Annotated in this window: 47 protein-coding genes (1 of these 47 only partly in view); 24 read left to right on the top strand and 23 right to left on the bottom strand. The window is 71.3% G+C overall.

All coding sequences use genetic code 11. The annotated features are described in order from the left end of the window. Window positions 1–971: the 5' portion of an extracellular solute-binding protein gene (locus ACIBVN_RS23190; protein WP_397139514.1), read on the bottom strand. Its footprint begins 385 nt before the window's first position; the window shows 971 of its 1,356 coding nt (coding positions 1–971); it begins with the start codon at window positions 969–971; the stop codon falls past the left edge of the window. 86 nt (window positions 972–1,057) lie between these two features. Here ACIBVN_RS23190 and ACIBVN_RS23185 point away from each other — a divergent pair, with 86 nt between their 5' ends. Beyond that, a complete protein-coding gene (locus ACIBVN_RS23185) occupies window positions 1,058–2,218 on the top strand; it encodes an ROK family transcriptional regulator (RefSeq protein WP_397139512.1) in 1,161 nt (386 codons plus the stop codon). Here ACIBVN_RS23185 and ACIBVN_RS23180 read toward each other — a convergent pair. Further along, on the bottom strand, window positions 2,215–5,196 hold the full coding sequence (locus ACIBVN_RS23180) for an alpha-mannosidase (protein WP_397139510.1): 2,982 nt from the start codon (window positions 5,194–5,196) through the stop codon (window positions 2,215–2,217). The genes ACIBVN_RS23185 and ACIBVN_RS23180 overlap by 4 nt on opposite strands. A gap of 101 nt (window positions 5,197–5,297) precedes the next feature. Here ACIBVN_RS23180 and ACIBVN_RS23175 point away from each other — a divergent pair, with 101 nt between their 5' ends. The 4 genes from ACIBVN_RS23175 to ACIBVN_RS23160 all read left to right on the top strand — a co-directional run bounded on the left by ACIBVN_RS23175 (window position 5,298) and on the right by ACIBVN_RS23160 (window position 12,070). Further along, complete coding sequence (locus ACIBVN_RS23175; protein ID WP_397139508.1) at window positions 5,298–5,855, top strand: dienelactone hydrolase family protein; 558 nt, start codon at window positions 5,298–5,300, stop codon at window positions 5,853–5,855. A gap of 319 nt (window positions 5,856–6,174) precedes the next feature. After that, window positions 6,175–7,128 (top strand): HesA/MoeB/ThiF family protein, encoded by a 954-nt coding sequence (locus ACIBVN_RS23170; protein ID WP_397139506.1) that lies wholly within the window; start codon window positions 6,175–6,177, stop codon window positions 7,126–7,128. Next, window positions 7,125–8,204 (top strand): PqqD family protein, encoded by a 1,080-nt coding sequence (locus ACIBVN_RS23165; RefSeq protein ID WP_397139504.1) that lies wholly within the window; start codon window positions 7,125–7,127, stop codon window positions 8,202–8,204. Before ACIBVN_RS23170 ends, ACIBVN_RS23165 begins: the two co-directional genes overlap by 4 nt. Before the next feature lie 122 nt (window positions 8,205–8,326). Further along, window positions 8,327–12,070 carry a S8 family peptidase gene (locus ACIBVN_RS23160; protein WP_397139502.1) on the top strand — a complete coding sequence of 1,248 codons (3,744 nt, stop codon included), beginning with the start codon at window positions 8,327–8,329 and terminating at the stop codon, window positions 12,068–12,070. Here the strand turns inward: ACIBVN_RS23160 and ACIBVN_RS23155 are convergent. After that, window positions 12,055–12,600, bottom strand: coding sequence for a TetR/AcrR family transcriptional regulator (locus ACIBVN_RS23155; protein ID WP_397139500.1), 546 nt, complete (start codon window positions 12,598–12,600; stop codon window positions 12,055–12,057). The genes ACIBVN_RS23160 and ACIBVN_RS23155 overlap by 16 nt on opposite strands. A gap of 71 nt (window positions 12,601–12,671) precedes the next feature. Between ACIBVN_RS23155 and ACIBVN_RS23150 the strand changes: the two genes are divergently transcribed. Continuing rightward, window positions 12,672–13,481 (top strand): SDR family NAD(P)-dependent oxidoreductase, encoded by an 810-nt coding sequence (locus ACIBVN_RS23150; protein ID WP_397139498.1) that lies wholly within the window; start codon window positions 12,672–12,674, stop codon window positions 13,479–13,481. A gap of 16 nt (window positions 13,482–13,497) precedes the next feature. Here ACIBVN_RS23150 and ACIBVN_RS23145 read toward each other — a convergent pair whose 3' ends face one another. The 8 genes from ACIBVN_RS23145 to ACIBVN_RS23110 are packed head-to-tail and all read right to left on the bottom strand — an operon-like array spanning window position 13,498 to window position 21,799. After that, window positions 13,498–14,241 carry a carbon-nitrogen hydrolase family protein gene (locus tag ACIBVN_RS23145; RefSeq protein ID WP_397139496.1) on the bottom strand — a complete coding sequence of 248 codons (744 nt, stop codon included), beginning with the start codon at window positions 14,239–14,241 and terminating at the stop codon, window positions 13,498–13,500. A gap of 4 nt (window positions 14,242–14,245) precedes the next feature. Continuing rightward, entirely contained in the window at window positions 14,246–14,674 is a 429-nt protein-coding gene (locus ACIBVN_RS23140; RefSeq protein ID WP_397139494.1) for a winged helix-turn-helix transcriptional regulator, read from the bottom strand. Between the two features lie 32 nt (window positions 14,675–14,706). Continuing rightward, on the bottom strand, window positions 14,707–16,296 hold the full coding sequence (locus ACIBVN_RS23135; RefSeq protein ID WP_397139492.1) for an ABC transporter ATP-binding protein: 1,590 nt from the start codon (window positions 16,294–16,296) through the stop codon (window positions 14,707–14,709). Further along, window positions 16,293–17,327, bottom strand: a complete 1,035-nt coding sequence (locus ACIBVN_RS23130) for a serine hydrolase domain-containing protein (RefSeq protein WP_397139490.1) — start codon at window positions 17,325–17,327, stop codon at window positions 16,293–16,295. Before ACIBVN_RS23130 ends, ACIBVN_RS23135 begins: the two co-directional genes overlap by 4 nt. Continuing rightward, on the bottom strand, window positions 17,324–18,499 hold the full coding sequence (locus ACIBVN_RS23125; RefSeq protein WP_397139488.1) for an anhydro-N-acetylmuramic acid kinase: 1,176 nt from the start codon (window positions 18,497–18,499) through the stop codon (window positions 17,324–17,326). Before ACIBVN_RS23125 ends, ACIBVN_RS23130 begins: the two co-directional genes overlap by 4 nt. Beyond that, window positions 18,496–19,290: an ABC transporter permease gene (locus ACIBVN_RS23120; RefSeq protein WP_397139486.1), complete on the bottom strand. Its 795-nt coding sequence runs from the start codon at window positions 19,288–19,290 to the stop codon at window positions 18,496–18,498. Before ACIBVN_RS23120 ends, ACIBVN_RS23125 begins: the two co-directional genes overlap by 4 nt. A 14-nt stretch (window positions 19,291–19,304) precedes the next feature. After that, the gene (locus tag ACIBVN_RS23115; RefSeq protein ID WP_397139484.1) at window positions 19,305–20,249 is read right to left on the bottom strand and encodes an ABC transporter permease; all 945 of its coding nucleotides are present in this window, start codon (window positions 20,247–20,249) and stop codon (window positions 19,305–19,307) included. 8 nt (window positions 20,250–20,257) lie between these two features. Beyond that, window positions 20,258–21,799, bottom strand: coding sequence for an ABC transporter substrate-binding protein (locus ACIBVN_RS23110; RefSeq protein ID WP_397139482.1), 1,542 nt, complete (start codon window positions 21,797–21,799; stop codon window positions 20,258–20,260). 73 nt (window positions 21,800–21,872) lie between these two features. On the opposite strand from ACIBVN_RS23110, the gene ACIBVN_RS23105 reads away from it, so the two are divergent. Continuing rightward, window positions 21,873–22,766 (top strand): MurR/RpiR family transcriptional regulator, encoded by an 894-nt coding sequence (locus ACIBVN_RS23105; protein ID WP_397139480.1) that lies wholly within the window; start codon window positions 21,873–21,875, stop codon window positions 22,764–22,766. Here the strand turns inward: ACIBVN_RS23105 and ACIBVN_RS23100 are convergent. Together ACIBVN_RS23100 and ACIBVN_RS23095 are read right to left on the bottom strand one after the other, a co-directional pair. Further along, window positions 22,763–23,200 carry a hypothetical protein gene (locus tag ACIBVN_RS23100; RefSeq protein WP_397139478.1) on the bottom strand — a complete coding sequence of 146 codons (438 nt, stop codon included), beginning with the start codon at window positions 23,198–23,200 and terminating at the stop codon, window positions 22,763–22,765. The two genes, ACIBVN_RS23105 and ACIBVN_RS23100, sit on opposite strands and share 4 nt — an antisense overlap. Beyond that, window positions 23,197–23,613, bottom strand: coding sequence for a hypothetical protein (locus tag ACIBVN_RS23095; protein WP_397139476.1), 417 nt, complete (start codon window positions 23,611–23,613; stop codon window positions 23,197–23,199). Before ACIBVN_RS23095 ends, ACIBVN_RS23100 begins: the two co-directional genes overlap by 4 nt. Window positions 23,614–23,763: 150 nt before the next feature. On the opposite strand from ACIBVN_RS23095, the gene ACIBVN_RS23090 reads away from it, so the two are divergent. Next, complete coding sequence (locus ACIBVN_RS23090) at window positions 23,764–24,645, top strand: sulfotransferase family protein (protein ID WP_397139474.1); 882 nt, start codon at window positions 23,764–23,766, stop codon at window positions 24,643–24,645. Window positions 24,646–24,700: 55 nt separating this feature from the next. Then, window positions 24,701–26,371, top strand: a complete 1,671-nt coding sequence (locus tag ACIBVN_RS23085; RefSeq protein WP_397139472.1) for an arylsulfatase — start codon at window positions 24,701–24,703, stop codon at window positions 26,369–26,371. Here ACIBVN_RS23085 and ACIBVN_RS23080 read toward each other — a convergent pair. From ACIBVN_RS23080 to ACIBVN_RS23055, 6 genes are all read right to left on the bottom strand, one after another. Continuing rightward, window positions 26,268–26,804, bottom strand: coding sequence for an NUDIX hydrolase family protein (locus ACIBVN_RS23080; protein ID WP_397139470.1), 537 nt, complete (start codon window positions 26,802–26,804; stop codon window positions 26,268–26,270). The two genes, ACIBVN_RS23085 and ACIBVN_RS23080, sit on opposite strands and share 104 nt — an antisense overlap. A gap of 118 nt (window positions 26,805–26,922) precedes the next feature. Next, a complete protein-coding gene (gene nrfD / locus ACIBVN_RS23075; RefSeq protein WP_397139468.1) occupies window positions 26,923–27,900 on the bottom strand; it encodes an NrfD/PsrC family molybdoenzyme membrane anchor subunit in 978 nt (325 codons plus the stop codon). Beyond that, the gene (locus tag ACIBVN_RS23070; protein WP_397139466.1) at window positions 27,897–28,694 is read right to left on the bottom strand and encodes a 4Fe-4S dicluster domain-containing protein; all 798 of its coding nucleotides are present in this window, start codon (window positions 28,692–28,694) and stop codon (window positions 27,897–27,899) included. Before ACIBVN_RS23070 ends, nrfD begins: the two co-directional genes overlap by 4 nt. Then, a complete protein-coding gene (gene fdh / locus ACIBVN_RS23065) occupies window positions 28,694–31,909 on the bottom strand; it encodes a formate dehydrogenase (RefSeq protein ID WP_397139464.1) in 3,216 nt (1,071 codons plus the stop codon). The genes ACIBVN_RS23070 and fdh overlap by 1 nt, the downstream gene beginning before the upstream one ends. A 70-nt stretch (window positions 31,910–31,979) precedes the next feature. After that, a complete protein-coding gene (locus ACIBVN_RS23060) occupies window positions 31,980–33,401 on the bottom strand; it encodes a rhamnulokinase family protein (RefSeq protein WP_397139462.1) in 1,422 nt (473 codons plus the stop codon). Next, complete coding sequence (locus tag ACIBVN_RS23055) at window positions 33,398–34,399, bottom strand: LacI family DNA-binding transcriptional regulator (RefSeq protein ID WP_397139460.1); 1,002 nt, start codon at window positions 34,397–34,399, stop codon at window positions 33,398–33,400. The genes ACIBVN_RS23060 and ACIBVN_RS23055 overlap by 4 nt, the downstream gene beginning before the upstream one ends. Before the next feature lie 331 nt (window positions 34,400–34,730). Here ACIBVN_RS23055 and ACIBVN_RS23050 point away from each other — a divergent pair, with 331 nt between their 5' ends. From ACIBVN_RS23050 to ACIBVN_RS23030, 5 genes are all read left to right on the top strand, one after another. Next, a complete protein-coding gene (locus tag ACIBVN_RS23050) occupies window positions 34,731–36,659 on the top strand; it encodes a beta-galactosidase (RefSeq protein WP_397139458.1) in 1,929 nt (642 codons plus the stop codon). A gap of 158 nt (window positions 36,660–36,817) precedes the next feature. Next, a complete protein-coding gene (locus ACIBVN_RS23045; RefSeq protein WP_397139456.1) occupies window positions 36,818–39,445 on the top strand; it encodes a Tat pathway signal sequence domain protein in 2,628 nt (875 codons plus the stop codon). 156 nt (window positions 39,446–39,601) lie between these two features. After that, on the top strand, window positions 39,602–39,919 hold the full coding sequence (locus ACIBVN_RS23040; RefSeq protein ID WP_397139454.1) for an L-rhamnose mutarotase: 318 nt from the start codon (window positions 39,602–39,604) through the stop codon (window positions 39,917–39,919). 10 nt (window positions 39,920–39,929) lie between these two features. Then, window positions 39,930–41,087, top strand: a complete 1,158-nt coding sequence (rhaI, locus tag ACIBVN_RS23035) for an L-rhamnose isomerase (RefSeq protein ID WP_397139452.1) — start codon at window positions 39,930–39,932, stop codon at window positions 41,085–41,087. 6 nt (window positions 41,088–41,093) lie between these two features. Next, window positions 41,094–43,133, top strand: a complete 2,040-nt coding sequence (locus ACIBVN_RS23030; protein WP_397139450.1) for a bifunctional aldolase/short-chain dehydrogenase — start codon at window positions 41,094–41,096, stop codon at window positions 43,131–43,133. A gap of 4 nt (window positions 43,134–43,137) precedes the next feature. Here the strand turns inward: ACIBVN_RS23030 and ACIBVN_RS23025 are convergent, their stop codons facing one another. Next, window positions 43,138–43,677, bottom strand: a complete 540-nt coding sequence (locus ACIBVN_RS23025) for a hypothetical protein (protein WP_397139448.1) — start codon at window positions 43,675–43,677, stop codon at window positions 43,138–43,140. A 146-nt stretch (window positions 43,678–43,823) separates the two neighbouring features. Between ACIBVN_RS23025 and argC the strand changes: the two genes are divergently transcribed. The 8 genes from argC to ACIBVN_RS22985 all read left to right on the top strand — a co-directional run bounded on the left by argC (window position 43,824) and on the right by ACIBVN_RS22985 (window position 51,965). Then, window positions 43,824–44,846: an N-acetyl-gamma-glutamyl-phosphate reductase gene (gene argC / locus ACIBVN_RS23020; protein ID WP_397139446.1), complete on the top strand. Its 1,023-nt coding sequence runs from the start codon at window positions 43,824–43,826 to the stop codon at window positions 44,844–44,846. A gap of 70 nt (window positions 44,847–44,916) precedes the next feature. Next, window positions 44,917–46,068, top strand: a complete 1,152-nt coding sequence (gene argJ / locus ACIBVN_RS23015) for a bifunctional glutamate N-acetyltransferase/amino-acid acetyltransferase ArgJ (RefSeq protein WP_397139444.1) — start codon at window positions 44,917–44,919, stop codon at window positions 46,066–46,068. Next, window positions 46,065–46,937, top strand: coding sequence for an acetylglutamate kinase (gene argB / locus ACIBVN_RS23010; protein ID WP_397139442.1), 873 nt, complete (start codon window positions 46,065–46,067; stop codon window positions 46,935–46,937). The genes argJ and argB overlap by 4 nt, the downstream gene beginning before the upstream one ends. Next, on the top strand, window positions 46,937–48,103 hold the full coding sequence (locus ACIBVN_RS23005; protein ID WP_397139440.1) for an acetylornithine transaminase: 1,167 nt from the start codon (window positions 46,937–46,939) through the stop codon (window positions 48,101–48,103). Before argB ends, ACIBVN_RS23005 begins: the two co-directional genes overlap by 1 nt. Beyond that, window positions 48,100–49,110, top strand: a complete 1,011-nt coding sequence (gene argF / locus ACIBVN_RS23000; protein WP_397139438.1) for an ornithine carbamoyltransferase — start codon at window positions 48,100–48,102, stop codon at window positions 49,108–49,110. Before ACIBVN_RS23005 ends, argF begins: the two co-directional genes overlap by 4 nt. A gap of 8 nt (window positions 49,111–49,118) precedes the next feature. Further along, complete coding sequence (locus ACIBVN_RS22995; protein WP_397139832.1) at window positions 49,119–49,613, top strand: arginine repressor; 495 nt, start codon at window positions 49,119–49,121, stop codon at window positions 49,611–49,613. A gap of 172 nt (window positions 49,614–49,785) precedes the next feature. Continuing rightward, on the top strand, window positions 49,786–51,207 hold the full coding sequence (argH, locus tag ACIBVN_RS22990; protein ID WP_397139436.1) for an argininosuccinate lyase: 1,422 nt from the start codon (window positions 49,786–49,788) through the stop codon (window positions 51,205–51,207). After that, window positions 51,189–51,965 (top strand): DNA-3-methyladenine glycosylase, encoded by a 777-nt coding sequence (locus ACIBVN_RS22985; protein ID WP_397139434.1) that lies wholly within the window; start codon window positions 51,189–51,191, stop codon window positions 51,963–51,965. Before argH ends, ACIBVN_RS22985 begins: the two co-directional genes overlap by 19 nt. Here the strand turns inward: ACIBVN_RS22985 and ACIBVN_RS22980 are convergent. Continuing rightward, window positions 51,905–52,306 carry a PH domain-containing protein gene (locus ACIBVN_RS22980; protein WP_397139432.1) on the bottom strand — a complete coding sequence of 134 codons (402 nt, stop codon included), beginning with the start codon at window positions 52,304–52,306 and terminating at the stop codon, window positions 51,905–51,907. The two genes, ACIBVN_RS22985 and ACIBVN_RS22980, sit on opposite strands and share 61 nt — an antisense overlap. Window positions 52,307–52,398: 92 nt before the next feature. On the opposite strand from ACIBVN_RS22980, the gene tyrS reads away from it, so the two are divergent. Beyond that, a complete protein-coding gene (gene tyrS / locus ACIBVN_RS22975; protein WP_397139430.1) occupies window positions 52,399–53,670 on the top strand; it encodes a tyrosine--tRNA ligase in 1,272 nt (423 codons plus the stop codon). A 151-nt stretch (window positions 53,671–53,821) separates the two neighbouring features. Here the strand turns inward: tyrS and ACIBVN_RS22970 are convergent, their stop codons facing one another. Continuing rightward, window positions 53,822–55,360 carry a glycosyltransferase family 39 protein gene (locus ACIBVN_RS22970; protein ID WP_397139428.1) on the bottom strand — a complete coding sequence of 513 codons (1,539 nt, stop codon included), beginning with the start codon at window positions 55,358–55,360 and terminating at the stop codon, window positions 53,822–53,824. A gap of 25 nt (window positions 55,361–55,385) precedes the next feature. Then, a complete protein-coding gene (locus ACIBVN_RS22965; RefSeq protein ID WP_397139426.1) occupies window positions 55,386–55,769 on the bottom strand; it encodes a PPOX class F420-dependent oxidoreductase in 384 nt (127 codons plus the stop codon). Window positions 55,770–55,845: 76 nt separating this feature from the next. On the opposite strand from ACIBVN_RS22965, the gene ACIBVN_RS22960 reads away from it, so the two are divergent. Continuing rightward, the gene (locus tag ACIBVN_RS22960) at window positions 55,846–56,289 is read left to right on the top strand and encodes a MarR family winged helix-turn-helix transcriptional regulator (RefSeq protein WP_397139424.1); all 444 of its coding nucleotides are present in this window, start codon (window positions 55,846–55,848) and stop codon (window positions 56,287–56,289) included. Window positions 56,290–56,958 lie beyond the last annotated feature (669 nt).

The raw sequence follows: 56,958 nt of genomic DNA, 5'->3' as shown, positions 1-56,958 counted from the left end.
GCGCCCGGCGCCTCGCCGTTCTGCGTCGGCATGGGCGTCCAGCCGATCTTCTGCGTCCACTCGGCCCACGGTTTGGTGCCGGCCGGCTTCCAGGCCGAGCTGGCCCAGGCACCGTCGAGGGAGATGCCGAGCTTGGCGTCGGGGAACCACTCGAGGGTCACCTTGTCGCCGAGCTTGGCGTTGTGGGCGTCGGCCTGCTTCGGGCCGAGCTCTTCCCGGTAGACGGTGTTGATGAAGGTCAGGGCGTCGGTGAAGTTCTTGCCCCCGGCCACCCACTTCTTCTGCGTCTCGTCGTAGAGGGTGCCGCCGGGCGTGCCGTACAGGAGCATCTCGAAGCCCTGCATGGTCGACGCCTCACCGTGGATCTTCGCGGAGTACATGCTGAACGGGACGACGCCGGGGACCTTCTGCTTGATCGTGCGGGCCGCCGTCAGCACGTCGTTCCAGGTCTTCGGCTGCCACGGGACCGGGAGCCCGGCCTTGGCGAAGACGTCCTTGTGGTACCAGAGGCCGCGCGTGTCCGTGCTGATCGGCACGCCGTAGATCTTGCCGTCGCCGCCCTTGGCGGCCTGCTTGACCGAGTCGGGGAACTGGGTGTTCCAGTCGGGCCACTTGGCCAGGTAGTCGTCGAGCGGGGCCAGCTTGCCGGCCGCGACATCCGCGTTGACCTGGAAGGTGTCGTGGTAGTAGACGTCGGGCGCCGAGTCGGGGGAGCGGTTGAGGAGTGCCAGCTTCGTGTAGTACGCCTCGTTGTTGCCCTGGACGGGGGTGAGCTTGATCTTGACGCCGGGGTGAGCGGCTTCGTACTGCTTCTTCGCGTTGGCGAGCATTTTCTCCAGATGCGGCCACGTCGGTTCGACTCTGTAGAGGACTTCGAGTTCCTTGCCGCCGGAGGCGTCCTGCGCGGCGCCGCCGCCGCACCCGGTGACAGCTGTCAGGAGGAGGAGAGAACCGGCCAGCGTACGTTTCATCACGGTCTCCGCATGTGTCCTGGGAGTGCGGTGAACGTAAATCTTTTTGATTTACTAAGTCAACACTCTGTGGTGACATGGCTCACATGCGACGCGGCACGAACCTGCCCGCGGTGGGGAGCTACAACAGGGCCGTGGTCCTGGAGGCGATCCAGGCGTCCGACGGCATCAGCCGGGTGCAGATCGCGGCCCGCACCAGGCTGACCGCGCAGACCGTGTCCGTGATCGTGCGCAGGCTGCTGGAGGAGGGGCTCGTCGTCGAGGACGGGTCCGTCCCGTCAAGCGGCGGAAAGCCGCGCACGATCCTGCGCGTGGATCCCGGCGCGGGGTACGCGGTCGGCGTGCACTTCGACCCCGAGGAGATCTCCTGCGTGCTGGCCGACCTGGCGGGGCGGCCGGTCGCGCGGCTGCACCTGCCCGTGCGGCCGGGGCTCGAGCCGGAGTCGGTGATCCGGCAGATGGCCAGGGCGGCGCGGCGGATCCTGCGCGAGGCGGGGGTGGCCGACGGCAAGGTGCTCGGCGTGGGGCTGGCCTGCCCGGGGCCGCTCGACCGGGACGGCGTGATGGTGTCACCGCCCAGGTTGCCGGGCTGGGACCAGGTGCCGATCAAGGAGCTGCTGCGCGAGCACACGCGCTTTCCGGTGACCGTGGACAACGACGCCACCGCGGCGGCCATCGGGGAGCGGTGGGCCGGGATCGCCCGCACCACGCCCAGCTTCGCCTACCTGTACCTGGGGACGGGGATCGGCGGCGGGATGTTCCTGGATGACCAGGTGTACCGGGGGCGGTCGGAGAACGCGGGCGAGTTCGGGCACATCACGGTCGAGCCCGACGGGCCCGAGTGCTACTGCGGCAACCGGGGATGCGTGGAGGCGGTGTGCTGCCCGAGCGCCATCGAGGCCGCGCTCGGGGGAGACATCCCCTACGCCGCCATCTGCGCGGCCGCCGCCGCGGGCGAGCCGGAGGCGCGGCAGGTCATCGAACGCGTGGCCGGGCGGCTGGCCGACGCCGCCGTGAGCCTGGTGAACATGCTGGACATCGACCTGCTCGTGCTCGGCGGGCCCGCGCTCAGGGAGGTCGGGGAGATCTACCGCGAGGTGATCGCGCGGGCAGTGTCGAGCAGGCCGCTGGCCAGGCGGTTGCACGCCGTGCGCGTGGAGACCTCGCCGATCGCGGCCGACGCCGCCGCGATCGGCGCGGCATCACTGGTCTTCCACCGCACGTACGCGCCCCGCCTGGGTGACTAAGCCCGCTTCAGCCGCAGGGTGACCAGCTCGAACGGGCGCAGCGACAGCGTCAGCGCCCCCTCGCCCGTGGGGCGTTCCAGCAGGTCGGTGGCCACGACCTCCGCGACGGGGAAGCTCGGCGTGAGGGTGGCGCGGGCCCGGCCGCCCCTGGACTCGTGGAAGCGTACGATCACGTCGCCGCTCTCGTCGTCGGCCAGCTTGACGGCGGTCACCACCACCGCGTCGTCGTCCACCGTGATCAACGGCTCCACCTCCGCCGAGGCGGTGCCGGGCACCTGGCGCACGGGGAGGTTGATGAAGTAGCCCTCGCGCACCGCGTCGCCGATCGTCGCGCCCGGCACGAGCGCGTGGCGGAAGCGGTGCACCCCCTGGTCGGTCTCCGGGTCGGGGAAGCGCGGGGCACGCAGCAGGGAGACACGCACCGTCGTGGTGGTGCCCGAGCCGCCGACGGCACGGGTGATGTCGTGGCCGTACGTCGAGTCGTTGACCAGCGCGACGCCCCAGCCGGGCTCCTCCACGTGCACGAAGCGGTGGTTGCACGCCTCGAACTTGGCCGCCTCCCAGCTCGTGTTGGTGTGCGTGGCGCGGAAGGTGTGGCCGTACTGGCTCTCCGAGGCGTACCGGTCGGCGCGCACGTCCAGCGGGAACGCCAGCTTGAGGAACTTCTCCGTCTCGTGCCAGTCCACCTCGGTGAGGATGTCGAGCCTGCCGCCGTCGAGCGTGAGCACCTGCGTCACGGACGACGACCCGAACGAGCGCCGCACGCGCACCCCGTCGCCGTCGAGGCTCACCTCGTCGGCCGTCACCAGGTCGGTGACCGTGTTGCGGTAGAACTCGTCCACGTCCCAGGCGTCCCACTGGTTGGGGAAGTCGGGGTGGAGCTGGAGGAGATTGGCCGCCTGCCCGGCCGCCAGGGTTTCCCTGCCCGCGGTCAGGTCATAGGCGGAGACGACCAGGCCGCGGGCGTCGATCTCCACCCTGAGCAGGTCGTTCTCCAGGACGAAGCCGCCGCCGTCGCGCTCGCGCACCTCCGTCCACCGCACGCCGGAGACGCTCCTGGCGCCCCCTCCGGGCACCCCGTGGCGGGCGTGCGGGGCGCCGTTGAAGACGAGCTCGCGGTCGCCGGTCCCGGCCAGGGCGCGTTGCGCGGTGTCGATGATCCCGTTCAGCTCCGCCGCCACCGCCTCGTACGTCCTGCGCGCCTCCCGGTGCACCCAGGCGATCGACGAGCCCGGCAGGATGTCGTGGAACTGGTGCAGCAGCACCGTCTTCCAGATCCGGTCAAGCTGCTCGTACGGGTACGGAGCCCCGGTCCGCACGGCCGCGGTCGCCGCCCACAGCTCGGCCTCCCTCAGCAGGGACTCGCTGCGCCGGTTGCCCTGCTTGGTCTTGGCCTGGCTGGTGAGCGTGGCGCGGTGCAGCTCCAGGTAGAGCTCGCCCACCCAGACCGGCGGGTTCGGGTACTCGGCCTCGGCCTTGGCGAAGAAGTCGGCGGGCGGCTCCCAGGTGACGGCCGGCGAGCCCTCCAGGTCGCGCAGCCTGGCCGCCTTGGCGACCATCTCGCGCGTCGTGCCGCCGCCCCCGTCGCCCCAGCCCGTCGGCGCGAGCGAGTGCCGCGCGGAGCCCTTGTCCTTGAAGTTGCGCTCCGCGTGCGCCAGCTCGCGGCCGCTCATCGAGCAGTTGTACGTGTCCACCGGCGGGAAGTGCGTGAAGATCCGCGTACCGTCGATGCCCTCCCACAGGAACGTGTGGTGCGGGAACGTGTTCGTCCGGCTCCACGAGATCTTCTGCGTGAGCAGCCGCTTCGACCCCGCCGCCTTGATGATCTGCGGCAGGCCCGCCGCGAACCCGAACGTGTCCGGCAGCCACACCTCCTCGTTGTCGATGCCGAACTCGTCGATGAAGAACCGCTTGCCGTGCACGAACTGCCTGGCCATCGCCTCCGAACCGGGCATGTTCGTGTCGGACTCCACCCACATGCCGCCCGCCGGCACGAACCGCCCCGTGGCCACTGCCTTGACCACCTTCGCCCACACCTCGGGCCGGTGCTCCTTGATCCACGCCCACTGCTGCGCCTGCGACATCGCGAACACGAAGTCCGGCTCGTCCTCCAGCAGCGCGGTCATGTTCGAGGCGGTGCGGGCCACCTTGCGCACGGTCTCGCGCAGCGGCCACAACCAGGCCGAGTCGATGTGGGCGTGGCCGACCGCGCTGATCCGGTGCGCCGACGGCACCGCCGGGGACGACAGCACGCCGGTCAGCTCCGCCCTGGCGGCGGCCGCCGTGCCGTTGACGTCCTGGAGATCGACGGCGTCCAACGCCCGTTCCAGGGCCCGCAGCAGCTCCCAGCGGCGGGTGCCGTCGGCGGGCAGCTCCGCCATCAGCTCGCCCAGCACCTCCAGGTCCATCACGAGCTGCCACACGGTCTCGTCGAAGACGGCCAGGTCCATGCGGCCCAGCCGGTACAGCGGGGCGGCGCCGGCCGTCTCCTTGTCGCCCAGGTGCGTCGGCTGGAAGGGCGGGACGCCGAGGATGACGGGGTTGGAGGCGGCCTCGATGTGCAGGCGCACCCGCTCGCCGCCCTCGACCGGGGAGCCGACGCGTACCCACTGGTTGCGGGGGTTGAGGCCCTTCACCGGGGAGCCGTCGGGGCGGTAGACGAGGCCCTCGCACTGGAAGCCCGGCATGTTCTCGTCGAAGCCCAGGTCGAGGAGGGCCTCGACGGTCCTGCCCGCCCACTCCGCCGGCACGGCGCCGGTGACCGTGAACCAGCTCGTGCCCCACGGCGCGCCCCACGCGGCGCCTGGCGCGATCGGCTCGGGGGCCGCCGCCAGCCCCTCCCCGACCGGCACCGGTTCGCCCGGCGCGTGCCAGACGGCCACCTCCAGCGGCACCGAATCGGGGTGGACAGCCGGGCGGATGCGCTCGTCGAGCACCCGCTTCAGACGGGCCTCGACCAGCTTGCGGTCATCGTGCATATCGGGCGGCTCCCCACGAAAAAGGCGATGAATAAGCCCTTAGCACGTTAAGCAACCGGCGCGCGCTGGTCCACCACGTGCCCCGGTGGTACACAGTCGTCATGGCAGAGATCGTCCTCTTGCACTCCGCACAGGGCCTGCGCCCGGGGGTGGGCGTGGCGGCGGAGGTTCTGCGGTCGGGCGGGCACGTCGTGCGCACGCCCGACTACTACGACGGCGAGGTCTTCGCCGACATCGAGCCGGGTCTGCGTAAGCGTGACGCGCTCGGCCCCGACGAGCTCGACCGCCGCTTCCGCCGGATCGGCGACGAGGTGGCGGGTCCCACGGTGTTCGCCGGGTTCTCGCTGGGGGCGTACGGGGCGCAGCTGCTCGCCGCGACGCACCCGATGGCGCGGGGCGCCCTGCTGTTCCATGGCGGGGTGGCCGTCGAGGGGGAGTGGCCGGACGGGGTGCCCGTGCAGGTGCACTACGCCGAGCATGATCCGTGGCTCGACAAGCAGGAGATCGCTCAGCTCGGGGCGGCGGTGGGGGCGGCGTTCGAGTGCTTCGTCTATCCGGGTGACGGTCACCTGTTCGCCGATCCCGGCCTGCCCGGCTACTCCGAAGAGTCGGCGGCGCTCATGTGGAAGCGGTCACTGGCGTTTCTCAGCCGGACATAACGCGATTTCTGCAAATTGGGCCTCCCCTTTCTCTTGCGTTTTATTTACGATCACAGCGACCAATCGAGATCGACGGAGGGATCGCGCATGACGATCGAGATCAAGAAGGTCGAAGAAGTCGAGACGACGGGCAACAGCAACAGCTGCTGACCGTCCGCGTGGCCTCCTGCGGAGGCCCCCGTCCGCGGGAGGCCCGCCTCCGACCTGCCCTGGAGACGCCTCCATGCCAAGGATTCAAGTGAATCCGGCTTTTCCCCTTTTCATCGATGAGGCACACGAGCGGATTCGGCTCGGCGATTTCCCGCCGACCGGCCAAATAGTGGATCCCGCTCCGCCGCCGCTTCGCCGCCTGATCCGGCTCTGCGCGGACTCGCCCGTCGAGCAGAGCGAATTGCACAACCTCATCGACGACGTCGATCCGCATGACATCGACGCGGCGGTCGAGCAACTTCGGGCCGCGCGGATCCTCGTCACCGACGCCGAGCTCGACACGCTGGCCTGTGACGCCAGGGCGTCCCGGTTCGGGCTGTGGCTGTCCATGTTCCACCCGGCGGAGCGGGCTGCCGCGGCGATCGCGGACCTGTCGCGCAGGCACGTCGCGGTGCTCGGCGCGGGCGCCATCGGCGGGCACGTCGCGCTCCAGCTCGCCACCTCGGGCGTGGGCCGGCTGACGCTCCTGGACGACGACCGGGTGGAGCTCAGCAACCTGCACCGCCAGCACCTCTACACCGTCCGCGACCTCGGCGAGGCCAAGACGGCCGCCGCCGCGCGCACGCTCCTCGAGCACTGCCCGGAGCTGGAGGTCAGGCAGATCGAACGGCGCATCGCCGGGCCGGGGGACGTCGTCACCGACGCCGACCTCGTGGTGAACACCGTGGACACGCCGCAGCCGCACATCCGCCACTGGGTCAACCAGGCCTGTGTCGAGGCGGGCACGCCGTTCGTCACCGGCGGCTTCAATCAGCACGTCGGCCTGCTCGGGCCGCTCGTCGTGCCCGGCAAGACCGGCTGCCTGGCCTGCCAGGAACGCGCGCTCGCCGGACGCTACGGCGCCGCCACGTTGCCGGTCAGCGACAACCCCGGGCGGACGATCCCGTCGTTCGGGCCCCTGTGCGGGATCGTGTCGGGGATGCTCGCCTCGGAGGTGATCCGCCACCTGACCGGGACCGGCGCGCCCGCGATCGAGGGCAGGAGTGTCTGGCTGGACCTGCTCACGCTCACCACCACCGCCAGGGACTTCGACCGGCTGGACGACTGCGAGGTCTGCGCGTGAGGACCGATCTGTCGTTTCTCACCGTCGTCGCCGACGGGCCGGACGACTACGTGATCGGCAACGGCGAGACGTTCGTCAACGTGCCGGGAGTGGCGGCGGCCGTGATCGCGGCGCTGGACGGCAGCCGGACGGCCGAGGAAGCACGCGCCCGGGTGCTGGCCGAGCACGGCGTGGACGTGGACGTGGCCGAGTTCGTCACCGGGCTGGAAGGCGCGGGCCTGCTCAGCCGGCCACGCCGCCCGCCGAACCTCTGGGACCGGATCCGGCCCCATCACGTGGCCTGGCTCTTCTCGAGACCGGCCCACGCCGTGCTCGCGCTGCTGACGGTGGCCGCTCTGGCCGCCGTCGTCGCCGAGCCGGGGATCCTGCCCGGCCTGTCGTCGCTGGTGTGGTCCAACAGCCTCACGTTCACGGTGGCCTTCGCGGCCGGCTCGTGGATCCTCGTGCTGGTGCACGAGCTCGGCCACGTCGCCGCCGCGAGGTCCCTGAACGTGCGGGCCGAGCTGTCGCTCGGCACCCGGCTGCAGTTCCTGGTCGTGCAGACCAGGATGACCGGCATCTGGGGCGTGCCCAGAAGGGCCCGCTACCGGGCGTATCTGGCGGGCATGCGGGTCGACTGGTTCCTCGTCTGCGCGGGGGCGTGCCTCCTGTACGTCGCCGACCTCGCCGTCGTGCGGCTGGTCATGGTCATCTGCCTGTCGCAGATCGCCTGGCAGTTCCTGTTCTTCATGCGTACCGACGTCTACTACGCCTTCGCCAACGCCGGCGGGAACAAGAACCTCATGGCGGACGCGCAGGCACACCTGCGCGCGGCGCTGGCGGGCAAGGCGGGGCAGGCCCGCCGCAGCGTCCGCCTCTACGCGTGGTTCCTGGTGGCGGGGCGGGTGCTCGGGCTGGGCTTCTTCGCCCTCTACACGGTGCCGATCACGGTCGCGGTGGTACGGCGCTCCGTCGCGGAGCTGCCCGGCTGGCAGCCCGTCGCCACGCTCGCCCTCGTGGCCGCCGGGTGGGTGCTCTACCTGGCCCTGCTCGGCCGCCGCCTGATCACCTCGGCGCGTGCCCGGCGGGGCGGCTGAGCCGGCCCGGATGGCGGGTTCCCGACAAGTCAGGAAGTAGCCACACCTATCTCATAGACACCGTCCTATCCGGATGACTAGGAATGCGGTATTCGTGCTTACCGATTCTCTGGAGGTCGTCCATGGGGCGATGGCGGGCTGCGGCCGTCTCCATGGTCATGGTCGTGTCGGTGCTCGCGGCTCCCGGCGCGCACGCGGTCGCCGCGTCGCCGCGCGCGGCGTTCACGAGCGCCCCGGCGAGTGACGAGATCACGCTGATCACCGGCGACCAGGTGCAGGTGCGGGCCGTGGACGGCGAGCACCGCGCGGTGACGGTCACTCCCGCGCCGCGGGCGGACGGGTCCGTGCCGACGTTCCAGGTGCTGGAGTCGGACGACGGGGTGACCGTCATTCCCGACGACGTCGCGGCCCTGGTCCCCGAACGGCTCGACACCGCGCTGTTCAACGTGACCGAGTTAGCCGGACAGGGTTACGGCGTCGCGATCCCGCTCATCCTCACCTACGCGGGCAACACCACCAAGGCCGCGATCCCCGCCGCGAAGCAGGTCAGGACGCTGGAGAGCATCGGCGGCGCGGCCGTCCAGGTGGCCACGCGGGACGCGGCGCGGTTCGGGGCGGAGCTCGCCAAGCTGGGGGCCGCCCCGGCGTTGCGCGCGGCCGGGCCGCTGGCAGGCGTGCAGAAGATCTGGCTCGACCGCAAGGTGAAGCCGGCGCTGGAGCAGAGCGTGCCGCAGGTCGGCGCGCCCGAGGCGTGGGCCGCCGGGTACGACGGCACCGGCACGACCGTGGCCGTACTCGACACCGGCGTGGACGCCGCGCACCCCGACCTGGCGGGCAAGGTCGCCGACCAGCGCGACTTCACCGGCCAGAGCGCCACGGGCGACCCCCACGGGCACGGCACCCATGTGGCGAGCACCATCGCGGGCACGGGCGCGGGCGGCATCGGCAAGGGCGTCGCCCCCGGCGCGCGGCTGCTCAACGGCCGCGTGCTCGACGCCGACGGCTACGGCCAGCTGTCCTGGATCATCGACGGCATGGAGTGGGCGGCCGGCGAGAAGCGCGCCGAGATCGTCAACATGAGCCTCGGCAGCCGCGAGCCGGGCGGCCCGCTCACCACGGCCGTGACGCGGCTCAGCAAGCAGCACGGCACGCTGTTCGTGGTGGCGGCCGGCAACGACGGCTGCGACCAGTGCGTGGGCGCGCCGGGCGACGCCCCCGAGGCGCTGACCGTCGGCGCGGTGGACAAGCAGGACAAGCTGGCGCCCTTCTCCAGCAGGGGCCCGATCATCGCCGACCTGGCCGTCAAGCCCGACGTCACCGCCCCCGGCGTGGACATCACCGCCGCCAGGACCGGCGGCGGCAGCCTCACGCTCTCCGGCACCTCGATGGCGACCCCGCACGTGGCGGGCGCGGCGGCGCTGCTGCGGCAGGCCCGCCCGGGGATCGCCGGCAACGAGCTGAAGTCGCTGCTCATGGCCGGCGCCAAGCCGGCACAGGGCATCGACGTGGACGCCCAGGGCACGGGCCGCATCGACGTGGCCGCCGCGCTCAAGGGCACGGTGGTGGCCTCGACGGGCTCGGCCGGCTTCGGCAAGCTCACCACGGGCGAGCGGAAGAGCCTCACCGTCGGCTACCGCAACCTCGGCCAGGCCCCGGCCGAGCTGAGCCTGTCGGCCGGCGACGCGTTCACCGTCGAGCCGTCGAAGCTCACCGTGCCCGCCGGAGGGACGGCCGAGGCGAAGGTCACGGCCAACGCGACCAAGGCCGGGCTGCTGCGCCAGGAGCTGACCGCGACCGTCACTGGCGCCGTCGCGGGCGGCGGCACGGTGCGCACGCTGCTGACGGGCAGCGTCGACGACAAGCGGGTCGAGCTACGCGTACGCGGCATCGCCAGGGACGGCCGCACCGCCCGCGGCGGCTTCACCGTGCTCAACCTGGACGAGGGCACCCTGGTCGGCCGACTGCTCCCCGGCGACCCGTCCCAGCCCTGCACCGACCAGAAGTACGGCAGCGGCACCTGCCTGCTCGTCAAGCCCGGCACCTACTCCGTGCTCGGCCACCTCTTCACCATGCCCGCCACGCAGGACAGCACCACCGGCGGAAAGCCGCTCAACGAGAGCCTCGTCGGCGACCCGGAAATGGAGATCACCGGGAACACCGAGGTCGTGCTGGACGCCCGCAAGGCCGTGGAGGTCAAGGTCGAGACGCCCGACCACAAGACCAAGCGGAACACCGGGGCCGCCGCCGCCCTCATGTGGTACCGCTCGAGCAAGACGGGCACCGCGCTGCGCGGCGGCACCACGATCTCGCCGGGCGCCCAGATCGAGGAGCGGCTGTTCGTGCAGCCCACCAGGAAGGTCACCAAGGGCGCCTTCACCGTCGCCACCCGCTGGCGGCTGACCGCCCCCGAGATCACCCTCGCCACGCCCGGCCTGGACCTCGACCCGCAGTACGTCGACCCCGTCCAGTTCAGCGACTTCTCCACCGAGTACCCGCGCCTGGACGGCACCCGGCTCCTCATGGCCGTGGACGCGGGCCGCGGCAGCGCCGAGGAGATCAAGGCCCGTGATCTGCGCGGCAAGCTGGCCGTCATCCGGCGCACCGACGGCGTGCCCGTCTCCGTCCAGTCCAACGCGGCCGCGGCCGCCGGGGCGAAGCTGGTCGCCGTCTACAGCGATCGGCCGGGCGCCGACGTCACGACCGGTGGCAACAAGGTCAAGCTCGCCGTCCCGACGGTGCGGCTGACGCACGAGGAGGGGCTGAAGCTGGTCGAGCGGCTGCGCCGCCTGCCGGTGCCGATCCTGGCCAAGGGCATCGTCGCCAGCCCGTACGTCTACGACCTGTACCTGCGGGAGCAGGGCCGGGTACGCGACTCGCTCACGTACACGGTGAGGTCGAAGTCGCTGGCCAGGATCGAGACCGGCTACCACAGCCAGCTGTCCGACGACGTGACGGTGAACGAGGCCAGGTTTGTCTTCGAGCCGTGGGACACCTCGTCCATCTCCACGAACCATCCCATGGCCAAGACGCCGCGTACCCGTACCGACTACGTCACCCCGGATCCCGAGCTGCGGTGGAGCTCGTCGGCGGGCACCCCCGAGCGGTCCTACAACAACATGTGGCCGCACCCGGACACGCCGCGCGTCTCGATGTCGTCGCCGGAGTTCCGCCCGTACGAGGCAGGGGAGCGGGTCAGCCGGACGCTGTTCAAGCAGCCGCTGCTGCCCGGGGTCAACCCGCGCAACCCGCTGCGCAGGGAGGGCGACCGGCTGCGCGTCTCGATGCAGGGGTTCGTGGACGCCGACCGGAACTACGGCGACGCCTACACCAGCCAGTTCGAGCACGGCCTGAAGACCGACTTCCGGCTGTACCGGGGCGACACGCTGCTGTGGCAGACGAACTACCTGCCCTCGGGCTCGGGGACGCTCTCGCCGGAGAAGGCCACGTACCGGATCGAGTACGCGGTCGCCAACGAGGCCGAGTGGGCGAAGCTGTCCACCCGCACGAAGGCGGTGTGGACGTTCGGCTCGGAGCGGGCCACGGGCACGACGGTGGTGCCGCTGCTGCTCGCCTCGTTCGACGCGCCCGTGGACCTGCGGAACCAGGCCGGCTCCCGCAGGCTCGGCCTCTCCCTCCGCCAGCAGGAGGGCGCGGCGCAGAGCGCGGTCAAGGACGTCTCGCTGGAGGTGTCGTACGACGACGGCGCCACCTGGACGAAGGCCCGCCTGCGTGACAAGGGCGAGCGGACCTACGAGGCCACGCTCGACCGGTCGCCGTCCGGATTCGTCTCGCTGCGGCTGAACGCCTCCGACGTCAACGGCAGCACCCTGTCGCAGGAGGTGATCCGCGCCTACGCGGTGCGCTGAACGCCGTACATGAGGGTGTCGAGCACCTTCGTGGCCAGCGCGTCCGCGTCGAAGCCTGGGGGAGAGCCGTGCGCGGCCTCCCCCAGCAGCGCGAGATAGGCCTGCCGCGCCCAGACGATGTCGGCGCCGGGGCCGAGCAGCTTCCCGAACACCGACTCGCACAGCTCCATGACCTCGGCCCGCACCGCCTGCGCCTCGTGGCTGAGCGGCACCTCGCGGGCCAGGGTGAACCGCCAGCCCGGCTTGATCTGCAGGATGTTGGCCGTGGCCTGGTGCAGCGCCACCAGGGCGGGCGCGGTGTGCGGGCGGGCGGCGTGCACGGCCTCCTGGATCTCCCGCCAGGCGGTCACCTCCATGGCCTCGATCAGCGCCTCCCGGCTGGCGAACCTGCGGTGAACGGTGGCCCTGGCCACGCCCGCGCTCTCGGCGATCTGCTCCATCGTGGCCACCGGGTTGGCGCTGAGCACCTCTTCCGCCGCCGCCATGATCGCTCGCATGCTGCGCTCGGCGTCGGCCCGCAGTCTTCCCATGGAGGAGACGTTACCGCCAAAAAGTGAGACGATTTGCCGCAGATACGATGGAATCTGCTACTTTCTTATGCATGTCATACGCTCTTGTCACCGGAGCCTCCTCCGGGATCGGCGCGGAGTTCGCGCGCCGGCTTGCCGCCCGCGGACACGACCTGGTCCTGGTCGCCAGATCCCGGCCCGCGCTCGAAACGCTCGCCGACTCGTTGCGCCAGGCCCACGGGGTGCGGGCCGAGGTGCTCGTCCAGGACCTGTCCGCCCCCGACGCGGCCACGCGGGTCGCCGAGGAGGTCGCCGCCCGCCGGATCTCCATCGAGCTGCTGGTCAACAACGCCGGGTTCGGCACGGCCGGCCACTTCGCGCAGATCGCGCCGGAGCGCGAGCACGAGGAGCTCATGGTCAACGTGGTCGCGCTGGTGGGGTTGACGCACGCGTTCCTGCCGGGGATGCTCGCCAGCGGCTCGGGCGGGGTGGTGAACGTAGGATCCACGGCCGGTTTCAACGTCGCCCCGTACTTCGCGACCTATGCCTCGTCCAAGGCGTTCGTGCTCAACTTCAGCCTCGCGCTCTGGAGCGAGCTGCGCGGCAGCGGCGTCAAGGTGCTCGCGGTCACGCCCGGGCCGGTGGAGACGCCGTTCTTCGAAAAGATCGGCACCAGGGAGGCGGCCATCGGCGCCAAGCCGGTCGCGCCCGAGCTGGTCGTCACCGCCGCCCTGCGCGCCCTCGACCGCGACCGCGGCTACGTGGTGCCGGGCCGCGGCAACCTCGGCCTCGCCCACCTGATGCCGCGCCGCCCCCGCAAGCTCCTGGCCCTGATCGGCCGCCGCGTCACCAGGCAGGTCGCCGACGCCCTCACGCCCGGCGCCGCCGGCTCGTCCCGATGACCGTGCGGGGTGAGCCCTATCGGAAGCCGCGGTCCGCGCGGTCGCCGCGGAAGGCGTCCAGGCGGTCGAAGTCCAGGTCGTGGGCGGAGACCGGCGCGTCGCCCGGGCCGGTGAAGAAGCCGGCGCGGCTCTGCGGGCAGGGGTTGGCGAGCCCGGTGACCCCCGCGCAGGGATGCCCGAGGTACGTGGTCTCGTGGTGCCAGTCGCTCACCGCCACGTACGTCATGAACTCGTACGCCCGCGCCACGCTCATGTGCCGCCACAGCTCGCGCGCCGGGGCGGGGCCGTCCCAGCGGGTGACCGAGAAGGCGGGCACCAGCACCGCGTCGAGGCCGTCGCGCCCCGCCAGGCTCGCCGAGTACCACAGGTCGGCGCAGAGCAGCACGTGCAGGCGGCGGCCGTTCAGCTCGAAGCCCGCGCTCGGGCGGCCGGGCACCACGCCGGCCCCCAGCTCCAGGCCGTACGGGTGGACCTTGTCGTACTCGGCCAGCAGCGTGCCCCCGGCGTCGAACACCGCCCCCCGGTTGACGGCCCCGCCGACCGGCCCGTCGTAGTGCGACCCGCCGACCACCGCCATGCCCGTCCCCATGGCCAGGTCGCGCACTCTGGCCAGGTAGTCGGCCCTGGCCAGGCTGCCACCTGTCAGCTCGGGCAGCAGCAGCACGTCACCCGCGTGCGCGGGGACGAATGCCTCGATCGCGTCGAAGTTGGCGTGGCCGTCGGGGGACCATTGCGGGGGCTGAACCAGGAGGATCTTCACATCTCTACTGTGGCTGGTGCAGGCGGATGGCGGCCATGTCCTGCTGGCGCACGGGTTCGCGGCAGTGCGCGCAGACCGTGACCGGCTCCAGCGGCTCGCCGCAGCTGTGCCGCCACACCGTCGGCGGCTCGCCCCGCGTGACGTAGCGGTCGCCCCAGTCCATGAGCGACAGCAGCACCGTGTGCAGCGCCTGGCCCGCCTCGGTCAGCACGTACTCGTAGCGCGGCGGATGCTCCTCGTACAGCTCGCGCTCAAGCAGCCCGACCTCCTCCAGCTTGCGCAGCCGGGCGGTGAGGATGTCGCGGCTGGCGCCGGTGTTGCGGGCGATCTGGTCGAAGCGGCGCACGCCCAGAGTGATCTCCCGCATGGCCAGCAGGCTCCACCGCTCGCCGACGACCGCCAGCGCGTTGGCGATCGAGCATTCCCTGGGCATCCCCCACCTCCGAGAGCGTCCGAATTTCCAACTTACCTGTTGCCGGGGATCGCCGCGAGCAGCTCGCGGGTGTAGTCCGCCGCGGGGTGGTCGAAGATGTCCTCGGCGGTGCCGCTCTCCACGATCCGGCCGTCGCGCATGACGTGCACCGCGTGCGAGATCATCCGCACCACGGCCAGGTCGTGGCTGATGAACAGGTAACTGAGCCCCAGCTCCCGCTGCAGCTCGGCGAGCAGCTCCAGGATCTGCGCCTGCACCAGCACGTCCAGCGCGGAGACGGCCTCGTCCAGCACCACCAGGTCGGGGGAGAGCGCCAGTGCCCTGGCGATGGCCACCCGCTGGCGCTGGCCGCCGGACAGCTCGTGCGGCAGCCGCTCGGCCATGGAGGCGGGCAGCGACACCTTCTCCAGCAGCTCGGCCGCGGCCTTCCTGCGCTCGGCCGCGCTGCCGACGCGGTGCACGCGCAGCGGCTCGGCGATCGACTTGCCGACCGGGTAGCGGGGGTCGAGCGAGGCGTACGGGTTCTGGAAGACGGGCTGCACCCGCCTGCGGAACGCGAACAGCTCCCGCCTGCCGAGCCCCGCCAGGTCCGTGCCGTCGAAGCGGATGCTGCCGGAGGTGGCGTCGTCGAGGCCGAGCAGCAGGTTGGCGGTGGTCGACTTGCCCGAGCCCGACTCGCCCACGATCGACACGGTACGGCCGCGCGGGATGCTGAACGAGACCCCGTCCACGGCGGTCAGCTGCTCACCGGTGCCTCTGATCGGGAACACCTTGCGCAGCCCCGCCACGACCACCAGGTCCCCGGCCTCCTGCGCAGGTGCGGTGACGCGCACGGACGACAGGCTCGGCACGGCCTTGAGCAGCCGCCTGGTGTACTCGTGCCCCGGCTCGGCCAGGATCTCCGCCGCCCGCCCGGTCTCCACGATCCGGCCGTCGTGCATGACGGCCACCACGTCGGCCCGCTCCGCCGCCAGCGCCAGGTCGTGCGTGATGAGCAGGACGGCCGTGCCCATCTCGGCGGTGAGCTGCTCCAGCTGGTCGAGAATGCGCCGCTGCACGGTCACGTCCAGCGCGGAGGTGGGCTCGTCGGCGATGAGCAGCTTCGGCCGGCAGGCCAGCCCCATGGCGATCAGCGCGCGCTGCCGCATGCCGCCGGAGAACTCGTGCGGGTACTGCCCGATCCGCCGCGCCGGGTCGGGGATGCCGACGAGGTCGAGCAGTTCGAGCACGCGCGCCCTGGCCGCCTTGCCGGTGGCGACGCGGTGCACCTCGAGCGCCTCGGCGATCTGGTCGCCGATGCGCATGAGCGGGTTGAGGTTCGACATGGGGTCCTGGGGGACCAGGCCGATGCCCGCGCCGCGGATCGCGGTCATCTCGCGCTCGCTCGCCCGGGCCAGGTCCCGGCCCTCGAACAGGACCTGGCCGCCGGTGATGCGGCCGTTGCCGGGCAGCAGCCGGTTGACCGCGGCCGCGGTGGTGGACTTGCCGGAGCCGGACTCGCCGACGACCGCGACGGTCTGGCCGGGCAGGATCTCCATCGAGACGTTCTTGACGACCGTGACGTCCTGCTTGCGGGTGCGGAAGGCGACCGAGAGGTCACGGATCTCCAGGAGCGGGGTCATGCTGTCCTCGATCGTTGCGTGGTGGCCTGGAGCAGGTCTGCCCAGAGGGCGTCGGCAGGGGTGGGCTCGCCCTGGACGAGCAGGCGGTTGCTCGCCAGGGCCAGGGCGATGTCGCGGCCGGGGACGAAGCCGACCGCGCAGCCCACGTAGCCGGGGTGGCCGAGCAAGGTGACCGTCTCGTCCCGCAGCTCCAGCGCGTAGGTGCGGAACCCGAGCGCCTGCCCGGCGTCAGGGCCCGGGGTGAAGAACTCCCGCGCGACCTCGGGCCGCCACAGCCCGTCGTGCTCCTCGTACCGGGACATCGCCAGGCCGTACGCGAGCAGGTCCGGCACGGTCGAGAAGAGCCCGGCGTGCCCGGAGACCCCGCCGAAGGCGTGGTGGGCGTTGCCGTCGGCCACCTCGCCGAGCACGGGCTCGCGCCGCCAGTACGCGAAGTCGGAGCTGCGGTACGGCACGGGGTACGGCCGCCCGGTGTCGAGCATGCCCATCTCGATCCGGTCGTCCAGGGCGCTCATGGCCACCTCGGGACCCGCCGGGCGGGCGTACGTGGTGGAGCTGAGGCCGAGCGGCTCGGTGACCAGCTCGGCCACGGCCCGGTCCAGGCTCAGCCCGGTGACGGCCGCGATGATCCGGCCGAGCAGGATGAATCCCAGGTCGGAGTAGTGGCGTGCGCGCCCGGGCCGGTACCGCGGCGGCGGGGGCTCCGGCTGGATGTAGAGCGGCCACCACTCCCACAGCCCGCCCCGGTGCAGCAGCAGGTCCCGCACGGTGATCGCCTCGTACGAGCGCGCCAGGTACGTGCTCAGCGGCGCGTCCAGCTCCACGAGCCGGTCGGACACCAGCCGGATGAGCGCCGTCGTGGTGGCGAGGACCTTCGTGACCGAGGCGAGGTCGTGGAAGGTGTCCACGGTCATCGGCGCCTCGCCGACCCGTTCGCCGTCCTCCCAGCGCACGGTCCGGTGGCCGGTGCACGCGGTGAGGTCGAACCACGGCGTCCGCGCGGCCATGACCACCCCCGCGGGCGTGTTCATCGGGTGAGCACCAGCGAGCGCGGCGGCTCGGCCACCGGCGCGGGCAGCACGAGCGGGCCCGCGCCCGGCGTCAGCGTGCCGAGGATGCGGGCGGACCGGGCGCCCGTCCCGCCCGGCACGGTGCCCGGCAGCCCGTGCGCGGTCAGCCAGCCGATCAGCGCGAACGCGATGGCCTCCTTGTCGTCGGAGGGAGCGCCGTAGTCGTCCGAGGGCGCCACGTCCACGCCGGGCAGCGCCGCCCGCAGCCCGTCCATGATCACGGGGTTGCGGCAGCCGCCGCCGGAGACGAGCAGCGCGCCCACCCCGGCGGCCCGCACGTCCCCGGCGACCGTGCGCACGGTCAGCTCGGTGAGCGTGGCGACCAGGTCGGCGTCCCCCACCTCGCGCCCCGCCCTGGACCCCACAATAGACAGGGCGGCCTCCACGTACCCGAGGTGGAACAGCTCCTTGCCGGTGCTCTTCGGTGCGGCCAGCCCGTAGTAGGGCTCGTCCAGCAGCACCTCCAGCAGCCGTTCGTCCACCCGTCCCGAGGCCGCGATCCTGCCGTCCTCGTCGAAGCCGCGCTCGTTCAGCCCTCTGCTCGTCACCACCGCGTCGATCAGCGCGTTCGCGGGCCCGATGTCGTAGGCGTACAGCTCGCCCCCGCGCACCACGGTCATGTTGGCGATGCCGCCCAGGTTGAGCGCCCCCGCCCCGCCCTCGTGCGCGCCGAGCAGCAGCCCGTCCAGCACCGACACCAGCGGCGCCCCGTGCCCGCCGGCCGTGATGTCCCTGATGCGCACGTCCGACAGCACGGGGACGCCGGTCCGCTCGGCGATCCACGCGGGCTGCCCGATCTGCAGCGTGCCGAGCGCGTGCGTGCCCTCCACCCAGTGGTAGACGGTCTGCCCGTGCGAGACGATCAGGTCGACGGGCCCGCCCAGCGCGATGGCCGAGGCCGCGGCGCCGGCGAAGCTCTGCCCGATGAGCGTGTCGAGCACGCACACCTCGGCCAGCGTCGTCTCCGCGGGCGGCAGCGCCGCGATCAGCCGGGCCCGCAGGTCCGCCGGGTACGGCGTGCTCTCCGTGTGGCCGACCCGGCCTTCGAGCAGGCCGCCCACGAGACGGAAGTCCACCACGGCCACGTCGATCCCGTCATGCGACGTGCCGGAGATCATCCCTAGAATTCTCACCGTTCTCCTCGCGGGTCAAGAGTGTCACGCAGGCCGTCGCCGAGCAGGTTCAGGCCCACGACCAGCAGGACGACGACCGCGCCCGGCGCGATCAGCGTCCACGGGGCCACGAAGACCAGGCTGCGCGCCTCGAAGATCATCGAGCCCAGCGACGGCGCGGGCGGCGGCGTGCCCAGGCCGAGGAAGCTCAGCGACGCCTCGGTCAGCACCGCCCAGGACAGCGACAGCGCGATCTGGATGACGACGATCGAGGTGATGTTCGGCAGGACGTGACGGAGCATGATCTGCCAGCGGCTCATGCCGGTCGAGACGGCCGCCCTGACGTAATCGATCTCCCTGAGCGACAGCACCGGGCCCCGGGTGACGCGGATGAAGATGGGCACGTACACGACGGCGATCGCCACGGCGATCGTGAACCAGTTGCGCTCCAGCACCGACGCCAGCGACAGCGCGAGCAGCAGCGGCGGGAACGCGAACAGCACGTTCGTCACCCCGCCGATCGCGCCGTCGGCGAAGCCCCGGTAGAAGCCGGACACGAGCCCGCCCAGCGTGCCCACCACGGTCGCGAACGCCACCGCGACGACCGCGATGAGCGCCGAGTTGCCCACCCCGGCAGCCACCCGCGAGAACACGTCCCGGCCGAACTGGTCGGTGCCGAACAGGTGCGCGCCCGAGGGCGCCGTGAACCGCGACGGCGGGTGCTGCGCGATCGGGTCGTAGGGCAGCAGCCCGGCATACGACAGCGCCGCCACGACGGCCAGCAGCACCAGGATCGCCGACCCTGCCAGCATGGACGGACTCCGCTTCACGAGGCCCTCACCCGCGGGTCGATGATCCGATAGAGCACGTCCGTCAGCAGGTTGACCAGCACGAACGCCAGCGCGATCACCAGCACCGTGCTCTGCACGACCGCGTACTCCTTCTGCTGGATACCCAGCAGCACCTGCCTGCCGACGCCCGGCACGGAGAAGATCTGCTCCACCACGACCGCGCCGCCCAGCAGGTAGCCGAACTGCAGGCCCGTCATGGTCACGATCGGCACGAGCGCGTTGCCGAGCACGTGCTTGACCTGCAGCCGCCGCTCGGGCACGCCCTTGGCGCGGGCGGTGCGGACAAAGTCGTCCGAGCGCACCTCCAGCACCGCCGTGCGGGTGGTGCGCAGGATCGGCGCCGCGATGCCGAAGCCCAGCACCAGCGCGGGCAGGAACATCTGCTGCAGGTTGAGCAGCGGGTCGTCGAAGAATGCGGCGAAGCCCTGCCCGTTGGGGTTGAAGCCGAACGACGCCGCGAAGATCGACAGCAGCGTGGTGGCCAGCAGGAACGCCGGAACCGACAGCCCCGCCAGGCTCACGACCTGGCCGAGCACGTCCCTGGGCGAGTTCGTCCTGGACGCCGCCAGCATGCCGAGCGGCACCCCGATCAGCAGCGCCAGCACGATCGAGAGCACCGCCAGCTCGAACGTCACCGGCAGCGAGTGCAGGGTCAGGTCGAGCACGCTCTGCTGCTGGCGGGCCGAGTAGCCGAAGTTCCCGGTGAGCATGTTGCCAAGCCACGAGAAGAACTGCGTGAAAAGCGGCTGGTCGAGCCCGTAGTACTGCTCAAGTGCCTGCTTCTGGGCAGGGGTGAGCGCCGCGGCCTCGGTGCCGAGCCCCGCCGTGATCTGGTTGCCGGGGATCGCCCGGAGCATGACGAACACGAGCACGGCCACCCCGAACAGGGTCCCCACCGTGCTGATGACGCGGTTGCGCATACGCCTCATCAGCTGACGGAGGTGGTCCGCAGGAACTGCAGCGAGCCGCTGGCCATCGGCACGAACCCCTGCACGCCGGCCGTCGTGGCGGTGTAGGTGTAGCCGGAGAACAGCCAGATCCAGGGGGCGTTCTCCTCCAGCTCGGCCGAGACCTGGTCGTAGATCGCCTTGCGGGCGGCCTGGTCGGTCGTCGCCTTGCCCTCGGCGAACAGCTTGTCCAGCTCGGGGGAGCTGTAGCCGGCGACCTTGTTCAGGTTGCCCTTGCTGGTGAAGTAGCGGCCGTAGGAGCCGTCGGGGTCGGGACGGCCGCCGTTGAGCGCGACGGCCGCGTCGAAGTCGGCGGCCACCCAGCGGTCCACGAAGGCGCCCGACTCCAGCACCTCCAGCTCCAGGTTGATCTTGGCCTCGGCGAGCTGCGCCTTGAGGTTCTGGGCCTCGTTGACCGAGGTCGCGTACTCGCCCTGGGAGACGATGGTCTTGACCGTCACGCCGCCGGACTTGCCCGCCTTGCCGAGATACTCCGCCGCCTTGGTCAGGTCACGGGCCGGGCAGGGGCGCTTGTTCGGGTCCGACTTGAACAGCGGGGCGGTGATCGGCCCGGTCACCTCGCCCTCGCCCAGCGCCGCGGTGTCGAGCACCTGCTTGCGGTCGATCGCGCACTGGATCGCCAGGCGCACGTTGACGTCCTTGAGGTCGCCGTGCCGCGCGTTGAGCTGCAGCACGTGGTAGTTGAGCTGCGGCGTCTTGGCCACGGTGATCGTGCCGCCGCCCTGCGCGGTCTGCGCGACGAGCGGGTCGTTGAAGACCGCCAGCTGCACGTTGCCCGACTGCATGGCCGACACGATGGACGACTCGTCGGGGATGACCCGGAACTCGACCGCCGGCACCTTCGGCTTGTCGCCCCAGTACGCGTCGTTCCTGGCCAGCGTGATCGACTGGCTCGCCGCGCGGGTCTTGAGCTTGAACGGGCCCGTGCCGTTCGGGGTCGTGTTGAGCTTCTCCTCGGTGTCGTCGGAGGAGAGCATCGCCATGTTGACCGTGGCCAGGTTGGCGGGCAGCGCCGCGTCGGGCCCGGTCAGCTCCAGCACCACGGTGTTCGCGTCGGGCGCCTCGACCGACTTCACCGACGACAGCGACGCCCTGGCCACGGCCGCCGTCTTCTCATCCATGATCTTGTCCAGCGACGACTTGACGTCCTTGGAGTCGAACGTGCTGCCGTCGGCGAACGTGACGCCCTGTCTGAGCTTGAGGGTGAGCTTCTTGCCGTCGTCCGAGGCCTGCCACGACTCGGCCAGACCGGGCACCACGGTCAGGTCCTTGTCGAACTCGGTGAGCGTCCCGTACAGGTTCTGCAGCACGTTCACGGCCTGGAACTGGGTGGCCTTCCAGGGGAAGAGCGTGTCCGGGTCGGAGGTCACGCCGACCACGAGGGTCTTGCCGGAGGCGGCGCCGCCGGTGCCCGGGGCGGGCCCGGAGGATGCGGAGCAACTGGTGAGGGCGATGGACAGCGCAGCGGCGATGCCGACCGCGGAGACGGTGCCACGCGGCATGTGGCCTCCTCAGGGGGTGGGTCATAAAATTACGCAGACCTTACCACTGAGGTATTTTCTTTCCTTTGTGGGGATGAGAGAGATGCCCGAGGACGACGGGACCGTACTGATCCGCATCCGGGCCGCCATGCCCGCGCTGCGGCCGTCGGAGCGGCGGATCGCGGAGGAGTTCGTCGGCGACCCCGCGGGCGCCGCCAATCTGTCCATCGCCGAGCTGGCCGCCCGCTGCGGGACCTCGACGACCTCGGTGGTGCGCTTCTACCAGCGCATGGGGTACGCGCATTACAAGGACCTCAGGATCGACCTGGCCAGGGCGGTGGCGCGCGAGGAGCTGACCACGTCGAGCCTGCCGGAGGTGTCCGGCGACATAGACCGCAACGACAGCCTGGAAGGCATCGTCTCCAAGGTGGCGATGAACGAGACGCTGTCCATCGCCGACACGGCCCGCTCGCTGGACATGGAGGCGCTCGGCGCCGCTGTGTCGCTGCTGCTGGCCGCCCGCAGGATCGACAGCTTCGGCGTGGGCGCGAGCTCCCTCGTGGGGCTCGACCTGCAGCAGAAGCTGTCGCGCATCGGGCGGACCGCGATCAACTGGCACGACTCGCACTCGGCCTGGACGTCGGCGGCCACGCTGGACTCCGGCTGCGTGGCGGTGGCCGTGTCGCACACGGGCGCCACCGTGGACACGGTCGAGTTCCTGTCCATCGCCCGCAAGTCGGGCGCCTCCACCGTGGCGATCACGAACTTCCACGACTCGCCGCTGGCCCGGGCGGCCGACGTGACGCTCACGACGGCCGCCCGGGAGACGAAGTTCCGCTCGGGCGCGCTGGGCAGCCGCATCGCGCAGCTGATGGTGGTCGACTGCCTGTTCACGGGGGTCGCCCAGGCCTCCTACGACGAGTCGATGGCGGCGCTGCGCAACACGTACGCGGTCGTGCACGAGCGAGTCATCCACAAGCGGACTTAGGCGGGGCGCTGGACGGTCTCGCAGTCGACGTTGACCGGGTCGAAACGGTCGGCCACGGCCACGTCAGTGCCGTCGCCGCAGCTCACGCGGCTCTCCTGCGTGTCGTCCCGCACGTCCACCAGATCGGCGCCGCCGCCGGCCGACACGGTGTCCCGCCCCCGTCCGGCAGTGATCTGGTTGATCCCGCCGTCGCCGGACAGGGTGTCGCCGAACGAGCTGCCGATGATGTTCTCGACCTGGATGTTGTCCTTGTCGGCCGGGCGGGCGCCCTCGGCGTCGCGGCCGTCGTTGCCCGCGGAGTCCAGGCTCACGTGGACGCCCGTGCTCCCCGTCGGGCCGGTGGCCGGCACGCCGGAGTAGGTCGCGGTGTCCGCACCGGCGCCGCCCGCGTAGAGGATCTCGCTGGTCGAGTGGCCGACGGAGCCCACGCTCACACTGGGGCGGAAGGAGTCGTCGCCGGCGTCGCCCTCGACTGTCCCCTTCGCGGAACGAGCGTGGTGAACGTGTCGGCGCCCTCGCCCAGCCGGGCCGCGATCCGCGTGATGCCGGCCGAGCAGCGCACGGTCTTGGGATCGCCCGCAGCCGCCGCGCAGCCGGGACCGGGCGTGATGGCCACCGAGTCGGCGACCCGCAGCACGTTGGTGCCGGACTCGAGCATGATCAGGACCCTGTTGGCGTCGGCGGAGCCGGTGTAGTCCAGTTGAAGTAAGCCGCCGGCGACGACCCGTACCGAGGCGCTCGAGGTCCCGGCGGTTGCGTGGCCCGTGCCGGGGAGCGCGGCGAGCGCGCCCACGGCCAGGCCGCCCAGCAGTGACAGGTGAAGCGCGCGGCGCTTGAAGGTCTTCATGGTTCCTCCTTGGTTGTCGGGAGGCTCCATAGTGCGGCCGGAACAATGTTCTGCTCTGCGTATTCCTGCACGGATGATCTGTAATCCTCGCGACAGGTTCACAGCCGGGATTCACCTGGGGTTCACGGGCCGTCTCTACCTTGTAGGCCCATGAGCTGGAGGTACCGGGCCAACACGACGCTGGAGGGCCTGACGGGATACACGTTGACGCGGCGGCCGCGCAAGGAGCCGCCGAAGCCGCCGCCCCCGCCGCCGCTGGTGCTCCAGCGGCTGCCCGGCGACGTGGTGCGGCCGCCCGTCGATCCCGCGCACGACCGGCTGCTGCGCGAGCCGGTCTTCCTGCTGTCGTCCGTACGGTCGGGCTCCACGCTGCTGCGGGTCATGCTCAACAGCCACTCCCGGGTGCACTCGCCCATCGAGACGCACTTCAGGCGGGTCACCGTCGGGCTCGGCACCGATCCCGTACGGCAGGCCATGGAGGCGCTCGGCCACACCCACAGCGACATCGAGCACATCGTGTGGGACCGGCTGCTGCACCGTGAGCTGGCCCGCAGCGGCAAGCCGATCCTGGCCGAGAAGACGCCCAGCAACGTGTTCGCCTGGCGGCGCATCTCGGCCTGCTGGCCGGACGCGCGCTTCGTCTTCCTGCTGCGCCACCCCATGTCCATCGTGCAGTCCTGGCACGAGGCCGACCCGGACAAGCGGCCCATGGAGGAGGCCGTGCCGCGCACGCTGAGCTATATGACCTACCTGGAGGAGGCCCGTGTCCACCTCGACGGGCTGACCGTGCGCTACGAGGAGCTGGTCGCCGAGCCCGAGCGCGAGCTGCGGCGGCTCTGCCTCTTCCTGGGGCTGGAGTTCGAACCGGCCATGCTGAACTACGGCGCGAAGGACCACGGCGCCTTCGTCAAGGGCATCGGCGACTGGCGCGACAAGATCCGCGCCGGCACGGTCGTCGAGGGCCGTCCCCTCCCGGCGGCGGACGAGGTGCCGGACGAGCTGCGCGAGATGTGCCGCCTGTGGGACTACTGATAGTTCGCCGGTCGTTTGCCCGTCATTCAGGGAAGTCTCCGATAGGTTGCGGTTCGTGATCGACGGGCCCTCGCGCCGTACCATGCTCGCCGGAACCCTCGCCGGCCTCGCCCTGCCCGCACCTGCCGCCCAGGCGTCGGCAGGTCTGCCCACGCGCCCGAACGTCGTCGTGATCCTGGCCGACGACCTCGGCTGGGGCGAGATCGGCAGCCAGGGGCAGCGCCTGATCAGCACGCCGAACCTGGACCGGCTGGCGGCCGAGGGCGTGCGCTTCGAGACCGCGTACTCGGGGGCGCCGCTCTGCGCCCCGTCGCGCTGCGCCCTGCTCACCGGGCTGCACGCCGGCCACGGCACCGTACGCGAGAACCCGGAGGGCGGGCCGCAGCACTCGCTCACCGCGGCCGACCTCACCTTCGCCGAGCTGCTGCGGCTGACCGGCTACCGCACGGCCTGCATCGGCAAGTGGGGCTTCGGCCCCGAGCGGCCGGGGCAGGCCTCTCATCCGAACGAGCGCGGCTTCGAGGAGTTCTTCGGCTACATCGGGCACGCCCACGCCCATCAGTACTTCCCCCAGTACCTGTGGCACAACGGCGCCAAGGTGCGGCTCGACGGCAGGTCGTACGCGCCGGACCTGTTCCGCCGGCGGGCGATCGAGTTCATCCACCAGGCCGGCGACGATCCGTTCCTGCTCTACTTCCCGACCATCCTGCCGCACTCGCCGAGCGTCGTCCCCGGCGACGCGGGGCCGTACGAGCGCCGGCCGTGGAGCGGCCCGAACCGGCGGCACGCGGCGCAGGTGGCCCGGCTCGACTCCGACGTGGCCGCGCTGGTGCGCGCGCTGCGCGAGGCGGGCGTCGCCGAGCGCACGCTCGTGCTGTTCACCAGCGACAACGGCCCCCACCACGAGAAGGGCGTGACGCCGGAGCTGTTCGACTCCAACGGGCACTTACGCGGCGTCAAGCGCAACCTGTATGAGGGCGGCATCCGCGTGCCGCTGATCGCCTGGTCGCCGCGGTTACGCCCGCGCGTGGTCGAGCAGCCGGTGGCGTCGTGGGACGTGCTGCCGACGCTGGCCGACCTGGCCGGGGTGCCGGTGCCCGCCCACCTCGACGGCGTGTCCTTGCGCGGCCTGCTCGACGGCGACGGCGCGCCCGGGCACGACCACCTCGTGTGGAACCGGCCACGCAAGATGCAGGCGATCCGCCGGGGCCGGTGGAAACTGCTCCGGTTCGCCCCGCACATCGCGGGCGCCGGGCCCGAGGGCCGGATCGAGCTGTACGACCTGGCCGCCGACCCGGGGGAGCGCCACGACCTGGCCGCCACCAGGGCCGAGCTGGCCGGCGAGCTGACGGCCCTGCTCGACGACTCCATCGGCCCCGACCCGCGCGTCCCGTACGGGCTGGAGACCGAGCTCATCGGCGGTCGGGTCCTGGTGACCCTGCACAACGGCTCGTCGGTGCCGTGGCGAAAGGTCCGGCTGAGCCTGAACGGCGTCCGGGCCCACCCCGTACCGCTGGTGGACCCGGGCACGGCGATCACCGTGGGCTTCCCGCTCCCGGGCGCGGTCCTGGTCACGGCCCGCGCCCGGTTCACGGCCGACGGCCGCTCACATCACTTCCGCGTCAGGGCAGGCGGCCCACGTGGGCGAGCGCCTGCTTCAGCAGCACGCCGTGCCCGCCGCTCATCTCCTGCTGGACCCCCGGAGACGCGGCGTCCTCAGGCGTGAACCACTCGAAGTCAAGGGCGTCCTGCCGGGGCCGGCAGTCACCCGCGACCGGGACGATGTAGGCAAGCGAGACCGCGTGCTGCCGCGGATCGTGGTACTGGGTGATGCCGGGCGTGGGGAAGTACTCGGCCACGGTGAACGGCTGCGGCGAGGCGGGGATGTGAGGGAGCGCCACGGGCCCGAGATCCTTCTCCAGATGCCGCAGGAGCGCGTCGCGGATCCGCTCGTGGTGGAGCACCCGCCCCGAGACCAGCGCCCGGCTGACCGTGCCGTCCGACAAGATGCGCAGCAGCAGGCCGACGCGGGTGACCACGCCGGTGTCGTCGACCCGTACCGGCACGGCGTCGACGTAGAGTATCGGCAGCTGGCCCCGCACCGATTCGAGTTCTTCCGGTGAGAGCCATCCAGGCGTGGTTTCGGTCTTTTCGGTCATCTGCCGATCGTACTTTCCCGGGACTCCCGCCCGGGAACGGTTCTGCCCGCGAGCCAGGACATGACACAGGTCAAGAGCACGATGCCGAAGAACGGCAGGTAAGAGATGATTTTCCGCTTCATGTGATCTCCCTCCGCTGCGCCTGGACGGTGTACTTGGGGTCGTTCGCGGACTCCCTGCCGGCGTGGAAGATCCCGAACCGGGTGCACGCCGACCCAGCCAGCAGGGCGGCGCCCGCCGCCACGGCCGCGATCCTGCTGCGGCGGCCCGCGGTCATCCCGGCCAGCGCGCCCGCCAGCACCAGCACCTCGCCCGCCCGCAGCAGCCTGCTCCGCTTGAGCGGCTCGGCCAGCGGCCCGAGCCGCCGTTCCATCCGGACGGCGGCCACGCACTCGGCGACCGCGCCCAGCAGCGCCGCCCGCCGGGCCGGGCCTGCCTCCGACGGCGGCGCGGCCAGCATCCCCAGCCCGCCCGCCGCGGCCGTGGCCGAGCCCGCGAACAGGAACGGCATCTCCCTGAACCCCTCGTGCCAGGCGGGCACGGCGGTGTCGCAGATCAGCGCGGCGGTGTAGGTGGCCACCGCGGGCCCGGCCAGCCCCGCCCCGATCGTGGCGGCCCGCCCCAGGCGAGGCAGGCGCCCGGTCAGGTCGGTGGCCGCCGCGCACCCGGCCTGCGGCCCGTACGCGGTGAGAATCCAGGTGCCGACGCTCATGGGCGAGGTCACCTTGAACACCCGCAGCATGTTGAGGAACCGCTCCGGCCGCCCCAGGTCGTGGATCAGCGAGTAGAGCGACCCGCCCAGCGCGCACAGGGCCGCCACCTTGCCCACCCTGGCCAGCCGCGGCCTGCCGGTCAGCTCGGCGGCGGCCGCCAGCGTGGACGACGCGCCGCCTAGGCCGCCGAGAAAGAGGTAACCGGCGATGTCGTGCGCCTGCCAGGTCGGCTCGTTCAGCACCGGCAGCCCGTAGTAGGAGTCGAACCTCGCCTGCGACGGCCTGAGCCGTTCGCGCCTGTGGCCCGCCGAGCCGGGCGTGGCCTCCCGCTCGGTACGCAGCTCGGCCGAGCCGTCCAAGCGCACGTCGGTCTGACTGGTCATCCCCGCCTCCTCCACACCGGCAGCGCTGTCGCCGCCACGCCGGCCAGCAGGGCGAGCGCCGCGACCCCCGCGTGCCGCCACATCGACGGCAGGTCCCTGGTGGTCACCACGGGACCGGGCGGCAGGCCGTACACCTCGGGCTCGTCCAGCAGCAGGAAGAACGCGCCCATGCCGCCCACCCCGTCGCCGGTGTCGTGCCCGTACAGGCGGGCGGACGTGACGCCCTGCTCGCGCACCTGGCCGAGCCGGCGCTCGGCCCGCTCGCGCAGCTCGTCCAGGTCCCCGAACTGGATCGAGTCCGTCGGGCACGTCTTGGCGCACGCCGGCTCCTGCCCGTCGCCCAGGCGGTCGTAGCACATCGTGCACTTGGCCGCGAGGCCCGTGCTCTCCCGCACGCCGATCACCCCGAACGGGCAGGCGGGCACGCAGTAGCCGCACCCGTTGCAGACGTCCTCCTGCACCACGACCGTGCCGTGCTCGGTGCGGAACAGCGACCCCGTCGGGCACACGTCCAGGCAGGCCGCCTCCGTGCAGTGCTTGCACACGTCGGAGGCCATCAGCCAGCGGAAGTCCATGTCGCCGACCCCGGGCTCCTGGTGGCCGAGCGGGCGCCGCTGCTCGATGAAGGCCACGTGCCGCCAGGTGTCGGCGCCCAGTCCCACGGTGTTGTCGTATGACATGCCGGTGAAGGCCAGGCCGTCGTCGGGGACGGCGTTCCACTCCTTGCAGGCGACCTCGCACGCCTTGCAGCCGATGCAGATGCTGGTGTCGGTGAAGAAGCCCACGCGGCCCATCACGTCTCCGTTCCCGTGCCGGCCGTGACGCCGGCCCGCCGCTGGTAGGCCCTGACCAGCTCCGGCAGCGCCGGGCCGCGCGGGCGCCGCCCCGGCCGGATGTCCGCCGCCAGGGCCTTGACCTCCTGGATGTGGGAGTTGGGGTCCAGCGAGATCGCCGACAGCTCGTTGGCCGCGTCGCCCCTGGCCAGCCCGTTGGGCCCGTAGTGGAACGGCAGCCCGATCTGGTGCAGCACCCGGCCGTCCAGGCGCAGCGACGGCATCCGGTCGGTGACCATGACCCGGGCCTCGATGGCGCTGCGCGCGGTGATGATCGTGGCCCAGTCGCCGTGCACGAGCCCGCGCTCGGCGGCCAGCTCGGGCGACACCTCGCAGAACATCTCCGGCTGCAGCTCCGCCAGGTACGGCGTGTGCCGGCTCATGCCGCCCGCCGTGAAGTGCTCGGTGAGCCGGTACGTCGTCACCACGTACGGATAGACCGACGCGCCCGGCTCGTCGCCGCTCGGCTGGTAGCGGTTGTCCTCGTGCGGGTAGACCTTGCGCGCTGGGTTGCGCTGGTGACCGTAGAGCGGGTTGGCCACCGGCGAGTCCTGCGGCTCGTAGTGCGCCGGCAGCGGCCCGTCCACCACCCCTGACGGCGCGAACAGCCAGCCCTTCCCGTCGGCCTGCATGATGAACGGGTCGGTCCCGGACAGCGCGGCCCCGCCCCGCGCGTCCGGCGGCGGCCGGCAGCCGGGGTTCTTGTCCGCCTCGAAGTCCGGCACGTCGAAGCCGGTCCACCTGCCCGCCTGCCCGTCCCACCAGACCAGCTTCTTGGCCTCGCTCCACGGGCTGCCGTCCGGCCTGGCCGAGGCCCGGTTGTAGAGGATGCGCCGGTTCGCCGGCCAGGCCCAGGCCCATTCGGCGGCGATCCAGTCCTGCTCGGTGTGCGGCTTGCGGCGGGCGGCCTGGTTGACGCCGCCGGCGTACACGCCGCAGTAGATCCAGCAGCCGCACACGGTGGAGCCGTCGTCCTTGAGCTCGTGGTATCCCGACAGCGGGCGCCGGTCGGCGTCCCAGCCGTTGATCTCGGCCAGCACCGCCTCGGCGGACGGCTCCTCCATGGCGCCCTCGACCGGGTAGTCCCAGGTGAGCTCGAGCACCGGCGCGTCCATCCGGTCCGCCGAGCCCGCCAGCTTCTCCTTGATGATCCGTCCCAGGTGGTACATGAACCACAGGTCGCTGCGCGCGTCCCCGGCCGGCTCGACCGCCTGGTGGTGCCACTGGAGCAGCCGGTTGGTGTTGGTGAAGCTGCCGCTCTTCTCCGTGTGACAGGCCGCGGGGAAGAAGAACACCTCCGTGCCGATGTCCGCGGTGGCCAGCTCGCCCGTCTCGATCTCCGGGCCGTCCTTCCACCAGGTGGCGCTCTCGATCAGGTTGAGGTCGCGGACGACCAGCCAGTCGAGCCTGGCCATGCCCAGGCGCTGCATCCTGGCGTTGGCCGAGCCCACCGCGGGGTTCTCGCCGAGCAGGAGGTAGCCCTTGCACGTGCCGTCGAGCTGCGCCAGCACCGTGTCGTACGTGCTGTGCGACCCCGTCAGCCTGGGCAGGTAGCCGAACCTGAAGTCGTTGTCCGGCTGGGCGGACTCGCCCCACCACGCCTTGAGCAGGCTGACCAGATAGGCGGGCATGTTCGCCCAGCAGCCCCGGGGCGGCGAGTCGGCCAGCGTGAACGCGCGCAGGTTCATGTCCTCGTGCGCGTGCGGCATCGGGATGTAGCCCGGCAGCAGGTTGAACAGCGTCGGCACGTCGCTGGAGCCCTGGATGCTCGCGTGCCCGCGCAGCGCCTGGATGCCGCCGCCCGGGCGGCCGATGTTGCCGAGCAGCAGCTGCAGGATGCTCGCCGTCCTGATGAACTGCGAGCCGTCGCTGTGCTGCGTCCAGCCGACCGCGTACACGAACTCCGAGGTCCTCTCGGGCCCCGAGTTCACCGTCAGATGCCGGCACACCTGCAGGAACAGCTCGCGCGGCACCCCGCACACCCGCTCGACCATCTCCGGCGTGTAGCGGGCGAAGTGGCGGCGCAGCACCTGCATGACGCAGCGCGGGTGGCGCAGCGTCTCGTCGCGCTCCGGCGTGCCGCCCATCGGGACGCCGGCGCCGCCGAGCATCTCGGCGCGGCCCGGCGGCATCGTGCCCACCGGCCAGTCGCGCGCGCCGGCCGCCGCGACGACCGACATGCCCTCGTACTGCCAGCTCTCGTGGCCGTAGGTGCGGGTGCGCGGGTCGAAGCCGGAGAAGACGCCGTCGAGGTCCTCGGCGTCGCGGTAGTCCTCCCTGAGGAGGGTGGCCGCGTTGGTGTAGTTGACCACGTACTCGTGGAAGTACAGGTCGTTCTCCAGCACGTGGTTGATGATCCCGCCGAGGAAGGCCACGTCGGAGCCCGCGCGGATGGGCACGTGCAGGTCGGCCAGCGCGCTCGTGCGGGTGAAGCGCGGGTCGACGTGGATGATCACCGCGCCGCGCGCCTTGGCCTCCATCACCCACTGGAAGCCCACCGGGTGGGCCTCGGCGAAGTTCGAGCCCTGGATGACCACGCAGTCGGAGTGCTGCAGGTCCTGCATGAACGTGGTGGCGCCGCCCCGGCCGAACGAGGTGCCGAGCCCGACCACGGTCGAGCTGTGGCACACCCGGGCCTGGTTCTCGATCTGCACCACGCCGAGCGCCGTCAGCAGCTTTTTGATGAGGTAGTTCTCCTCGTTGTCCAGCGTGGCGCCGCCCAGGCTGGCGATGCCCATGGTCCTGGCGGTGCGCTTGCCGTCCTTCTCCCACTCCCACGTCTGGCGGCGGGTGGCGATGATCCGGTCGGCCACCATCTCCATGGCGGTGGCGAGGTCGATCTCCTGCCAGTCGGCCGCGCCCGGCGGCCGGTGGAGGGCCTTGTACTGGCGGTTGGAGGCGGTGGTGAGCTGCAGGCTGGCCGCCCCCTTGGGGCACAGCCGGCCGCGGCTGACGGGGGAGTCGGGGTCGCCCTCGATCTGGACGACCTTCTCATCCCGTACGTAGACGTTCTGGGCGCAGCCCACCGCGCAGTAGGGGCACACCGACTTGACGACGCGCTCTGCCGTGGCCGTGCGCGCCCGCAGCGCCGCCGTCCTGGCCGACTTCACGGCCGCGCCCCGCCCCGTGCGGTCCTCACCGGTCAGCTGCCGCAGCAGCGGCCACCTCAATCGCATGACGCCCCCCGAACCCCTGGCCGGGTTCCTGCCCTTGTCCCGGGAGGCGAAAACACGCAGGTCGAGGGGGTCAGAACAGGCGCGCGGCGGCCTCGTCCCACGCGCTGGCGTCGCCCGAGGGCTCGTAGCGGCGCAGCGGCTGCGAGGAGGCGACCAGCGACCGCATCTCCGCCAGGTCCGAGACGAGCCCCGCCGCCCGCGCCTGGACCAGCACGTTGCCGAGCGCGGTCGCCTCGGCCGGCCCGGCCACCACCGGCAGGCCGCAGGCGTCGGCGGTCAGCCGGCACAGCAGCTCGTTACGCGACCCGCCGCCCACCAGGTGGACGACCTCGACGTCGCGCCCCGACAGCTCCATCGCCTGCCGCACCGCCAGCCGGTGCCCGAGCGCCAGGCTCTCCAGCACGCACCGGACGTACCCGGCCGGGGACGACGGGGGCCGCTGGCCCGTGCGGCGGCACTCGGCGGCGATCCTGGCCGGCATGTCGCCCGGCGGCAGGAACACCGGCTCGTCCGGGTTCACCACGGCCGCGAACGGCCGCTCGGCCGCCGCCGCCTTGAGCAGCTCGCCGAGGTCGGAGCCCGGCCAGGCCCGCAGGCACTCCTGCAGCAGCCACAGCCCCATGACATTGCGCAGGTAGCGGACGGTGCCGTCGATGCCTGCCTCGTTGGTGAAGTTCGCGGCCCGGCTCTCGGGCGTCAGCACCGGCTCCGGCAGCTCCACGCCGGCCAGCGACCACGTGCCGCACGAGATGTAGGCGAACGCCGGCCCGGACGCGGGAACGGCGGCCACCGCCGAGGCGGTGTCATGCGAGCCCACCGCTCTGACGGGCGCCGACCAGCCGATCTCCGCGGCCACGTCCCGCCGCAGCCCGCCGACCGCCTCGCCCGGCTGCCGCAGCGGCGGGAACAGCTCCGCGGGCAGGCCGAGCTGCTTGATCAGCGGTGCCGCCCACGACCTGGTGCGTACGTCGAGCAACCCCGTCGTCGAGGCGTTCGTCACCTCGGCGCCCAGCTCGCCGGTGAGCCAGTAGCCGATCAGGTCGGGGATCAGCAGCATCGTCGCCACCCCGTCGAGCCGGTCGGCCAGCAGCTGGTAGACGGTGTTGAAGGGCAGCACCTGCAGCCCGGACACCTCGTACAGCGTCTCCGCCCCGACCGACTCGGCCACCCGCTCGGCCACGCCGCGCGTGCGGTCGTCGCGGTAGTGCACGGGGTTGCCGAGCAGCGCGCCCGACTCGTCGAGCAGCCCGTAGTCCACCGCCCACGAGTCCACGCCGATGGACGACACCGGGCCCGCGTTGCGCAGGCCGGTGAGGATCTCCCGGTAGAGGCCGAGGACGTTCCAGTAGAGCCGGTCCGCCACGCGTACCGGGCCGTTCGGGAAGCGGTGGACCTCGGTCAGTGCTATCCCCTTCAGGCCGTCCGTCAGTTCGGCCAGCATCACCCGGCCGCTTGAGGCTCCGAGGTCGACGGCGGCGAAACGGCGGCTCATTGGGTGGACTCCCTGGCGACGAGCTCCGGCTGGAACATGATGTGCTGGTGCGCGTGCGTGTCCGGATTGTCGCACTCGTCCAGCAGCAGCTCGGTGGCGATCCGGCCGAGCTGGTAGGTCGGCTGACGCATCGAGCTGAGCGACACGGTGGAGGCGGCGGCGAAGTCGATGTCGTCGTAGCCGATCAGCGCCACGTCCTCCGGCACCCGCACCCCGGCCCGCAGCAGCGCGCGCAGCACGCCGAGCGCGAGCAGGTCGTTGGCGCAGAACACGGCCTCGGGCAGGCCGCCCGCGATCAGCTCGGCGGCCACCTTCTCGCCCGCGCGGGCCGTCATCGTGCCGGCCTCGGCGACCTTGAGGTCGTCCGGGTCGAGGCCGGCGGTCCGCATCGCGGCCTTCGCGCCCTCCCGGCGCTCCACACACTGCCTGATCGTCAGCGGACCCGTCACATAGGCGACGCTGCGTGCGCCCTTCGCCAGCAGGTGCGTGACCGCCGCCCGGCCGCCCGCGACGTCGTCCACGGCGACCGCGCACTGGTCGGGCCGGTGCGCCGGATGGTCGACCAGCACCACGCTGATGCCGCGCTCGCGCAGCCGGTCGAGCCTGCCGGGGTCCTCGCCGGACGGGGTGATCAGCACGCCGCGCACCCGGTGCTCGGCCAGCACCCGCAGGTTGCGGTCCTCCTTGTCCTGCGAGCCCGCCGAGTTGCCCAGGATCACCGCGTAGCCGAGCTCGCTGGCCACGTCCTCGACCCCGGCCGCGACCTCGGTGAAGAACGGGTTGCCTATGTCGATCACGCTCAGGCCGATCGTCCTGCTGTGCCCGGCACGCAGCGTCGAGGCCGAGCCGTGGCGGACGAACCCCAGCTCGCTGATCGCCGCCTCCACGCGCTCCCGGGTGGCGGGTGCGACTTTGCCGGGCCGGTTGAGTACGTTGGAGACCGTGCCTGGAGAGACGCCGGCGTGTGCGGCGACGTCCTTGATGCTGACCAGGGCCATGAGGATCTATTAAAACGTACAAACGCGCTTTGTGCCAGTCAGAGGGCGATACGCAGCCCCGGTTTGGCCGCTCCTCCCGTAAAACGTTTGTATCGGGCAGTGCAGGGGCGTGCCCTTCCCCTGATTTCATAACGTTCAAGTAACGCCAGCATCACGGGTCACGTCCGGATTCGCCCCGCCTGCCTGGGCAATCACCCATGTTGATCAGCGCGAACCCGCGCGCGGCGCCACGAAAGGCCTTGTGCGACGCCGTTGAGGAACGTTTTAATCCCCCGTAAACGCAGGCGTAACACGCTGTGAGCGCTAACAGTTATTCGAAAGGCAGGCTTCAGTGCCGGACGTCATCGCCTACGGCGGGGACTGGAACCCAGAGCAGTGGCCCGAGGAGACGTGGGAGCAGGATGTCGCGCTGATGCGCGAAGCCGGCGTCAACCGGGTCAGCGTCGGCATCTTCTCCTGGTCGCTGCTCGAGCCGGTGGAGGGCGTGTTCGAGTTCGGCTGGTTCGACCGCGTGATGGACCTGCTGGCCGCGAACGGGATCAAGGCCAACCTGGCCACGCCGACCGCCGCCCCGCCGCCCTGGTTCGGGGACGCCTACCCGGAGGCGCTGCCGGTGGACGCCGACGGGCGGCGGCTGTACCACGGCAGCAGGCAGGGCTTCTGCCCCAGCTCGCCGATCTACCGGGAGAAGGCGCTGCGCATCGCCGAGCAGGTGGCCACGCGTTACCGCGACCACCCGGCGCTGGCCCTGTGGCACGTGCACAACGAGTACGGCTGCCACAACGCGCGCTGCTACTGCGACACCTCAGCCGCGGCCTTCCGCGCCTGGCTGCGCTCGCACTACTCCTCGCTCGACGCGCTCAACGACGCGTGGGGCTCCGCGTTCTGGTCCCAGCGCTACAGCGAGTGGTCCCAGATCCTGCCGCCGCGCGCCACCCCCACCTTCCCGAACCCCGGCCAGCAGCTCGACTTCCGCCGTTTCAGCTCCGACGCGCTGGTCGAGCTCTACACGGCAGAGCGCGACCTGCTCAAGAAGATCACCCCCGACGTGCCCGCGACCACCAACCTGATGGCGGGCGCGCACTGGGACATGGACTGCTGGGCCTTCGCCGCCGAGATGGACGTGGTCTCCACCGACCACTACCTGATCGGCGCCCGCGCGGAGCCGCACATCGACCTGGCCTTCGCCGCCGACTACGCCCGCTCGCTCAACGGCGGCCGGCCCTGGCTGCTGATGGAGCACTCGACCAGCGCGGTCAACTGGCAGCCGCGCAACCTCGCCAAGAAGCCCGGCGAGCTGCGCCGCAACTCCCTGTCCCACCTGGCCAGGGGCGCGGACGGGATCATGTTCTTCCAGTGGCGGGCCTCCAGCGCGGGCGCGGAGAAGTGGCACTCGGCGATGCTGCCGCACGCGGGCGTCAACTCGAAGATCTTCCGCGAGGTCGTCGCGCTCGGCGCCGAGCTGGGCGAGCTCGCCGAGGTGGCGGGCAGCACGGTCGAGGCCGACGTCGCGATCCTCCTCGACCACTCCAGCGTGTGGGCCCAGGACCACCCCGCCCAGCCCACCTCCGACATGGACCCGGTGGAGGAGGTCAAGCGCTGGCACGCCGCGCTCTGGCGGGCCGGCGTCACCTGCGACGTGGCCCACCCCGAGGGCGACCTGACCGGCTACCGTCTGGTGCTGGTGCCCGCGCTCTACCTGGTGAGCGACGCCGGGGCGGCCAACCTCGCCCGGTTCGTGGAACGGGGCGGGGTCGCGCTCGTGGGCCCGTACAGCGGGATCGTGGACGAGCACGACCGGGTGCGGCTCGGGGGCTACCCGGGGGCGTGGCGTGACCTCCTGGGGGTGACCGTCGAGGAGTTCTTCCCCCTGGACGGGCCGATCCAGCTGGCCTCCGGGTGGTCGGGAAGCGTCTGGAGCGAGGTGGCGCAGGCGACGGGCGCGAAGGTGCTCGACACGTACGTCACCGGCGAGCCCGCCTGGACCCGCAACGAGTGGGGCGAGGGATTCGCGCACTACCTCACCACCAGGCTCGACGACGACGGCCTGGCCGAGGTCATCGCCGCCGTCGTGGCCGAGGCCGGGGCCGCGCCCGCCGCCGACGCCCCCGCGGGGGTCGAGGTGGTACGGCGCTCGCACCCCGACGGCCGCTCCTACCTGTTCGCCATCAACCACACCAGCGAGGACGCGGTCGTGACGCCGCCCGCGGGAGAGCCCGTCACGGTGGCGGCGGGCGACGTCCGCGTCGTCTCCGCCTGACGCCCTGAGCCATCGGAGACGCTTCCCTCCGAGGAAGCGGTACCACCTCATCACCCCCCAGTCACCGCACGGAGGTGCAGCACACCATGTCCGAAATATCACGACGCGATGCGTTGAAGGGGTTAGCCGCAGCCGGAGCCGCCGTCCCGCTGGCTTCCATGCTGGACTCGTCGGCCGCTGCGGCGGCCCTGGCCGTCCCCGACGCCACCCTGCGCTGGCTCGAGGACAAGCCCGCCGAGCTCCCCGGCACCACCTGGGGCGTGCCGTGGCCGAAGGGCGCGGTGGCCAAGGAGCAGGCGTTCGCGCTCACGGCGGCCGACGGCACGGCCGTGCCGGTGCAGACGTGGCCGCTGGCGTACTGGCCGGACGGGACGCTGAAATGGACGGCCCACGCGCTCGGTCCCGAGGCGCCCGCGGCGGAGACGTACACGCTGCGGCCGGGCGCCGCGGCGGCCCCCGCCAAGCCGGTCACGGTCAAGGACGAGAAGCAGTACGTGGACGTGGACACCGGCGTGATCCGCGCCCGCGTACGCAAGAGCGGCAGCGAGCTGATCAGCCAGATCTGGCGCGGCGAGACCGAGATCGCCCGCAAGGGGCAGCTCGTCAGCCTCAGGCAGGGCAAGATCGACGACGGCGACGAGCGGACCGTCGAGGTCGACTCCTACCTCAGCGACATCTCCAAGGTGGAGGTCGAGCAGTCCGGGCCGGTGCGCGCGGTCGTCCGGATCGAGGGCCGCCACACCTCGAAGAAGGGCAAGTCGTGGCTGCCGTTCACGATCCGGCTCTACTTCTACGCCGGGGCGGAGAACGTCCGGATGGTCCACACGTTCGTGTTCGACCGCGACGGGCAGCACGACTTCGTCGCCGGGCTGGGCGTGCGCTTCCGGGTGCCGATGCGGGACGAGGCGTACAACCGGCACATCCGGTTCGTCGGTGACGGGCACGGCCTGCTCGCCGAGGCCGTCAAGGGCATCACGGGGCTGCGCCGCGACCCGGGCGCGGCCGTGCGCAAGGCGCAGGTGGCCGGGCAGCGGCTGCCGGACATCGCCACCTGGGACACCCGCGTCAGCAGCCGCATCCACCTCATCCCCGACTGGGGCGACTACACCCTCGCCCAGCTCTCCTCGGAGGGCTTCACGCTCAAGAAGCGCACCAAGAAGGGGTACGGCTGGGTCGCCGTCGACCAGGGCAGGCGGGCCTCGGGCTTCGGGTACGTCGGCGGGACGAGCGGCGGCCTCGCGTTCGGCATGCGCGACTTCTGGCAGCGGCACCCCACCCAGCTCGACGTCAGGGGAGCCGCCTCGGACGAGGCCGAGGTCACCGTCTGGCTCTGGTCGCCGGAGGCCGGGCCGATGGACACCCGCTTCTACCACGACGGCATGGGGCAGGACACGTACCCGGAGCAGATCGAGGGCCTCAACATCACGTACGAGGACTACGAGCCGGGCTTCGGCACGCCCCTCGGCATCGCGCGCACGACCGAGCTGACGTTCTGGGCGCTGGCCGCCACCCCCGACGCCGCCCGGCTCGGGGCGATGGCCGACACCGTGCGGACGCCGCCGCTGATCGTCGCGCCGCCCGCGCACCTGGCGGCGGCCAAGGTGTTCGGCGGCCTGTTCAGCCCGGTCGACCGGTCGACGCCGCAGAAGAAGACCATCGAGGACCATCTCGACTTCCTCTTCGGCTACTACACGAAGCAGGTCGAGCAGCGTCACTGGTACGGCTTCTGGGACTACGGCGACATCATGCACACCTTCGACGAGGACCGGCATGTGTGGCGCTACGACGTCGGCGGCTACGCCTGGGACAACTCCGAGCTCTCGCCCGACCTGTGGCTCTGGTACGCGTACCTGCGCTCGGGGCGCTCGGACATCTTCAGGTTCGCGGAGGCGATGACCCGGCACACCGGCGAGGTGGACGTCTACCACCTCGGGCCGTGGGCCGGGCTCGGCACCAGGCACAACGTGCAGCACTGGGGGTGCAGCGCCAAGCAGCAGCGCATCTCGACCGCCGTCTACCGGCGCATCTTCTACTTCCTGACCGCCGACGAGCGCACCGGTGACCTCATGCGGGCGCTGGTGGACTCCGACAAGACGTTCCTGGCCATCGACCCGCTACGCAAGATCCGCACGGAGCCGTACACGCCGGACCCCACGGCTCTCGCGATCGGGCTGGGCACCGACTGGAGCGGCCTGGCCGCCGCCTGGCTGACCGAGTGGGAACGCGGCGGGGACCCGGTGGCGGAGAAGAAGCTCAAGGCCACCATGCGCACCATCGCCGCGATGCCCAACGGCTTCGTCACCGGGGAGGGCCTCTACAACATCAACACCGGCGAGTTCGCCCCCGCGGCGAAGAAGGTCGCGGTGTCGCACCTGTCGGCGATGTTCGGACAGGTCGAGATCTGCGCCGAGCTCATCGACCTCGTGGACATGCCCGACTTCGAGCGGGCCTGGCTCCAGTACTGCCGCCTGTTCAACGCCACCAAGGCCGAGCAGGCCGCCGAGACGGGCGCGAACTTCGGCAACCTCATACTCAAGCAGGGGCACTCCCGGCTCACGGCGTACGCGGCGGTCCGGCTCAAGCGCGACGACCTCGCGGCCCGGGCGTGGACGGAGTTCGCCACGGGGGACGGCTACGCGCCCGGCCTGCCGTGGAAGTCGGAGAAGGTCACGACGACGCTCAACCCGACGGACGAGGCGTCCTGGGTCTCCACCAACACCACGGCCCTGTACGGCCTGGCCGCCATCCAGAACCTCGCCCTCGTCGGCGACAAGCTCACCACCTGAGCCACGAAGATCCACATTAAAACGTGTCATCATCCCGGCCCCGGCAGCCCGCCGGGGCCGGGGCCGGGGGCGCATTGACAGCGAGCACCAGGAATCATAGTTTCCTGCACGAAGGATTAAAACGTTTTGAAGCACCCACCAGAAGAGGAGCGTCAGTTGCAACGCGTCTGCTTCCTGCTGAAAGTCCGCCCAGAGCGGCTGGCGGAGTACCGCGAACGCCACCGGGACGTCTGGCCGGAGATGCGAGAGGCGCTCGCGAGCACCGGCTGGCACAACTACTCGCTCTTCCTCAGAGACGACGGCCTGCTGGTGGGCTACCTGGAGACCGAGGACTTCGAGGCCGCCAAGAAGGCCATGGCCGAGACCGAGGTCAACGCCCGCTGGCAGGCCGAGATGGCGCCGTTCTTCGAGGACCTCGACGGCCGCCCCGACGAGGGCATGGCGCCGCTGACCGAAGTGTTCCACCTGGACTGATCGGGGAGTAATGACTGACATCAAGGCCGCGCTGCGGGCGCAGCACATCGAGACGCCGTCCTGGGCGTACGGCAACAGCGGCACGAGGTTCAAGGTGTTCGCGCAGCAGGGGGTGCCGCGCGACCCGTACGAGAAGCTGGCCGACGCCGCCCAGGTGCACGCCTACACCGGTGTCGCCCCCACGGTCGCCCTGCACATCCCGTGGGACAAGGTGGACGACTACGCCGACCTGGCCAGGCACGCCCGTGACCTGGGAGTGGGCATCGGAGCCATCAACTCCAACGTCTTCCAGGACGACGACTACATGCTCGGCAGCGTCACCAACCCCTCCGCGCGGGTGCGCCGCAAGGCGACCGACCACCTGCTGGAGTGCGTGGACATCATGGACGCCACCGGCTCCGACACGCTCAAGCTGTGGTTCTCCGACGGCATCAACTACCCGGGCCAGGACGACATCAGGGCCCGCCAGGACCGCCTGGCCGAGTCCCTGGCCGAGGTGTACGACCGGCTCGGCGAGGGCCAGCGCTTCCTGCTTGAATACAAGCTGTTCGAGCCCGCCTTCTACGCCACCGACGTGCCCGACTGGGGCACCGCGTACGCCCACTGCGTCAAGCTCGGCCCCAAGGCGCAGGTCGTGGTGGACACCGGCCACCACGCGCCGGGCACCAACATCGAGTTCATCGTCGCGTTCCTGCTGCGCGAGGGCAAGCTCGGCGGGTTCGACTTCAACTCCCGCTTCTACGCCGACGACGACCTCATGGTGGGGGCGGCGGACCCGTTCCAGCTCTTCCGCATCATGTTCGAGGTGGTCCGAGGCGGCGGTCTCGACCCCGAGGCCGGCGTGGCGTTCATGCTGGACCAGTGCCACAACATCGAGCCCAAGATCCCGGGCCAGATCCGCTCGGTGATGAACGTCCAGGAGGCCACCGCCAAGGCCCTGCTGGTGGACCGCGAGGCGCTGGCCGCCGCGCAGTCCGAGGGCGACGTGCTGGGCGCGAACGCCGTGTTCATGGACGCCTACAACACCGACGTGCGGCCGCTGCTCGCCGAGCTGCGGGAGGAGTCGGGGCTGGCGCCCGACCCGATGTCCGCGTACGCCAAGTCCGGATATTTCGAGAAGATCGCCGCCGAGCGCGTCGGCGGCACGCAGGCCGGCTGGGGGGCCTGAGCAATCATGGATGTCGTGAAAGAACTGCTGGAACGCTCTCACCGCCTGGGCGCCGACCCGCGCAACACCAACTACGCGGGCGGCAACACCTCGGCCAAGGGCGCCGCGCCCGACCCGGTCACCGGTGAGGAGGTCGAGCTGCTCTGGGTCAAGGGCTCCGGCGGCGACCTCGGCACGCTGAAGGAGTCCGGGCTCGCCGTGCTCCGCCTCGACCGGCTGCGCGCGCTCAAGGGCGTCTACCCGGGCGTTGAGCGCGAGGACGAGATGGTCGCCGCGTTCGACTACTGCCTGCACGGCAAGGGCGGGGCCGCGCCGTCGATCGACACCGCCATGCACGGCCTGGTCGAGGCCGGGCACGTGGACCACCTGCACCCGGACGCCGGCATCGCGCTCGCGACCGCCGCCGACGGCGAGGAGCTGACCAGGCGCGTCTTCGGCGACCGGGTGGTGTGGGTGCCGTGGCGGCGCCCCGGGTTCCAGCTCGGCCTGGACATCGCCGCCATCAAGGAGGCCAACCCCCAGGCCATCGGCTGCATCCTCGGCGGCCACGGCATCACCGCCTGGGGCGAGACGTCGCAGGAGTGCGAGTCGCGCTCGCTGGAGATCATCCGCACCGCCGAGGCGTACCTGGCCGAGCACGGCCGCCCCGACCCGTTCGGCTCGGTGATCTACGACACCCTGCCCGAGGCGGAGCGCCACGAGCGCGCCGCCGCCCTGTTCCCCTACATCAGGGGCCTGGCCGCCACGGACGTCCGCGTCGTCGGCCACTACACCGACACGCCCGAGGTGCTGGACTTCGTCTCCCGCGCCGAGCACCCGCGCCTGGCCGCGCTGGGCACGTCCTGCCCCGACCACTTCCTGCGGACCAAGGTCGCGCCGCTGGTCCTCGACCTGCCGCCGGACGCGCCCCTCGAGCAGGCCGTCGAACGGCTGCGCGAGCTGCACGCCGCCTACCGCGACGACTACACCGCCTACTACAACCGGCATGCCACCCCCGACTCCCCGGCCATCCGGGGCGCCGACCCGGCGATCGTGCTGGTGCCGGGCGTCGGCATGTTCTCGTTCGGCAAGGACAAGCAGACCGCGCGCGTGGCCGGCGAGTTCTACGTCAACGCCATCAACGTCATGCGCGGCGCCGAGTCCGTCTCCACCTACGCCCCCATCGCCGAGTCGGAGAAGTTCCGCATCGAGTACTGGGAGCTGGAGGAGGCCAAGCTCCGCCGCATGCCCAAGCCCAAGCCCCTGGCGACCCGCGTGGCGCTGGTCACCGGCGGCGGCTCGGGCATCGGCGCGGCCACCGCCCGCCGCCTGGCCGCGGAGGGCGCCTGCGTGGTGGTCGCCGACCGCGACCTGGCCGCCGCGGAGAAGGTCGCCGCCGAGCTCGGCGCGGCCGCCTACCGGGTGTCCGACGTCGCCGTGGCGGTCGCGGTGGACGTCACCTCGGAGGAGCAGATCGCCGAGGCGGTACGCGCGGCGGTGCTGGCGTTCGGCGGCGTCGACCTGGTCGTCAACAACGCCGGCCTGTCGCTGTCCCGCTCGCTGCTGGAGACCACCCTCGACGACTGGGACCTCCAGCACGACGTGATGGCCAGGGGCTCGTTCCTGGTCGCCCGCGAGACCGCCCGGGTTCTGATCACCCAGGCCATGGGCGGCGACATCGTCTACATCTCCTCCAAGAACGCCGTCTTCGCCGGCCCGAACAACGTCGCCTACGGCGCCGCCAAGGCCGACCAGGCGCACCAGGTGCGGCTGCTGGCGGCCGAGCTGGGCGCGCACGGCATCCGCGTCAACGGCATCAACCCCGACGGCGTGGTACGCGGCTCCGGCATCTTCGCCTCCGGCTGGGGCGCCAACCGGGCGGCCGTCTACGGGGTGGAGGAGGAGAAGCTCGGCGAGTTCTACGCGCAGCGCACCCTGCTCAAGCGCGAGGTCCTGCCCGAGCACGTGGCCGCCGCCGTCTTCGCCCTCACCGGCAACGACCTGACCCACACCACGGGCCTGCACATCCCGGTGGACGCGGGCGTGGCCGCGGCGTTCCTGCGCTGACAGCTCAGGAGTAGGCCGCCACCATCCCGACCACCGCCAGCGCGGCTCCGGCCGCCGTGACCAGGACACCCCCGGCCACGGCGGCCCGCCGCCCCCTGCGCGCGCCCGCCCAGTACATGATCACGTACGGCAGGAACCCGAGCCCGCCGAACCCGACCGCCGGCAGCGTCAAGGCCGCCAGGACCCCCTTCGTCCCGGCCGGGACCGCGCGGTCGCCCTCCGGCGTGAGCCGGGCCCGCGTCACCTCTCCGGCGGCCGAGTCGGGCGAGGCCGCCACCGCCACGACCGGCCCGCCCGAGTCGGGCGTGAACCGCCCCCTGCAGTCGTACCGGCCCTGGCCCAGATCCGCACACGAGACGACGCGCAACGTGCCCGGCGTCCCCGTCCGGCCGGTGGCGAGCCGGATGTCCGGGATCGCGAGGACCGACGGCAGCACCCCGATCGCCAGCCAGAGCAGCACCAGGACGACCCGGCCCACCGGCCCGGGACCGCGCCTCGTTCTGTCAGGGGTCGCGAAGGAAAGATCGGGCAAGTACTCGGTCATGCGCCGATCGTCTCCCAGCCCATTTGTCGCTCACTTGCAACGGACTGCGGATGTGCACCCCAGCTTGCATATTCATCCTCTGCAGTGCATTATCTTCAACAGCAAGGTCATGAGGTGTTATGCATGAACATGCAGGAGGGGTTCTGATGAGGGCAGCGATCGCGGGAGCCAGCGGCTACGCGGGCGGGGAGCTGCTGCGCATCCTGCTCGGCCACCCCGAGTTCGAGATCGGCGCGCTCACCGCGGCGTCCAGCGCGGGCAGCCGCCTCGGCGCCCACCAGCCCCACCTGCCGCAACTGGCCGACCGCGTCATCGAGGACACCTCCGCTGACACGCTGGCCGGCCACGATGTCGTCTTCCTGGCCCTGCCGCACGGCCACTCGGCCGCCGTCGCCGCCCAGCTGGGCGAGGAGACGGTGGTGGTCGACTGCGGCGCCGACCACCGGCTCACCGACGCTGCCACCTGGCAGGAGTTCTACGGCGGCGAGCACGCCGGCTCCTGGCCCTACGGCCTGCCCGAGCTGCCCGGCCAGCGGGAGATCCTCAAGTCGGCCACCCGCATCGCGGTCCCCGGCTGCTACCCGACCTCCGTCCTGCTCGCCCTGTGGCCCGCTTTCGCCGCGGGGCTCGCCCAGCCGGACGTGGTCGTGGTGGCCGCCAGCGGCACCAGCGGCGCGGGCAAGTCGCTCAAGCCCAACCTCCTCGGCAGCGAGGTCATGGGCTCGGTCAGCGCGTACGGCGTGGGCGGCGTGCACCGGCACACCCCCGAGATGGAGCAGGGCCTGTCGGCCGTCGCCGGGTCCCCGGTGCGGGTCTCGTTCACCCCGACGCTGGCCCCCATGAGCCGCGGCATCCTCGCCACCTGCACCGCTCCCGCCGCGCCCGGCGTCACCAAGGAGTCGCTGCGGACGGCGTACGAGGTCGCGCTGAAGGCGGAACCGTTCGTCAAGCTCCTGCCCGAGGGCGTCTGGCCGGCCACCGCCATGACCTACGGTGCCAACACCGCCGCCCTGCAGGTGACGCTCGACGAGCGCGCGGGCCGCGTGGTCGCCGTCATCGCCATCGACAACCTCACCAAGGGCACGGCCGGAGGCGCCGTCCAGAGCGTGAACCTCGCACTCGGCCTGCCGGAAGAGCTGGGCCTTCCCCTGACAGGAGTCGCACCGTGAGAGAGCGCAGCGAACGAACCAATAAGCACGAGTGTTCAGTAACACTCACGCTGCCGACGAAGGAGGCAGCGTGAGTGTTACTGCTCCACTCGGTTTCAGAGCCGCGGGTGTCGCCGCCGGGATCAAGTCCGGCGGCGCCCGCGACCTAGCCCTCGTCGTCAACGACGGGCCCAGCAGGGCCGCCGCGGGCGTCTTCACCGCCAACCGCGTGAAGGCCGCCCCCGTGCTGTGGTCGCAGCAGGTCCTGGCGGGCGGGCGGCTGCGAGCCGTGGTGCTCAACTCCGGCGGCGCCAACGCCTGCACCGGCCCCGAGGGCTTCCAGGACACCCACGCCACCGCCGAGAAGGTGGCCGAGGTGCTCGAGGACTCCGCGGGCGAGGTCGCGGTCTGCTCGACCGGCCTGATCGGCGAGCGGCTGCCGATGGACGCGCTGCTGTCCGGCGTCGAGACCGCCTCGACCCAGCTCTCCCGCGACGGCGGCCTGGCCGCCGCGGACGCCATCCGCACCACGGACACCGTCTCCAAGATCTCGTTCCGGCGGGGGAGCGGCTACATGGTCGGGGGCATGGCGAAGGGCGCGGGCATGCTCGCCCCGGCCCTGGCCACCATGCTCTGCGTGATCACCACGGACGCCGACCTGACCAGCGAGGAGCTCGACGCCACGCTGCGCAAGGCCACGGCCCAGACGTTCGACCGCCTCGACACCGACGGCTGCATGTCGACCAACGACACCGTGCTCCTGCTGGCCAGCGGCGCCTCCGGGGTCAAGCCGGACCTCGCCGAGTTCGAGCAGAAGGTGCTGGAGGTCTGCGCCGACCTGGCCAGGCAGCTCCTGGTGGACGCCGAGGGCGCCTCCAAGGCCATCGCCATCGAGGTCGTCGGCGCCGACTCGGAGGCGGACGCGGTCAAGGTCGGCCGCGCGGTCTCCCGTTCCAACCTGCTCAAGTGCGCCATCCATGGCGAGGACCCCAACTGGGGCCGCGTCCTGGCCGCCGTCGGCACCACCGACGCGGTGTTCGAGCCCGACCGCCTCAACGTGGCCATCAACGGCATCTGGATCTGCCGGGGCGGCGCGGTCGGCGACGACCGCTCCAAGGTCGACATGCGCCCCAGGGATGTGACGATCACCATCGACCTGTCGGCCGGCCCGCACACCGCGACCGTGCACACCACGGACCTGACGGCCGAGTACGTGCACGAGAACTCGGCGTACTCCTCATGAGGGCCACCACCGCGCAGACCAAGGCCGAGACGCTGATCGAGGCGCTGCCCTGGCTGACCCGCTTCCACGGCGCGACCGTCGTCATCAAGTACGGCGGCAACGCCATGACCGACGAGTCGCTCAAGCAGGGCTTCGCCGAGGACGTCGTCTTCCTGCAGCACGCGGGCCTGCGCCCGGTCGTCGTGCACGGCGGCGGCCCGCAGATCAGCAGCGCGCTCGACAAGCTGGGCATCGAGTCCACGTTCACCGCCGGGCTGCGGGTCACCACGCCGGAGGCCATGCAGGTCGTCAGAATGGTCCTGGTCGGCCAGGTCAACCGCGACATCGTGGGCCTGGTCAACCGGCACGGCCCGTTCGCCGTCGGCATGTCCGGCGAGGACGCCCACCTGTTCACGGCCGTGCGCAAGCACGCGATCGTGGACGGCGAGCCCGTGGACCTCGGCCAGGTCGGCGAGATCATCAAGGTGGACCCGGGCGCCGTGCGTGCCCTGATCGACGACGGCCGCATCCCGGTCATCTCCAGCGTGGCGCGCGGAGACGACGGGGAGATCTACAACGTGAACGCCGACACCGCCGCCGCCGCACTGGCCGTGGCGCTCCAGGCGGAGAAGCTGATCGTCCTCACCGACGTCGAGGGCCTGTACGCCAACTGGCCCGACGACACCGACGTGATCGACCAGCTGAACGCCGACGAGCTGGAGACGCTCATGCCCACGCTGTCCAGCGGCATGGTCCCCAAGATGGGGGCCTGCCTGACCGCGGTCCAGGGCGGCGTCCCGCACGCCCATGTGCTCGACGGCCGCGTGCCACACTCACTGCTGCTGGAGATTTTCACCAATGAGGGAATCGGAACGATGGTGATGCCCTGATGAACCTGCACGAGAGGTTCGAAGAGGCGTTTATGCCCAACTACGGCGTCCCGCCGGTCGCGCTGGCACGAGGCGAGGGCACCCGCGTCTGGGACGTGGACGGCGAGGAATACCTCGACTTCATCGGCGGCATCGCGACCAGCTCGCTCGGTCACGCCCACCCCGCCCTGGTCGAGGCCGTGTCCACGCAGGTCGCCAAGATCGCGCACACCAGCAACCTGTTCCTGCACGAGCCGGAGGTGCTGCTCGCCGAGAAGCTCCTCGCCCTGCTGAACGCCCCGGCCAAGGTCTTCTTCGCCAACTCCGGCACCGAGGCCAACGAGGCCGCGTACAAGCTCGCCGTCAAGTACGGCAAGCGCGAGGGCCGCTCCTACTTCGTCGCCGCCGAGAACGGCTTCCACGGCCGCACGATCGGCGCCCTGTCGCTGACCGGCAAGGCGTCGATCCGCGACCAGTTCGGCCCGTTCCCGATCGACGTGCGCTTCGTCCCGTACGGCGACGCCGACGCGCTCAAGGAAGCCGTGACCGGCGACTGTATCGCGGTGTTCCTGGAGCCCACGCAGGGCGAGGCCGGCGTCGTGCCGCCGCCCGAGGGCTACTTCGAGGCGGCCCGCGAGATCTGCGACTCGACCGGCGCCCTGCTGGTGGCCGACGAGATCCAGTCCGCGATCGGCCGCACCGGCCACTGGTTCGCCCACCAGGCCGACGGCGTCACCCCCGACATCCTGACCCTGGCCAAGGGGCTGGGCGGCGGGCTGCCGATCGGCGCCTGCATCGGGTTCGGCGACGCGGGCAGGCTCTTCGCCAAGGGCGACCACGGCTCGACGTTCGGCGGCAACCCGGTCGCGTGCGCCGCGGCGCTGGCCGTGCTCGACAACCTCGACCTCGACCACGTCAAGTCGGCCTCCGCGCGGCTGCGCAACGGCCTTGAGTCGATCGGCCACCCACTGCTGAAGGGCGTGCGCGGGCGTGGCCTGTGGCTGGCGACCGTGCTGAGCGAGCCCCGCTCGGCCGAGGTCCAGAAGGCCGCCCAGAGCGCCGGCTTCCTGGTCAACGCGCTCCAGCCCGACGCCGTACGCATCGCGCCGCCGCTGGTCGTCACGGCGGAGGAGATCGACACGTTCGTGGCCGCGTACCCGGCCATCCTCGAGGAGGCGGCCAAATGAGCGTCAGACACGGCGCGGACTCGGCGCAAATCAGACACTTCCTCAGGGACGACGACCTCACGCCCGCCGAGCAGGCCCAGGTTCTGGAGCTCGCCGCGGCCATGAAGAAGGACCGGTTCGGCTACCGCCCGTTCGAGGGCCCGCAGACCGTCGCGGTCCTGTTCGACAAGCCGTCGGCCCGCACCCGCGTCTCCTTCCACACCGGCATCGGCGAGCTCGGCGGGCTGCCGCTGGTCGTGGACAACGTCTCGGTCCTCATGGGCCGCGGCGAGCCCACCGCCGACCTCGCCAGGGTGCTCGACCGGCAGGTCGCCGCCATCGTCTGGCGGACCACCGGGCAGGAGCTCATCGACGAGATGGCCGCCCACTCCCGGGTGCCCGTCGTGAACGCGCTCACTGACGAGTTCCACCCCTGCCAGATCCTCGCCGACCTGCAGACGGTCCAGGAGAAGCTGGGCAGGACCGCCGGGGTCACGCTCACGTACCTGGGAGACGGCGCCAACAACATGGCCCACTCCTACCTGCTCGGCGGCGCCACCGCGGGCATGCACGTGAGGATCGGCGCCCCGGCGGGCTACCAGCCGGACGCGGTCATCCTCGACCAGGCGGCCGCCATCGCGGCCAGAACGGGCGGCTCGGTGATCTCGCTGTCCGACCCGGTGGCCGCCGTCCAGGGAGCGCACGTGATCGCCACCGACACGTGGGTGTCGATGGGCCAGGACGGCAAGGAGCAGCGCGTGGCCGTGCTCAAGCCGTACCAGGTGAACTCCGAGCTGCTCGAGCACGCCGCGCCGGACGCGATCGTGCTGCACTGCCTGCCGGCCTACCGCGGCTACGAGATCACCGAAGAGGTGCTCGAAGGCCCGAAGAGCGCCGTGTGGGACCAGGCGGAGAACCGGCTGCACGCCCAGAAGGCACTCCTCCACTGGCTGGTGACACACGTGACCTCGCGGAGCGAGGGCACCAGTAAGCACAGCGACTCGGTCATGAGGCCGGAGGACTCGTGACCATTCCGATGACCAAGGCGGCCAGGCAGGCGAAGATCACCGACCTGCTGCAGCGCAAGGCCGTGCGCTCCCAGCCGGAGCTCGCCAAGCTGCTCGCCGAGAGCGGCGTCGAGGTCACCCAGGCCACGCTCTCGCGCGACCTCGACGAGCTCGGCGCGCTCAAGCTGCGCGCCGACGACGGCTCCCTGGTGTACGCCCTGCCCGGCGAGGGCGGCGGCCGGATCCCGCTCACCAGGCTGGGCACCGGCGAGTCCCCGGCCGCGCGGCTGCACCGCATCGCCGAGGAGCTGCTGGTCAGTGCCGAGGCCTCGGCCAACTTGGTCATCGTGCGAACCCCGCCGGGCGCGGCCCAGTTCCTGGCCTCCGCCATCGACCACGCCGACTGGGAGTCGATCCTCGGCACGGTCGCCGGCGACGACACGATCCTCGTCATCAGCCGCGATCCGACGGGCGGCCAGGCGGTCGCGGACGCGCTGCTGAAGACAGCCGACCGGCGCGGCTGAGCGCCAAGCATCGAGACCCGTACCTGGAGAAAGTGAAATGCCGGAAAGAGCGGTACTGGCGTGTTCCGGCGGCCTGGATACCTCGGCCGCCATCCCGTACCTCTAAGATCGCCGCCGCGCGAGACGCAAAGAAGGGGTGACTTGCACTATGGTCCGGGGGGACACGAAGGAGATGACGGTGAGTGATGGCAAGCCGATGCGGCTGTGGGGTGGGCGCTTCGAGAGCGGCCCGTCCGACGCGCTGGCCCGGCTGTCGGTGAGCGTGCACTTCGACTGGCGGCTCGTGCCGTACGACCTGGCCGCGTCCAGGGCGCACGCGCGCGTGCTGCACAGGGCGGGGCTGCTGAGCGACGACGAGCTCGAGCGCATGATCGGCGCGCTCGACGACCTGGAGCGCGCCTGCAAGGCGGGCGAGTTCCGGCCGACGGTCGCCGACGAGGACGTGCACACCGCGCTGGAGCGCGGCCTGCTCGAGCGGCTCGGCTCGCTCGGCGGCAAGCTGCGCGCCGGGCGCTCACGCAACGACCAGATCGCCACCGACCTGCGCCTCTATCTGCGTGACCACGCCCGCACGGTCGTCTCGCGCCTGGTCGAGCTGGAGACCGCGCTCATGGCGCAGGCAGAGCAGCACGCCGAGACGGCCGCGCCCGGCATGACGCACCTGCAGCACGCGCAGCCGGTGTCGTTCGGCCACCAGCTGCTGGCTCACGTGCACGCCTTCGCCCGCGACATCGACCGGCTGACCGACTGGGACAAGCGCGCCGCGATCTCCCCGCTCGGCGCGGGGGCGCTGGCGGGCTCGTCGCTGCCGCTCGACCCGCAGGCCGTGGCGGAGGAGCTGGGCTTCTCGGCCGCCGCGCCCAACTCGATGGACGCCGTCGCCGACCGCGACTTCGCGGCGGAGTTCTTGTTCGACGCGGCCATGATCGGCGTGCACCTGTCGCGGCTGGGCGAGGAGATTGTCCTGTGGGCCTCGCAGGAGTTCCGCTGGATCGAGATGGACGACGCCTACTCCACCGGCTCGTCGATCATGCCCCAGAAGAAGAACCCCGACGTCGCCGAGCTGGCCCGCGGCAAGTCCGGACGCCTGATCGGCAACCTGATGTCGCTGCTGACCACGCTCAAGGGCCTGCCGCTGACCTACAACCGCGACCTGCAGGAGGACAAGGAGCCCGTCTTCGACGCGGTCGACACCCTGCTGCTGGTCCTGCCCGCGATGGCCGGGCTGGTCGCGACCATGCGCGTCAACACCGCCCGGCTGGAGTCCTCGGCCCCCGACGGCTTCGCGCTGGCCACCGACCTGGCCGAGCTGCTCGTCCGCCGCGGCGTCCCGTTCCGCGAGGCCCACGAGGCGGTCGGCCATCTCGTGGTGTGGTGCCAGGTCAACGACAAGGACCTGGGCGAGCTCACGGACGACGAGCTGGTCAAGGTGTCGCCGCACCTGACGCCCGACGTGCGCGACGTGCTCAACGTGCCCGGCGCCCTGGCCGCCCGCAAGGCTCACGGAGGCACCGCCCCTGACCGCGTACGCGACCAGCTCATCGCGCTCAGGGAGGCGGTCGACGCGCAGGCGGCATGGGCAGCGGGGAGCTGAGCCCCGCCGCGCTGCCGCGGAGCTTCTTCGACAGGCCGTCGCACGAAGTGGCGCCCGACCTGCTCGGGCGCGTGCTCGTGCACGGCCCTGTCGCCGTGCGCCTGACCGAGGTCGAGGCGTACGGCGGCCCCGGCGAGGATCCGGCCGCCCACACCTACCGGGGCAAGACTCCGCGCAACGCCGTCATGTTCGGCCCCCCGGGCCACCTGTACGTGTACTTCACCTACGGCATGCACTTCTGCGCGAACCTCGTGTGCCTGCCCGACGGCTTCGGCTCGGCCGTGCTGCTGCGGGCGGGCGAGGTGGTGGCAGGCATCGAGGAGGCCCGCGCCCGGCGCTCCGCCACGGGCGACGGCCGCTCTTCCAGGGGCGACGGCACAGCGGCACGCAGCAGGACGATCCCCGATCGGGACCTGGCGCGCGGCCCCGCCAGGCTGGCCGTCGTCCTCGGCCTGCTCCGCGAGCACAACGGCCTCGACGCGATCGGGGACGCCGCGCGGGCGCTCCCCGGCGAGGCCCCCTTCGCCTCCGGCCACCGGCTGACCGGCGTGCCCCACGGAGCGGCGGCCGTGCTGGAGGGCCGCCCGGCCGACCCGGCCTCGATCAGGTCAGGCCCGCGCACCGGCATCTCGACCGCCAAGGACACCCCGTGGCGGTTCTGGATCGACGGCGACCCGACCGTGTCGCCGTACCGCCCTCACGTGCCGCGCCGCCGCAACGCCGCGGCCACCTCCGTGGGAGAGGCGCCCAGCTCGTGAGCACTGAAGATGTGCAGGTTGTCGCCGGTGTCGATCTCGAGCATCTCACTCCGCAACCCCCACCGCCTGCGTACGTCGACCTTGATGTCCCAGATCGCCTCCCAGGGCACGTGCCGCTTGCCCGCGAACCCGTGCACCACGGTGATCCCGCTCTCGTCGGCGGCCAGCCGTACGGGGACGATCAGGTCGCGCAGCCCCATCGCGCCGATCAGCACGGCCGCGGGAACGGCCAGGATCACGCCGCGCACGTCGCCCTGGAGCCACCAGTAGACGGCGAGCCCGGCACACGCCAGAGCCCCTAAGATCTTGAAAACGGCCAGCTCGCGACGGACCCTCCACATGGAGACAGAGCGTATCCAAGTGGCGGTCAACCCGGGCGATCGGGCACGCTTGTCATACTTAATGTCCAACGTCTCAATGGAAAGCCGGCACCGTGACCGACATTCTCGATGACCTCGCGTGGCGAGGGCTTATCGCTCAGTCCACCGACCTCGACGCCCTGCGCGCGTCCATGGCCAAGGGACCGATCACGGTCTATTCCGGTTTCGACCCGACCGCCCCCTCCCTGCATGTGGGGCACTTCGTGCCGCTGCTCACGTTGCGCCGCCTGCAGTTGGCGGGGCACCGCCCGATCGGTCTGGTCGGCGGCGCCACCGGCTTGATCGGCGACCCGAGCGGGCGCAACACCGAGCGCTCGCTCAACGCCACCGAGGTCGTCGCCGAATGGGTGGAGCGCCTGCGCGGGCAGGTCGGCCGCTTCCTCGACTTCGACGCCCAGCCGAACGCCGCCCGCATGGTCAGCAACCTCGACTGGACCGGCGAGCTGAGCGCCATCGACTTCCTGCGCGACATCGGCAAGCACTTCCCGGTCAACCGCATGCTGGCCAGGGAGTCCGTCTCCGCGCGGCTGCAGGGGGAGGGGCTGAGCTACACCGAGTTCAGCTACCAGATCCTGCAGGCCAACGACTACCTCGAGCTCTACCGCCGCTACAACTGCACGCTGCAGATCGGCGGCAGCGACCAGTGGGGCAACATCACGGCGGGCGCCGACCTGGTCCGCCGCATCGAGGGCGGGCACGTCCACGCGCTCACCCTGCCGCTGATCACGAAGGCCGACGGCACCAAGTTCGGCAAGACGGCGGGCGGCGCGCTCTGGCTCGACCCCGAGATGACCTCGCCCTACGCCTTCTACCAGTACTTCCTCAACTCCGACGACCGCGACGTGATCCACTACCTCAAGGTGTTCACGTTCAAGAGCCGTGAGGAGATCGAGGCTCTGGAGAAGGCCGTCGCCGAGCGCCCCTTCGCCCGCGAGGCGCAGCGGACGCTGGCCGAGGACCTCACCGAGCTGCTGCACGGCAAGGAGGAGCTCGACGCGGTCGTGGCCGCCTCGAAGGCGCTGTTCGGCCAGGGCGCACTGGAAGACCTGCCCGCCTCCACCCTTGGGGCGGCGCTGGCCGAGGTGCCCAAGGCCGAGATTCCCGCCCTCGGGGTGCCGTTCGTGGACCTGCTGGCCGACAGCGGGCTGGTGGAGTCGAAGTCGGCGGCCCGGCGTGCTGTGAAGGAGGGCGGGGCGTACCTCAACAACGTCAAGATCACCGACGAGGCGTACGTGCCGATCTCCGAGGACCTGCTGCACGGGCGGTTCATGGTGCTCCGGCGCGGCAAGAAGTCGATCGGCGGCGTCGAGGTCGCCGGCTCCTAGCTCTCGGCAGAAGCGGGCCTTTCCGGGATGGAAGGGCCCGCTTTCGCGTTCACCCGCAGGGGAACAGCGCCCACCCGTCGTGTTCACGGTCGGGTGAACAGCGCCCACCCGTCGTGTTCACGGTCGGGTGAACAGCGCCCACTCGTCGCGTTCACCGGCGGGTGAACAGCGCCACCGTCAGCCCCGGCAGATCAGCGGAGTGCTTGGCCACGCTCAGCCGGAACCCCGCCTTCCGCACTTCCGCCACCCGTGGAATCGCCGACTGTTTGCTTCCGCGCCAGACCACCCAGACCCGGTCCCGCCCTTCCAAGGCGGCGTCCACGTCGGACCGCTCGGGATACCCGAAACCGTCCGGCGAGGGCACGTCGCCGGCCTTGAGCACGTCCACGGGCATCGCGGAGTCGGCGTAGTACTCGAAACCGGTGCGGAGCTGGCTCTGCCCGTAGACGATCGCGTCATCGGGCTCGGCCTTGATGACGCGCAGCGCCCACGGGATGTTCTCGAACCGCCCGTTCTCCTCACGTACCGTCATGTGCTCCTGGAACGACAGCGCGCACCCCAGCAGCACGACCACCGCCGCGGCCACCACGTGGAGCCGGGGGAGGGACGCCACGGCGAGCCCGGCCAGCAGCGCCAGCGCGGGCGCGGTCACGAAGAGATACCGGTCCACATAGACGGGCGTCACGAGCTGGGAGACGGCGAGCAGCAGCACGGGAGGGAGGACCAGCCACCCGACCAGCGCGAACACCCACGCCCGGCCAGCCATCCACACCTGGTCGGTGACCTGCGCCCGGTCGGTGACCTGCGCCCGGTCAGTCACCCACGCCTCCGCGGGCAGGCCGCCCGTTCGCGGGTCCGCGGTCCGTTGCCCGCGCGCGGCTCTCCACAGCAGCACCGCGCCGGCCAGCGCCATCGCGAACAACATCACCCCGAGCCCGTTCGCCCCCGCCGCCATCTTCGGGAACTTCAGCCACACCTCCGGCCCGCGCTGCGGAATCCAGCTGATCGCGTGCCGCTCCCCGAACCCGACCAACCCCAGCACGACAGCAGGCAGACAACCGACCGAGAGCGCCGCGAGCATGCGCACCACCCAGCCCCGGCGCGCCAGTGCCAGCTGAGCGGGGAACACGAGCACGGCGAACAGATGGGTGCAGCACACGAGCGCGACCGCGATCCCGTACAGCGCCCACCGCCTTCCGTCCGGCCGCTCGATCGCCCGGTGCAGCGCCCAGAACGAGAACACGACGGCCGCCGCGGCGAACGCGTACGGCCTGGCGAAGGCCCCGAAGTAGGACACCGAGGGCAGGATCGCGAAGACAGCGGCCGCGATCACCCCCGCTCGTGTGCTGTGCAGCCGCCTGCCCAGGTCGACCAGGAACCAGGCCGCCACGCCGATCCCCACCGCCGACGGCAACCGCAACCACAGCTCCGCCGTGCCGGCCTTAGCCCAGAGGTGCATGAACAGGTAGTACGGGAGGAAGTGCCCGTCGATGTGGCGGGCCAGCTCCCACATGCCCGGCAGTGACCGGGAAGCGGCGCTGATGGTGGCCAGCTCGTCGCCGTTCAGGGTGGCGGAGCCCGTCCCGGTGAATGCCGCGGCCCCGGCGAGCAATGCCATCCACCATGGGGTGGACGTGCGGAGTCGTTCGGCGGGACGGGCGGGGGGAGCGAGTGTGGCGGCTGTGGTCACCGGGGCAGGATACGCGTTCGGCCGGCTACTGCTGGGTGGTGCGTGTCGGCTTCATAACGATCACCACTCGCCGCTCGGCATCGCCGACCGGGCGCTCGTACTCCAGGCCGTAGCGGTTGGCCAGCACGTCGAAGAAGTCGCCCGACGGATCGGGCTCGACCCGCTCGACCACGCCACGGATCTCCACATAGCGGTACGGCTTCTCCGGATCGTTGATGGAGACCGCTACCTGCGGATGTTCCATGACGTTCCGATACTTGCGACGGTCCGTCGTGGTCGTGAACCGCAAGTGCTCTCCGTCCCAGATCGTCCAGACCGGATTCACGTTGGGCGCCCCGTCCGGCCCGATCGTCGCCAGATGGGCGAACAACGGCCGGTGCAGCAGGTCCAGGTGGCTCTCGGGAATCATCACGCCTCTTTCTCGTTCATCGTTGTGGGTGGACTATCAAAGCTTTGATAACCATCAATGTTGTACCATCTCTGGCATGGGGATGCCTGCGGACGAACGCCTCGGACTCGACATCAAGCGCGCCGAGCAGGCCCTGATCGCCGCAAAGCAGGCCGCCATCCGGCCTGCGGGGCTGACCGTTCCCCAGTACGCTGCCCTGTTCGCGCTGGCCGACAACCCCGGAATCTCGGGCGCCGCGCTGGCACGAGCGTGTCTGGTGACGCCCCAGGCCATGACCGTTGTGCTGAAGAACCTGGAGGAGCGGGGATTCATCGAGCGCTCGCCGCACCCTTGGCACCGCAATGTCCTGGAGACCCGGCTGACCGAGGCCGGGCGCGCGGCGCTTGAGGCGGCGGACGAGCGGGCCGTGGTGGTCGAGCGGACGATCGCGGCCGAGTTCAGCGCCGAGGAGCGCAAGACTCTGCGGGACCTGTTGGCTCGGTGCGGCGAGGCCATCACCCGCGCCGCCCAGCAACTGTGACGAGCCTGTCCGGCTGGGCGGTGACGGGGACTTGCCTGGCCGGGCGGTGGCGGACCCGCCTGGCTGAGCGCTGGCGGACCCGCTTGGCCGGGCGTGACGAGCCCGCTTGGCTGAGCGGTGACGGAGCCCGCCTGGCTGGGCGCTGCCGGGCGGTCGCGAGCCCTGCTCCGCCGGGCGATGACGGCCCGCTTGGCGAGGCGATTTGACGTGGCGCGGATCGCGACCTAGTCTTTCAGTTCGCGCCGGGAGCGAGCCGGACGCCACTCAGGCGGACGGGCCCCCGCGCAAGCCCCTTGAAATGACGAGCCACTCGGCGGAGCTGCTTCGGCGTGCTCCCGCATGAGGTCGTCGTCGGGTGCGTTGAACTCGCCGGAAAATCGGTTGATTCGACACGCCTTGGATGACACGGTAAGTTGAGAGGGTTGCCCCGGAAACGGGGTGCACGATCCTAGCCAGGTATGACCGGCTTCCAGCAAATCCTCGGATTTGACAGGAAACGGCAAACTGGGTAAATTTTAGGAAAACGAACGGTACGCCTCCGAGCGAACGCCAGAAGGTGTGAGCGAAGATGTACGCGTCCGTTTCTTGAGAACTCAACAGTGTGTTAAAAGCCAGTGCATGAGATACATGCATGACCCCGTCTTTTTGACGGATAGCTCGGATTGATTT

Source organism: Nonomuraea sp. NPDC049400, assembly GCF_044466425.1.
In the GTDB taxonomy this organism is placed as follows: domain Bacteria; phylum Actinomycetota; class Actinomycetes; order Streptosporangiales; family Streptosporangiaceae; genus Nonomuraea.
This window is presented reverse-complemented; position numbering and strand designations above follow the sequence as displayed.

What these genes read in the sequence shown, in the direction of transcription:
- ACIBVN_RS23090 (WP_397139474.1), top strand. Translation starts at nt 23,764, where the DNA reads ATGAGCTGGAGGTACCGGGCCAACACGACGCTGGAGGGCCTGACGGGA.
- ACIBVN_RS23120 (WP_397139486.1), bottom strand. Translation starts at nt 19,290, where the DNA reads ATGCTGGCAGGGTCGGCGATCCTGGTGCTGCTGGCCGTCGTGGCGGCG.
- ACIBVN_RS23025 (WP_397139448.1), bottom strand. Translation starts at nt 43,677, where the DNA reads ATGACCGAGTACTTGCCCGATCTTTCCTTCGCGACCCCTGACAGAACG.
- argB (WP_397139442.1), top strand. Translation starts at nt 46,065, where the DNA reads ATGAGGGCCACCACCGCGCAGACCAAGGCCGAGACGCTGATCGAGGCG.
- ACIBVN_RS23005 (WP_397139440.1), top strand. Translation starts at nt 46,937, where the DNA reads ATGAACCTGCACGAGAGGTTCGAAGAGGCGTTTATGCCCAACTACGGC.
- ACIBVN_RS22985 (WP_397139434.1), top strand. Translation starts at nt 51,189, where the DNA reads ATGGGCAGCGGGGAGCTGAGCCCCGCCGCGCTGCCGCGGAGCTTCTTC.
- ACIBVN_RS23070 (WP_397139466.1), bottom strand. Translation starts at nt 28,694, where the DNA reads ATGGGCCGCGTGGGCTTCTTCACCGACACCAGCATCTGCATCGGCTGC.
- nrfD (WP_397139468.1), bottom strand. Translation starts at nt 27,900, where the DNA reads ATGACCAGTCAGACCGACGTGCGCTTGGACGGCTCGGCCGAGCTGCGT.
- ACIBVN_RS23185 (WP_397139512.1), top strand. Translation starts at nt 1,058, where the DNA reads ATGCGACGCGGCACGAACCTGCCCGCGGTGGGGAGCTACAACAGGGCC.
- fdh (WP_397139464.1), bottom strand. Translation starts at nt 31,909, where the DNA reads ATGCGATTGAGGTGGCCGCTGCTGCGGCAGCTGACCGGTGAGGACCGC.
- ACIBVN_RS23150 (WP_397139498.1), top strand. Translation starts at nt 12,672, where the DNA reads ATGTCATACGCTCTTGTCACCGGAGCCTCCTCCGGGATCGGCGCGGAG.
- ACIBVN_RS22995 (WP_397139832.1), top strand. Translation starts at nt 49,119, where the DNA reads ATGACCAAGGCGGCCAGGCAGGCGAAGATCACCGACCTGCTGCAGCGC.
- ACIBVN_RS22965 (WP_397139426.1), bottom strand. Translation starts at nt 55,769, where the DNA reads ATGATTCCCGAGAGCCACCTGGACCTGCTGCACCGGCCGTTGTTCGCC.
- ACIBVN_RS23180 (WP_397139510.1), bottom strand. Translation starts at nt 5,196, where the DNA reads ATGCACGATGACCGCAAGCTGGTCGAGGCCCGTCTGAAGCGGGTGCTC.
- argF (WP_397139438.1), top strand. Translation starts at nt 48,100, where the DNA reads ATGAGCGTCAGACACGGCGCGGACTCGGCGCAAATCAGACACTTCCTC.
- ACIBVN_RS23135 (WP_397139492.1), bottom strand. Translation starts at nt 16,296, where the DNA reads ATGACCCCGCTCCTGGAGATCCGTGACCTCTCGGTCGCCTTCCGCACC.
- ACIBVN_RS23175 (WP_397139508.1), top strand. Translation starts at nt 5,298, where the DNA reads ATGGCAGAGATCGTCCTCTTGCACTCCGCACAGGGCCTGCGCCCGGGG.
- ACIBVN_RS23095 (WP_397139476.1), bottom strand. Translation starts at nt 23,613, where the DNA reads ATGAAGACCTTCAAGCGCCGCGCGCTTCACCTGTCACTGCTGGGCGGC.
- ACIBVN_RS22960 (WP_397139424.1), top strand. Translation starts at nt 55,846, where the DNA reads ATGGGGATGCCTGCGGACGAACGCCTCGGACTCGACATCAAGCGCGCC.
- ACIBVN_RS23055 (WP_397139460.1), bottom strand. Translation starts at nt 34,399, where the DNA reads ATGGCCCTGGTCAGCATCAAGGACGTCGCCGCACACGCCGGCGTCTCT.
- ACIBVN_RS23105 (WP_397139480.1), top strand. Translation starts at nt 21,873, where the DNA reads ATGAGAGAGATGCCCGAGGACGACGGGACCGTACTGATCCGCATCCGG.
- ACIBVN_RS23130 (WP_397139490.1), bottom strand. Translation starts at nt 17,327, where the DNA reads ATGAACACGCCCGCGGGGGTGGTCATGGCCGCGCGGACGCCGTGGTTC.
- rhaI (WP_397139452.1), top strand. Translation starts at nt 39,930, where the DNA reads ATGACTGACATCAAGGCCGCGCTGCGGGCGCAGCACATCGAGACGCCG.
- ACIBVN_RS23115 (WP_397139484.1), bottom strand. Translation starts at nt 20,249, where the DNA reads ATGCGCAACCGCGTCATCAGCACGGTGGGGACCCTGTTCGGGGTGGCC.
- ACIBVN_RS22980 (WP_397139432.1), bottom strand. Translation starts at nt 52,306, where the DNA reads ATGTGGAGGGTCCGTCGCGAGCTGGCCGTTTTCAAGATCTTAGGGGCT.
- ACIBVN_RS23140 (WP_397139494.1), bottom strand. Translation starts at nt 14,674, where the DNA reads ATGCCCAGGGAATGCTCGATCGCCAACGCGCTGGCGGTCGTCGGCGAG.
- argC (WP_397139446.1), top strand. Translation starts at nt 43,824, where the DNA reads ATGAGGGCAGCGATCGCGGGAGCCAGCGGCTACGCGGGCGGGGAGCTG.
- ACIBVN_RS23160 (WP_397139502.1), top strand. Translation starts at nt 8,327, where the DNA reads ATGGGGCGATGGCGGGCTGCGGCCGTCTCCATGGTCATGGTCGTGTCG.
- ACIBVN_RS23080 (WP_397139470.1), bottom strand. Translation starts at nt 26,804, where the DNA reads ATGACCGAAAAGACCGAAACCACGCCTGGATGGCTCTCACCGGAAGAA.
- ACIBVN_RS23110 (WP_397139482.1), bottom strand. Translation starts at nt 21,799, where the DNA reads ATGCCGCGTGGCACCGTCTCCGCGGTCGGCATCGCCGCTGCGCTGTCC.
- ACIBVN_RS23155 (WP_397139500.1), bottom strand. Translation starts at nt 12,600, where the DNA reads ATGGGAAGACTGCGGGCCGACGCCGAGCGCAGCATGCGAGCGATCATG.
- ACIBVN_RS23045 (WP_397139456.1), top strand. Translation starts at nt 36,818, where the DNA reads ATGCTGGACTCGTCGGCCGCTGCGGCGGCCCTGGCCGTCCCCGACGCC.
- ACIBVN_RS23060 (WP_397139462.1), bottom strand. Translation starts at nt 33,401, where the DNA reads ATGAGCCGCCGTTTCGCCGCCGTCGACCTCGGAGCCTCAAGCGGCCGG.
- argH (WP_397139436.1), top strand. Translation starts at nt 49,786, where the DNA reads ATGACGGTGAGTGATGGCAAGCCGATGCGGCTGTGGGGTGGGCGCTTC.
- ACIBVN_RS23030 (WP_397139450.1), top strand. Translation starts at nt 41,094, where the DNA reads ATGGATGTCGTGAAAGAACTGCTGGAACGCTCTCACCGCCTGGGCGCC.